Annotated in this window: 52 protein-coding genes and 1 tRNA gene (1 of these 53 cut by a window edge); 38 read left to right on the top strand and 15 right to left on the bottom strand. The window is 71.1% G+C overall.

Annotated features, from left to right (window positions below; translation table 11 throughout):
- The 8 genes from ACFZB3_RS20850 to pgi all read left to right on the top strand — a co-directional run.
- Positions 1 to 1,554: the 3' portion of a M14 family zinc carboxypeptidase gene (locus tag ACFZB3_RS20850; RefSeq protein WP_391377123.1), read on the top strand. Its footprint begins 1,401 nt before the window's first position; the window shows 1,554 of its 2,955 coding nt (coding positions 1,402–2,955); its start codon lies beyond the left edge, outside the window; it ends in the stop codon at positions 1,552 to 1,554.
- Between the two features lie 274 nt (positions 1,555 to 1,828).
- On the top strand, positions 1,829 to 2,839 hold the full coding sequence (gap, locus tag ACFZB3_RS20845) for a type I glyceraldehyde-3-phosphate dehydrogenase (RefSeq protein WP_089100930.1): 1,011 nt from the start codon (positions 1,829 to 1,831) through the stop codon (positions 2,837 to 2,839).
- Between the two features lie 151 nt (positions 2,840 to 2,990).
- Positions 2,991 to 4,202, top strand: a complete 1,212-nt coding sequence (locus ACFZB3_RS20840) for a phosphoglycerate kinase (protein WP_391377122.1) — start codon at positions 2,991 to 2,993, stop codon at positions 4,200 to 4,202.
- A gap of 6 nt (positions 4,203 to 4,208) precedes the next feature.
- Positions 4,209 to 4,985: a triose-phosphate isomerase gene (tpiA, locus tag ACFZB3_RS20835; RefSeq protein WP_391377121.1), complete on the top strand. Its 777-nt coding sequence runs from the start codon at positions 4,209 to 4,211 to the stop codon at positions 4,983 to 4,985.
- A gap of 130 nt (positions 4,986 to 5,115) precedes the next feature.
- Complete coding sequence (gene secG / locus ACFZB3_RS20830; RefSeq protein ID WP_177233337.1) at positions 5,116 to 5,346, top strand: preprotein translocase subunit SecG; 231 nt, start codon at positions 5,116 to 5,118, stop codon at positions 5,344 to 5,346.
- Between the two features lie 210 nt (positions 5,347 to 5,556).
- A complete protein-coding gene (locus ACFZB3_RS20825) occupies positions 5,557 to 5,892 on the top strand; it encodes an RNA polymerase-binding protein RbpA (RefSeq protein ID WP_003976875.1) in 336 nt (111 codons plus the stop codon).
- Between the two features lie 138 nt (positions 5,893 to 6,030).
- Positions 6,031 to 7,281 carry an MFS transporter gene (locus tag ACFZB3_RS20820; RefSeq protein WP_391377822.1) on the top strand — a complete coding sequence of 417 codons (1,251 nt, stop codon included), beginning with the start codon at positions 6,031 to 6,033 and terminating at the stop codon, positions 7,279 to 7,281.
- 71 nt (positions 7,282 to 7,352) lie between these two features.
- On the top strand, positions 7,353 to 9,005 hold the full coding sequence (gene pgi, locus ACFZB3_RS20815) for a glucose-6-phosphate isomerase (protein WP_391377120.1): 1,653 nt from the start codon (positions 7,353 to 7,355) through the stop codon (positions 9,003 to 9,005).
- A gap of 60 nt (positions 9,006 to 9,065) precedes the next feature.
- Here the strand turns inward: pgi and pgl are convergent, their stop codons facing one another.
- Genes pgl through tkt form a run of 5 tightly spaced genes read right to left on the bottom strand, consistent with a single transcriptional unit; the run spans position 9,066 to position 15,728 of the window.
- Entirely contained in the window at positions 9,066 to 9,848 is a 783-nt protein-coding gene (pgl, locus tag ACFZB3_RS20810; protein WP_391377119.1) for a 6-phosphogluconolactonase, read from the bottom strand.
- Positions 9,845 to 10,951 carry a glucose-6-phosphate dehydrogenase assembly protein OpcA gene (opcA, locus tag ACFZB3_RS20805; protein ID WP_391377118.1) on the bottom strand — a complete coding sequence of 369 codons (1,107 nt, stop codon included), beginning with the start codon at positions 10,949 to 10,951 and terminating at the stop codon, positions 9,845 to 9,847. Before opcA ends, pgl begins: the two co-directional genes overlap by 4 nt.
- The gene (gene zwf / locus ACFZB3_RS20800) at positions 10,948 to 12,486 is read right to left on the bottom strand and encodes a glucose-6-phosphate dehydrogenase (protein WP_391377820.1); all 1,539 of its coding nucleotides are present in this window, start codon (positions 12,484 to 12,486) and stop codon (positions 10,948 to 10,950) included. Before zwf ends, opcA begins: the two co-directional genes overlap by 4 nt.
- 3 nt (positions 12,487 to 12,489) lie before the next feature.
- Positions 12,490 to 13,608, bottom strand: coding sequence for a transaldolase (gene tal / locus ACFZB3_RS20795; protein WP_391377117.1), 1,119 nt, complete (start codon positions 13,606 to 13,608; stop codon positions 12,490 to 12,492).
- Between the two features lie 32 nt (positions 13,609 to 13,640).
- On the bottom strand, positions 13,641 to 15,728 hold the full coding sequence (tkt, locus tag ACFZB3_RS20790; RefSeq protein WP_391377116.1) for a transketolase: 2,088 nt from the start codon (positions 15,726 to 15,728) through the stop codon (positions 13,641 to 13,643).
- A 378-nt stretch (positions 15,729 to 16,106) separates the two neighbouring features.
- Between tkt and ACFZB3_RS20785 the strand changes: the two genes are divergently transcribed.
- The 4 genes from ACFZB3_RS20785 to ACFZB3_RS20770 all read left to right on the top strand — a co-directional run bounded on the left by ACFZB3_RS20785 (position 16,107) and on the right by ACFZB3_RS20770 (position 19,478).
- Entirely contained in the window at positions 16,107 to 17,060 is a 954-nt protein-coding gene (locus tag ACFZB3_RS20785; protein WP_189260913.1) for a heme o synthase, read from the top strand.
- A gap of 67 nt (positions 17,061 to 17,127) precedes the next feature.
- Positions 17,128 to 17,463 (top strand): hypothetical protein, encoded by a 336-nt coding sequence (locus ACFZB3_RS20780; protein ID WP_391377115.1) that lies wholly within the window; start codon positions 17,128 to 17,130, stop codon positions 17,461 to 17,463.
- Between the two features lie 152 nt (positions 17,464 to 17,615).
- Complete coding sequence (locus ACFZB3_RS20775) at positions 17,616 to 18,722, top strand: amidohydrolase family protein (RefSeq protein ID WP_391377114.1); 1,107 nt, start codon at positions 17,616 to 17,618, stop codon at positions 18,720 to 18,722.
- Positions 18,723 to 18,740: 18 nt separating this feature from the next.
- Entirely contained in the window at positions 18,741 to 19,478 is a 738-nt protein-coding gene (locus ACFZB3_RS20770; RefSeq protein WP_391377113.1) for a nucleotidyltransferase domain-containing protein, read from the top strand.
- Here the strand turns inward: ACFZB3_RS20770 and ACFZB3_RS20765 are convergent.
- The gene (locus tag ACFZB3_RS20765) at positions 19,433 to 20,443 is read right to left on the bottom strand and encodes a COX15/CtaA family protein (RefSeq protein WP_391377112.1); all 1,011 of its coding nucleotides are present in this window, start codon (positions 20,441 to 20,443) and stop codon (positions 19,433 to 19,435) included. The two genes, ACFZB3_RS20770 and ACFZB3_RS20765, sit on opposite strands and share 46 nt — an antisense overlap.
- A gap of 79 nt (positions 20,444 to 20,522) precedes the next feature.
- Entirely contained in the window at positions 20,523 to 23,141 is a 2,619-nt protein-coding gene (locus ACFZB3_RS20760; protein WP_391377111.1) for a tetratricopeptide repeat protein, read from the bottom strand.
- A 243-nt stretch (positions 23,142 to 23,384) separates the two neighbouring features.
- Between ACFZB3_RS20760 and ACFZB3_RS20755 the strand changes: the two genes are divergently transcribed.
- Positions 23,385 to 24,650 (top strand): glycosyltransferase, encoded by a 1,266-nt coding sequence (locus ACFZB3_RS20755; RefSeq protein ID WP_391377110.1) that lies wholly within the window; start codon positions 23,385 to 23,387, stop codon positions 24,648 to 24,650.
- Here the strand turns inward: ACFZB3_RS20755 and ACFZB3_RS20750 are convergent.
- From ACFZB3_RS20750 to ACFZB3_RS20735, 4 genes are all read right to left on the bottom strand, one after another.
- Positions 24,587 to 26,722, bottom strand: coding sequence for a glycogen debranching N-terminal domain-containing protein (locus ACFZB3_RS20750; protein ID WP_391377109.1), 2,136 nt, complete (start codon positions 26,720 to 26,722; stop codon positions 24,587 to 24,589). The two genes, ACFZB3_RS20755 and ACFZB3_RS20750, sit on opposite strands and share 64 nt — an antisense overlap.
- 77 nt (positions 26,723 to 26,799) lie before the next feature.
- The gene (locus ACFZB3_RS20745) at positions 26,800 to 27,576 is read right to left on the bottom strand and encodes an ABC transporter permease (RefSeq protein ID WP_391377108.1); all 777 of its coding nucleotides are present in this window, start codon (positions 27,574 to 27,576) and stop codon (positions 26,800 to 26,802) included.
- Complete coding sequence (locus tag ACFZB3_RS20740; RefSeq protein ID WP_391377107.1) at positions 27,573 to 28,496, bottom strand: ATP-binding cassette domain-containing protein; 924 nt, start codon at positions 28,494 to 28,496, stop codon at positions 27,573 to 27,575. The genes ACFZB3_RS20745 and ACFZB3_RS20740 overlap by 4 nt, the downstream gene beginning before the upstream one ends.
- A gap of 46 nt (positions 28,497 to 28,542) precedes the next feature.
- Positions 28,543 to 29,343: an AAC(3) family N-acetyltransferase gene (locus ACFZB3_RS20735; protein ID WP_391377106.1), complete on the bottom strand. Its 801-nt coding sequence runs from the start codon at positions 29,341 to 29,343 to the stop codon at positions 28,543 to 28,545.
- 184 nt (positions 29,344 to 29,527) lie between these two features.
- Between ACFZB3_RS20735 and ACFZB3_RS20730 the strand changes: the two genes are divergently transcribed.
- From ACFZB3_RS20730 to ACFZB3_RS20695, 8 genes are read left to right on the top strand one after another with little or no spacing between them, the layout of a single operon-like run.
- A complete protein-coding gene (locus ACFZB3_RS20730; RefSeq protein WP_391377105.1) occupies positions 29,528 to 30,262 on the top strand; it encodes a winged helix-turn-helix transcriptional regulator in 735 nt (244 codons plus the stop codon).
- Positions 30,259 to 31,680: a Fe-S cluster assembly protein SufB gene (sufB, locus tag ACFZB3_RS20725; protein ID WP_189260921.1), complete on the top strand. Its 1,422-nt coding sequence runs from the start codon at positions 30,259 to 30,261 to the stop codon at positions 31,678 to 31,680. The genes ACFZB3_RS20730 and sufB overlap by 4 nt, the downstream gene beginning before the upstream one ends.
- 55 nt (positions 31,681 to 31,735) lie before the next feature.
- The gene (gene sufD, locus ACFZB3_RS20720) at positions 31,736 to 32,920 is read left to right on the top strand and encodes a Fe-S cluster assembly protein SufD (RefSeq protein WP_391377104.1); all 1,185 of its coding nucleotides are present in this window, start codon (positions 31,736 to 31,738) and stop codon (positions 32,918 to 32,920) included.
- A complete protein-coding gene (locus ACFZB3_RS20715) occupies positions 32,917 to 33,243 on the top strand; it encodes a Rieske 2Fe-2S domain-containing protein (RefSeq protein ID WP_391377103.1) in 327 nt (108 codons plus the stop codon). Before sufD ends, ACFZB3_RS20715 begins: the two co-directional genes overlap by 4 nt.
- A gap of 7 nt (positions 33,244 to 33,250) precedes the next feature.
- Positions 33,251 to 34,015 carry a Fe-S cluster assembly ATPase SufC gene (gene sufC / locus ACFZB3_RS20710; protein ID WP_361284100.1) on the top strand — a complete coding sequence of 255 codons (765 nt, stop codon included), beginning with the start codon at positions 33,251 to 33,253 and terminating at the stop codon, positions 34,013 to 34,015.
- On the top strand, positions 34,012 to 35,268 hold the full coding sequence (locus ACFZB3_RS20705) for a SufS family cysteine desulfurase (RefSeq protein WP_391377102.1): 1,257 nt from the start codon (positions 34,012 to 34,014) through the stop codon (positions 35,266 to 35,268). Before sufC ends, ACFZB3_RS20705 begins: the two co-directional genes overlap by 4 nt.
- Before the next feature lie 18 nt (positions 35,269 to 35,286).
- A complete protein-coding gene (gene sufU / locus ACFZB3_RS20700) occupies positions 35,287 to 35,754 on the top strand; it encodes a Fe-S cluster assembly sulfur transfer protein SufU (protein ID WP_384030438.1) in 468 nt (155 codons plus the stop codon).
- A complete protein-coding gene (locus ACFZB3_RS20695) occupies positions 35,751 to 36,083 on the top strand; it encodes a metal-sulfur cluster assembly factor (protein WP_351485771.1) in 333 nt (110 codons plus the stop codon). Before sufU ends, ACFZB3_RS20695 begins: the two co-directional genes overlap by 4 nt.
- A 78-nt stretch (positions 36,084 to 36,161) precedes the next feature.
- Here the strand turns inward: ACFZB3_RS20695 and ACFZB3_RS20690 are convergent, their stop codons facing one another.
- Positions 36,162 to 37,037, bottom strand: coding sequence for an AbfB domain-containing protein (locus ACFZB3_RS20690; RefSeq protein WP_391377101.1), 876 nt, complete (start codon positions 37,035 to 37,037; stop codon positions 36,162 to 36,164).
- A gap of 306 nt (positions 37,038 to 37,343) precedes the next feature.
- Here ACFZB3_RS20690 and ACFZB3_RS20685 point away from each other — a divergent pair, with 306 nt between their 5' ends.
- From ACFZB3_RS20685 to dapD, 5 genes are all read left to right on the top strand, one after another.
- Positions 37,344 to 37,664, top strand: coding sequence for an SMR family transporter (locus ACFZB3_RS20685; RefSeq protein ID WP_391377100.1), 321 nt, complete (start codon positions 37,344 to 37,346; stop codon positions 37,662 to 37,664).
- Positions 37,664 to 38,200: a TetR family transcriptional regulator gene (locus ACFZB3_RS20680; protein ID WP_391377099.1), complete on the top strand. Its 537-nt coding sequence runs from the start codon at positions 37,664 to 37,666 to the stop codon at positions 38,198 to 38,200. Before ACFZB3_RS20685 ends, ACFZB3_RS20680 begins: the two co-directional genes overlap by 1 nt.
- Positions 38,201 to 38,315: 115 nt before the next feature.
- Positions 38,316 to 38,921, top strand: coding sequence for a sigma-70 family RNA polymerase sigma factor (locus ACFZB3_RS20675; RefSeq protein WP_391377098.1), 606 nt, complete (start codon positions 38,316 to 38,318; stop codon positions 38,919 to 38,921).
- 2 nt (positions 38,922 to 38,923) lie between these two features.
- Entirely contained in the window at positions 38,924 to 39,922 is a 999-nt protein-coding gene (locus ACFZB3_RS20670; protein ID WP_391377097.1) for a CU044_5270 family protein, read from the top strand.
- A gap of 133 nt (positions 39,923 to 40,055) precedes the next feature.
- A complete protein-coding gene (gene dapD / locus ACFZB3_RS20665) occupies positions 40,056 to 41,045 on the top strand; it encodes a 2,3,4,5-tetrahydropyridine-2,6-dicarboxylate N-succinyltransferase (protein ID WP_391377096.1) in 990 nt (329 codons plus the stop codon).
- Between the two features lie 240 nt (positions 41,046 to 41,285).
- On the opposite strand, the gene ACFZB3_RS20660 is transcribed toward dapD, so the two are convergent.
- Positions 41,286 to 41,795 (bottom strand): hypothetical protein, encoded by a 510-nt coding sequence (locus ACFZB3_RS20660; protein WP_391377095.1) that lies wholly within the window; start codon positions 41,793 to 41,795, stop codon positions 41,286 to 41,288.
- 140 nt (positions 41,796 to 41,935) lie between these two features.
- Here ACFZB3_RS20660 and ACFZB3_RS20655 point away from each other — a divergent pair, with 140 nt between their 5' ends.
- Both ACFZB3_RS20655 and ACFZB3_RS20650 read left to right on the top strand, forming a co-directional pair.
- Positions 41,936 to 42,496 (top strand): SigE family RNA polymerase sigma factor, encoded by a 561-nt coding sequence (locus ACFZB3_RS20655; protein ID WP_391377094.1) that lies wholly within the window; start codon positions 41,936 to 41,938, stop codon positions 42,494 to 42,496.
- A complete protein-coding gene (locus ACFZB3_RS20650; protein ID WP_391377093.1) occupies positions 42,493 to 43,713 on the top strand; it encodes a WD40 repeat domain-containing protein in 1,221 nt (406 codons plus the stop codon). Before ACFZB3_RS20655 ends, ACFZB3_RS20650 begins: the two co-directional genes overlap by 4 nt.
- Here the strand turns inward: ACFZB3_RS20650 and dapA are convergent, their stop codons facing one another.
- Positions 43,714 to 44,640 (bottom strand): 4-hydroxy-tetrahydrodipicolinate synthase, encoded by a 927-nt coding sequence (dapA, locus tag ACFZB3_RS20645; RefSeq protein WP_391377092.1) that lies wholly within the window; start codon positions 44,638 to 44,640, stop codon positions 43,714 to 43,716.
- A 167-nt stretch (positions 44,641 to 44,807) separates the two neighbouring features.
- On the opposite strand from dapA, the gene ACFZB3_RS20640 reads away from it, so the two are divergent.
- From ACFZB3_RS20640 to ACFZB3_RS20625, 4 genes are all read left to right on the top strand, one after another.
- Entirely contained in the window at positions 44,808 to 44,987 is a 180-nt protein-coding gene (locus tag ACFZB3_RS20640) for a hypothetical protein (RefSeq protein WP_391377091.1), read from the top strand.
- The gene (locus tag ACFZB3_RS20635) at positions 44,984 to 45,661 is read left to right on the top strand and encodes a hypothetical protein (RefSeq protein WP_391377090.1); all 678 of its coding nucleotides are present in this window, start codon (positions 44,984 to 44,986) and stop codon (positions 45,659 to 45,661) included. Before ACFZB3_RS20640 ends, ACFZB3_RS20635 begins: the two co-directional genes overlap by 4 nt.
- A 76-nt stretch (positions 45,662 to 45,737) precedes the next feature.
- Entirely contained in the window at positions 45,738 to 46,346 is a 609-nt protein-coding gene (locus ACFZB3_RS20630) for a helix-turn-helix domain-containing protein (RefSeq protein ID WP_391377089.1), read from the top strand.
- 17 nt (positions 46,347 to 46,363) lie between these two features.
- The gene (locus tag ACFZB3_RS20625; RefSeq protein ID WP_391377088.1) at positions 46,364 to 47,101 is read left to right on the top strand and encodes an SRPBCC domain-containing protein; all 738 of its coding nucleotides are present in this window, start codon (positions 46,364 to 46,366) and stop codon (positions 47,099 to 47,101) included.
- Between the two features lie 23 nt (positions 47,102 to 47,124).
- Here the strand turns inward: ACFZB3_RS20625 and ACFZB3_RS20620 are convergent, their stop codons facing one another.
- Positions 47,125 to 48,951 carry an endonuclease/exonuclease/phosphatase family protein gene (locus tag ACFZB3_RS20620; protein ID WP_391377087.1) on the bottom strand — a complete coding sequence of 609 codons (1,827 nt, stop codon included), beginning with the start codon at positions 48,949 to 48,951 and terminating at the stop codon, positions 47,125 to 47,127.
- Between the two features lie 341 nt (positions 48,952 to 49,292).
- Here ACFZB3_RS20620 and ACFZB3_RS20615 point away from each other — a divergent pair, with 341 nt between their 5' ends.
- From ACFZB3_RS20615 to ACFZB3_RS20590, 6 genes are all read left to right on the top strand, one after another.
- On the top strand, positions 49,293 to 50,723 hold the full coding sequence (locus ACFZB3_RS20615) for a hypothetical protein (RefSeq protein WP_391377086.1): 1,431 nt from the start codon (positions 49,293 to 49,295) through the stop codon (positions 50,721 to 50,723).
- A gap of 627 nt (positions 50,724 to 51,350) precedes the next feature.
- Entirely contained in the window at positions 51,351 to 52,787 is a 1,437-nt protein-coding gene (locus tag ACFZB3_RS20610; protein ID WP_391377085.1) for an alkaline phosphatase PhoX, read from the top strand.
- 45 nt (positions 52,788 to 52,832) lie between these two features.
- Positions 52,833 to 52,902, top strand: a tRNA-Asp gene (locus ACFZB3_RS20605).
- A gap of 338 nt (positions 52,903 to 53,240) precedes the next feature.
- The gene (locus tag ACFZB3_RS20600; protein WP_391377084.1) at positions 53,241 to 54,830 is read left to right on the top strand and encodes a TROVE domain-containing protein; all 1,590 of its coding nucleotides are present in this window, start codon (positions 53,241 to 53,243) and stop codon (positions 54,828 to 54,830) included.
- A 106-nt stretch (positions 54,831 to 54,936) separates the two neighbouring features.
- A complete protein-coding gene (locus ACFZB3_RS20595; protein WP_391377083.1) occupies positions 54,937 to 55,584 on the top strand; it encodes an FCD domain-containing protein in 648 nt (215 codons plus the stop codon).
- Between the two features lie 14 nt (positions 55,585 to 55,598).
- Positions 55,599 to 56,606: a 1-aminocyclopropane-1-carboxylate deaminase gene (locus tag ACFZB3_RS20590; protein WP_391377082.1), complete on the top strand. Its 1,008-nt coding sequence runs from the start codon at positions 55,599 to 55,601 to the stop codon at positions 56,604 to 56,606.
- Positions 56,607 to 56,770 lie beyond the last annotated feature (164 nt).

Raw genomic sequence — 56,770 nt, 5'->3', positions numbered from 1 at the left:
GCCGACCAGGAGGTCTCCGTCGTCGTCCGCAAGGCGGTCCGCGACAAGGAGCTCAAGTACCGCGTCGACGGGGGCCGCACCCAGGACAGGAAGCTCAAGGCCTGGAAGGGCGGCGAGACCTACGGCGGCGCCGACAACCTCTACTTCGACGAGTACCGGGCCAAGGTGAAGGACGGCGACCCGGGCGACAAGGTCGAGGTGTGGTTCACCGGTGAGACGAAGAGCGGCAGGAAGGTCTCCAGCTCGCACTTCACGTACACCGTCGCCGAGCGGCCCAAGGCGGACACCCTGGTGGTCGCCGAGGAGGGCGCCAAGGCCACTCAGGCGCAGACCTACGTCGACGCGCTGAAGGCGGCCGGACGCAAGGCGGTCGTCTGGGACGTCGCCACCCAGGGCGCGCCCGACGCGCTCGGCGTGCTGAAGCACTTCAGGACGGTCGTGCACTACTCGGGTACGAGCGGCCCCGGCAACGACACCCAGCTCCAGCTGCGCGCCTACCTCAACGAGGGCGGCAGGCTGATCGAGGCCGGCGAGCTGGCCGGCGGCAGCGTGAACCTCGGCGACGGCACCCCGTCCAACGACTTCAGCCAGTACTACCTGGGCGCCTACTCCCGTACGTCGACGCCCGGAGCCACCGGCTTCACCGGCACCGGTACCCTGGACGGCTTCAGCGGACCCCTGAGCGGCACGTCCGCCAACCCGCTCGACAGGGCCGGGACCTACGCCGTCACCTCCGACGAGCTGTCGCCCGCCACGTACCCCCAGTTCGCCAGCGCGGGCGCGGGCCAGTTCGCCGGGACCGTCAACCCGTACGGGCCGTACTCCGGGTCGTACATGGCCGCGGCCGTCCACACCGACGACGCCTACAAGCGCCTCACCCGCACCGTCGACCTCACCGGTGTCACCGCGTCCCAGCAGCCGGCCCTCAGCGCCAGGCTGTTGTGGGACACCGAGCCCGGCTACGACCACGCGGTCGTCGAGGCGCACGTCGTCGGCAGCGACGACTGGACGACCCTGCCCGAGAAGAACGGCGCCACCAGCAGCACCGTGCCGAGCGAGTGCGGGGCGGGCTTCCTGATCGCCGAGCACCCGTGGCTCAAGCACTACCTGACCATCGCGGACAACCGGTGCACCGCGAGCGGCACCAGCGGCGCCTGGAACAGCTTCACCGGCAAGTCGGCGGGCTGGCAGCCGGTGAGCTTCGACCTGAGCGCCTACGCCGGCAGGAGCGTCGAGATCTCCATCGGCTACATCACCGACCCGAGCACCGGCGGACACGGCGTCCTCGTCGACGACGCCTCGCTCGTGGTCGGCGGCACGGCCACCGAGACCGAGGGCTTCGAGACCTCGCTCGGCCCCTGGAGCGTCACCGGCCCGCCCGCGGGCAGCCCGGCCGTCCTCAAGGACTGGGAGCGGACCGGAGTGCTGTTCAAGACGTACGGAGCGGTCACCACCGACCGCACCGTGCTGCTCGGTTTCGGCCTGGAACAGGTCACTTCCGCGGCCGATCGTGCCGCTCTGGTGAAGAAGGCGTTGACAGTACTCGACAACTGATGCCGACGGCACTCGACAAGTGAGCCGACCCGCTCACGAACGAGTGAAACCACGGTAAAAACAGGCCGACATTCCCTTTCGAAACCGGGTAATTCGACCACCGATCCGAGACGGTCCGTACCCCTACTGGCGGGTACGGACCGCCTCGCCGTGTATGGGGCATCTGGATGTCACCGCGGGAGCCTCAGGGAGGTAGGGTCATGGGTGGTCGGGGACATCCCAAATACAGCTCGCCGGCACCGCATGGCCGGCGTACCAACGAGGAGATCGGTTCGTGACGATCCGCGTAGGCATCAACGGCTTCGGTCGTATCGGTCGCAACTACTTCCGCGCGCTGCTGGAGCAGGGCGCTGACATCGAGATCGTGGCTGTCAACGACCTGGGTGACACCGCGACCACCGCGCACCTGCTGAAGTACGACACGATCCTCGGCCGCCTCAAGGCCGAGGTGTCGCACACCGCCGACACGATCACCGTCGACGGCCACACCATCAAGGTGCTGTCCGAGCGCAACCCCGCCGACATCCCGTGGGGCGACCTGGGCGTCGACATCGTCATCGAGTCGACCGGCATCTTCACCAACAAGGAGGACGCCGCCAAGCACATCGCGGGCGGCGCCAAGAAGGTCCTCATCTCGGCTCCGGCCAAGAACGAGGACATCACCATCGTGATGGGCGTCAACCAGGACAAGTACGACGCGGCCAACCACCACGTCATCTCCAACGCCTCCTGCACCACCAACTGTGTGGCGCCGATGGCGAAGGTCCTCGACGAGAACTTCGGCATCGTCAAGGGCCTGATGACGACGGTGCACGCGTACACCAACGACCAGCGCATCCTGGACTTCCCGCACAAGGACCTGCGTCGCGCGCGTGCCGCCGCGGAGAACATCATCCCGACCACCACGGGTGCCGCCAAGGCGACCGCGCTGGTCCTCCCGCAGCTCAAGGGCAAGCTGGACGGCATCGCCATGCGCGTCCCGGTCCCGACCGGCTCCGCCACCGACCTGGTCGTGACCCTGCAGCGCGAGGTCACCAAGGACGAGGTCAACGCCGCGTTCAAGAAGGCCTCCGAGGACGGCGACCTGAAGGGCTACCTGGCGTACACCGAGGACGAGATCGTCTCCTCGGACATCGTCGGCGACCCGGCCTCCTGCACCTTCGACTCCTCCCTGACCATGGTCCAGGAGGGCAACACGGTGAAGATCCTCGGCTGGTACGACAACGAGTGGGGCTACTCCAACCGCCTCGTCGACCTCACGGTCTTCGTCGGCGACCAGCTCTGATCGGCCGAACAGGCAGCACGATGCGGTAGCAGGGCTCGGGCAGCGCACGGTCGCGCCGCCCGGGCCCTGACGCACGTAAGGATCGACCCGACGACATACGGTTCGATCAGTCCTCGTACGATCAAGAGCCCTCCTGTAGGAGTCCCCAACCATGAAGACGATCGACGAACTCCTCGCCGAAGGGGTCGACGGCAAGCGGGTCTTCGTCCGTGCCGACCTCAACGTGCCGATGGCCGACGGTCTCATCACCGACGACGGTCGCATCCGTGCCGTTCTGCCCACCGTCAAGGCCCTTGCCGACGCGGGCGCCAAGGTGGTCGTCGCCTCCCACCTGGGCCGTCCCAAGGGCGCCCCGGACCTGAAGTTCTCCCTGCTCCAGGCCGCCGAGCGGCTCGCCGAACTGCTCGGCGCCCCGGTCGCGTTCGCCCAGGACACCGTCGGTCCCGCCGCCCACGACGCGGTGCGGGGCCTGGAGCCCGGCCAGGTCGCGGTCATCGAGAACCTGCGCTTCAACGCCGGTGAGACCTCCAAGGACGACACCGAGCGCGGCGAGTTCGCCGACCAGCTCGCCGCCCTCGCGGACGTCTACGTCGGCGACGGCTTCGGCGCCGTGCACCGCAAGCACGCCTCCGTCTACGACCTCCCGGCCCGGCTGCCGCACTACGCCGGCTACCTGATCGCCACCGAGGTCGGCGTCCTGAAGAAGCTCACCGAGGACGTCCAGCGGCCGTACGTCGTGGTGCTCGGCGGCGCCAAGGTCTCCGACAAGCTCGCCGTGATCGACCAGCTGCTCGGCAAGGCCGACCGCATCCTCGTCGGCGGCGGCATGGTGTACACCTTCCTCAAGGCCAAGGGCTACGAGGTCGGCAGCTCCCTCCTCCAGGAGGACCAGCTCGCGACCGTCACGGAGTACCTGGAGCGCGCCGAGAAGACCGGTGTCGAGATCGTCCTGCCGGTCGACACCCTGGTCTCCGCCGCGTTCCCGGACCTGTCGGCCAAGGCTCCGTCCCACCCGTCCACGGTCCCCGCGGACGCCATGCCGGCCGGCCAGATGGGCCTGGACATCGGCCCGGAGACCAGCAAGCTGTACGCCTCGAAGCTCGCCGACGCCGCCACCGTCTTCTGGAACGGTCCCATGGGCGTCTTCGAGCACCCGGACTACGCCGCGGGCACCCGGGCGGTCGCCCAGGCCCTCGTCGAGTCCAAGGGCTTCACCGTCGTCGGCGGCGGGGACTCCGCAGCCGCCGTGCGCATCCTCGGCTTCGACGAGAACGCGTTCGGACACATCTCGACCGGTGGCGGCGCCTCCCTCGAATACCTAGAGGGCAAGACGCTCCCCGGCCTCGCCGCACTGGAGGACTGACCCCGTATGACCACTCGCACGCCGATCATGGCGGGCAACTGGAAGATGAACCTCAACCACCTCGAGGCCATCGCGCACGTCCAGAAGCTCGCCTTCGCCCTGGCCGACAAGGACTACGAGGCCGTCGAGGTCGCCGTCCTGCCGCCCTTCACCGACCTGCGTTCCGTGCAGACCCTGGTCGACGGCGACAAGCTCAAGATCAAGTACGGCGCCCAGGACCTCTCGGCGCACGACTCCGGCGCCTACACCGGCGAGATCTCCGGACCCATGCTGGCCAAGCTGAAGTGCACGTACGTGGTCATCGGCCACTCCGAGCGCCGCCAGTACCACGCCGAGACCGACGAGATCGTGAACGCCAAGGTCAAGGCCGCCTACAAGCACGGTCTGACCCCGATCCTGTGCGTCGGTGAGGAGCTGGACGTCCGCGAGGCGGGCAACCACGTCTCCCACACCCTCGCCCAGGTCGAGGGCGGTCTCAAGGACCTCCCGGCCGAGCAGGCCGAGTCCGTCGTGATCGCCTACGAGCCCGTGTGGGCCATCGGCACCGGCAAGGTCTGCGGCGCCGCGGACGCCCAGGAGGTCTGCGCCGCGATCCGCGCCAAGGTCGCCGAGCTGTACAGCCAGGAGCTGGCCGACCAGGTCCGTATCCAGTACGGCGGCTCCGTCAAGGCCGGCAACGTGGCCGAGATCATGGCGCAGGCCGACATCGACGGCGCCCTGGTGGGCGGTGCCTCGCTGGACGCGGACGAATTCGTCAAGATCGTGCGCTTCCGCGACCAGTGATCGGGGTGAGCGAGTAGGCCCCGGGGGCGATCCGTCGTACCCTTGCGGGGACAAGGCGGTCAGCTGCCTTGTCCCCGTGGTTCACCACAGTCGTTCATCCGCATCCGAGAGAGTTGGTCCAGCCGTGGTTTTGGGGTTCTCGATCGCCCTGATCGTCTTCAGCCTGCTGCTGATGCTGCTGGTGCTGATGCACAAGGGCAAGGGCGGCGGCCTCTCCGACATGTTCGGTGGCGGTATGCAGTCCTCCGTCGGTGGCTCCTCGGTCGCCGAGCGGAACCTGGACCGGATCACCCTGGTGATCGGTCTGCTGTGGCTCGCGTGCATCATCGTCCTCGGCATCCTGATGAAGACGAACAGCTGATCCGCGACTCGCACACACGCACAATCTGTACGTAAGGCCCCATGTTCGGTACGCGCACCTGAGCGCGGCCTATCATGGGGCTTGCGTCTAGGTGCTGGGGCGGTAACTCCCACCACTGGACGCGCGTTGGGCCTTACGTAGACTGAGGCGCTCGCAACGAAGCGACACGCCGACTCGCTTCGCGGCACCATCACGCAGGGAGTTACGACCGTGGCAAGTGGCAACGCGATCCGAGGTAGCCGGGTCGGGGCGGGGCCGATGGGCGAGGCCGAGCGCGGCGAGTCCGCGCCGCGTCTGCGCATCTCCTTCTGGTGCTCCAACGGGCACGAGACGCAGCCCAGCTTCGCCAGCGACGCGCAGGTGCCCGAGACCTGGGACTGCCCGCGCTGCGGCTTCCCGGCCGGTCAGGACCGGGACAACCCGCCGGACCCGCCGCGCACCGAGCCGTACAAGACGCACCTCGCGTACGTACGGGAGCGGCGCAGCGACGCGGACGGCGAGGCGATCCTCGCCGAGGCGCTCGCCAAACTGCGGGGCGAGATCTAGAAGTTGGACCGGCCGGGAGCCTGCGGGCGCCCGGCCGGAGCTGTCTCCGCGGCCGGTGCCGGGTACGCGTCCGGCCCATTGTCAGTGCTGCCCTCTACGGTTTGTGCATCGGCGAATCGTGAGCGGGCGGCGGTGACGGTGGGCGAGGGGGCACCCGCGTGGCGCGGGGGATTCGGGCGGCTGTGGACGGCCGCCGTGGTCTCCCGGTTCGGGGACGCGTTACGGGCGTCCGCGCTGCCCCTGCTGGCCGCGCGCCTGACCGACGCGCCGCTCGCCATCGCTTCGGTGACCGCCTGCGGCTATCTGCCGTGGCTGCTGTTCGGCCTGCTCGGAGGTGCCGTCGCGGACCGGGTGGACCAGCGGCGCGCGATGTGGGCCGTGGACACGGTACGAGGGCTGCTCGTCGCCGCCTTCGCACTCGCCGTGGCGCTCGGTCACGCCTCGATCGTTCTCCTGCTTCTGCTCGCCTTCGCGCTCACCACCCTGCAGACCCTCTTCGACAACGCCTCCACGGCCCTGCTGCCGTCCCTGGTGGACCGGCACGCCCTGGGCGGGGCGAACGCCCGGCTGATGACCGGCCAGCAGATCGCCGGCGGCCTGCTCGGCGCCCCGCTGGTGCCGCTGCTCCTGACGGCCGGCGCGTCGGTGCCCTTCGCGGCCGACGCGATCACCTACCTCGCGGCCGCCGTCCTGGTCGCCTCGCTGCGGACCCGGCCGCCCGAGCGGGCGCCACGCCCGGCCGGCAGCACCCTGCGCACGGAGATCGGCGAGGGCCTGCGCGCCCTGTGGCAGGACCGCGCCCTGCGGGCCACCTGCGTGGCCACCCTGCTCTGCAACATCGGCATGGGCGCGCTGATCGCCACCCTCGTGCTGCACGTCACGCGCTGGCTGCAGGCCGGCACCGCCGGATACGCCGCGGCCATGACCGCGTACTCGGCCGGCAGCATCACCGGCGGCTTCCTCGCCCAGCGCATGGCCCGCCGCACCGGCCGGGTGCGGGCCCTGCTGGTCGCCGGGACGGTCCAGACGTCGGCCCTGCTGCTCATGGGCACCGTCCGGCACCTCGGCGCGCTCGTCGCCGGCATGCTCCTGCTCGGCGCGATGAACATGGTGTGGAACGTCAACCAGGTCACGCTGATGCAGCAACGCGCGCCCGAGTCGATGACCGGCCGGATCGCCGCCGCCTTCCGCACCTCCTCCACCTCCGGTGCGCCGCTCGGCGCCCTCCTCGGCGGAGCCGTCGCGGGAGCCTACGGCCTGAACGCGCCCGCGCTGCTGGCCGCCGTCCTCTTCGGCCTGGCCGTCACCTCGTTGATACCGGTGCGCAAGCCGGACGTACCTGTTGTTGCGCCGCGGGACCGCGCGACGGCAGGCCGTGCCCCGAGCTGATCAACTAGGTTGGAACGGCAGCGGCGCAGGCACGCAACAGGACAGGTGCAAGGAAGAAGGCTGAAGTCGGAATGAACGCAGACGGCCGTACCAGGCTCAACCAGACGCCCGAGTGGACCGCGCTCGCCGAGCACCGGGAGGAGCTCGCCGAGACCCATCTGCGGGACCTGTTCGCCGCCGACCCGGGACGCGGCACGGGCTACACCCTCCAGGTCGGCGACCTCCACGTCGACTACTCGAAGCACCTGGTCAACGACGAGACGCTGCGGCTGTTGCGGGAGCTGGCCGCCGCCACCGACGTCTTCGGGCTGCGGGACGCCATGTTCCGCGGCGAGAAGATCAACGTCACCGAGAACCGCGCGGTGCTGCACACGGCCCTGCGCGCCCCGCGCGACGCGGTGATCGAGGTCGACGGCGAGAACGTGGTGCCGCAGGTGCACGCGGTCCTGGACAAGATGGGCGCCTTCGCCGACCGGGTCCGCTCCGGCGCCTGGACCGGTCACACCGGCAAGCGCATCCGGAACGTCGTCAACATCGGCATCGGCGGCTCCGACCTCGGCCCGGCGATGGCCTACGAGGTGCTGCGCAGCTTCACCGACCGCGACCTCACGGTCCGCTTCGTCTCCAACGTGGACGGCGCCGACCTGCACGAGGCGACCCGCGACCTGGACCCGGCGGAGACCCTCTTCATCATCGCCTCCAAGACGTTCACCACCATCGAGACGATCACCAACGCCACCTCGGCCCGCAACTGGCTCCTCACCGAGCTGAAGGCCGGCCAGGAAGCGGTCGCCAAGCACTTCGTGGCCCTCTCCACGAACGCCGAGAAGGTGTCGGAGTTCGGCATCGACACGGCCAACATGTTCGAGTTCTGGGACTGGGTCGGCGGCCGCTACTCCTACGACTCGGCCATCGGCCTCTCCCTGATGATCGCCATCGGCCCGGACCGGTTCCGCGAGATGCTGGACGGCTTCCACCTGGTCGACGAGCACTTCCGCACCGCACCCGCCGAGTCCAACGTCCCCCTTCTGCTGGGCCTGCTGGGCATCTGGTACGGCAACTTCCACGACGCCCAGTCGCACGCGGTCCTGCCGTACTCGCACTACCTCTCCAAGTTCACCGCCTACCTCCAGCAGCTGGACATGGAGTCCAACGGCAAGTACGTGGCGCGCGACGGCCAGGAGGTCGACTGGCAGACCGGCCCGGTCGTCTGGGGCACGCCGGGCACCAACGGGCAGCACGCGTACTACCAGTTGATCCACCAGGGCACCAAGCTGATCCCGGCGGACTTCATCGGCTTCGCCGAGCCGGTCGCCGAGCTGAGCGGTGAACTCAGGGCGCAGCACGACCTGCTGATGGCGAACTTCTTCGCGCAGACCCAGGCGCTGGCCTTCGGCAAGACCGCCGACGAGGTCCGCGCGGAGGGCGTGGCCGAGGAGCAGGTGGCGCACCGCACCTTCAAGGGCAACCACCCGACGACGACCGTCCTAGCGAAGGAACTCACCCCGTCGGTCCTGGGCCAGCTGGTGGCGTTGTACGAGCACAAGGTCTTCACCCAGGGCGCCGTCTGGAACATCGACTCCTTCGACCAGTGGGGTGTGGAGCTGGGCAAGGTCCTCGCCAAGCGCGTGGAACCGGCCCTGACCGAGGGCGCCGAGGTGCCCGGCCTGGACCCGTCGACGAAGGCGCTGGTGGCCAAGTACCGGGAGCTGCGCGGGCGTTAGGCCCGGAAATGAAGAACCCGTACGGCCACCTGGGCCGTACGGGTTCTTTTCAGTGCTCCGTCACGCCGAAGCCGGCGGATACAGCGATCGCGGCAGCTGGGAGGCTGCCGTCGAGTCCAGGAGCCACAGGGTGCGCTGGCGGCCCTGGGCGCCTGCTGCCGGGGCCTGGATCTCGCCCGCGCCCGAGAGGGCGATGGCGACGGCCTCGGCCTTGTCCTCGCCCGCCGCCAGCAGCCAGACCTCGCGGGCCGAGCGGATGGCGGGGAGGGTGAGGGAGACGCGGGTCGGCGGGGGCTTGGGGGCGCCGTGGACGCCGACCACCGTGCGTTCCGTCTCGCGGACCGCGGGGAGCTCAGGGAAGAGCGAGGCCACGTGGGTGTCCGGGCCGACGCCCAGCATCAGGACGTCGAAGGTGGGCACCGAGCCGTGGTTCTCGGGGCCGGCCGCGCGGGCCAGCTCCGCCGCGTAGGCCTCGGCCGCCGCGTCCACGTCCGTGCCCCAGGGGCCGTCCGACGCGGGCATGGCGTGCACGCGCTTCGGGTCCACCGGGACCTGGCCGAGCAGGGCGTCGCGGGCCTGGGTGACGTTGCGCTCCGGGTCGTCCTCGGGCAGGAAGCGCTCGTCGCCCCACCAGAGGTCGAGCCGGCCCCAGTCGATGGCGTCCCGGGCCGGGGCCGCCGCCAGGGCCGCCAGCAGGCCGTTGCCGTTGCGGCCGCCCGTGAGGACCACGGACGCCTCGCCCCGGGAGGCCTGGGCGTCCACGATCTTCGTGATCAGACGGGCCGCGGCGGCCTGCGCCATCAGTTCCTTGTCGCGGTGCACGACCAGCTGGGGAGTGCTCATGTCGCCTTCGCCCTCTTCTTCAGCGGCGGCCTTTCCTGCGGTGCCGCTTCTGTCGTGGGAGCCTCGGCAGCGGCTTCGGGGGCTGCTGCGAGGGTGACCGGTTCTCCTTTGGGCAACGAGTCCGGCGCCGAGGCGGTGTCCTGAGCCGTCGGAGCCGGTTCCGCCGCGGGAGCCGCCGACGCGTGCAGACGCTCCACACCGAACCGCAGTGCCGAGGCGTAGGTGTCGTCCGGGTCGAGCCGGCGCAGTTCCTCCGCGATCAGCTCGGCCGTGTCGCGCCGCTTCAGCGCCACCGCACGGTCCGGCTGACCGTCGATGGACAGGGTCGCCAGGGAGCCGTCCGCGCGGTCGAGCGCGATCGCGCCCTCGCTGGTGGCGAGCCGCACCGCGGTCAGGCCGGGGCCGGCCGAGAGGGAGCGCTTGACGGGGACGTCCAGCCGGTCCGCGAGCCACATCGCCAGCAGCTCGCAGCTAGGGTTGAACTCCTCGCCCTCCACCTCGACCGCCCTGACCTCGCAGACCACCTGGTCCAGGGCCGCCGCCAGCATCGAGCGCCAGGGCGTGATCCGGGTCCAGGACAGGTCCGTGTCGCCGGGGGTGTAGGCGTCCGCGCGGGCGGACAGCTCCCGTACCGGCTGTTCGGAGGAGTAGGTGTCGGTGACCCGGCGCTGGGCGAGGGCGCCCAGCGGGTCCTTCGCCGGGTCGAGCGGGGCGTTCACCGGCCACCACACGACGACCGGCGCGTCGGGCAGCAGCAGCGGCAGCACGACGGAGTCGGCGTGGTCGGCGACCTCGCCGTGCAGCCGCAGGATCACCGTCTCGCCGGAGCCCGCGTCCGCGCCCACCCGGACCTCGGCGTCCAGGCGGGACGCCGTACGGTCGCGGGGGGAGCGGGAGACGCGCTTGATGACGACCAGCGTGCGCGAGGGGTGCTCGTGCGAGGCGTCGCCGGCGGCCTTCAGGGCGTCGTACGCGTTCTCCTCGTCGGTGACGATGACGAGGGTGAGCACCATGCCCACGGCGGGCGTGCCGATGGCCCGGCGGCCCTGCACCAGCGCCTTGTTGACCTTGCCGGCCGTGGTGTCCGTGAGGTCTATCTTCATGGGCGGCGCCAGCTCCGTCCGTCTCGTGCCAGCATCTCGTCGGCCTCCGCGGGGCCCCAGGTGCCGGACTTGTACTGGGCGGGCCTGCCGTGCTTGTCCCAGTGCTCCTCGATCGGGTCGAGGATCTTCCAGGACAGCTCGACCTCCTCCGTGCGCGGGAAGAGGTTGGAGTCGCCGAGCAGCACGTCCAGGATCAGCCGCTCGTAGGCCTCCGGGCTGGACTCGGTGAACGACTCGCCGTAGGCGAAGTCCATCGACACGTCCCGGATCTCCATCGAGGTGCCGGGCACCTTGGAGCCGAAGCGGACCGTGATGCCCTCGTCGGGCTGGACGCGGATGACGATCGCGTTCTGGCCCAGTTCCTCCGTCGCCGTGTGGTCGAAGGGGGAGTGCGGGGCCCGCTGGAAGACCACCGCGATCTCGGTGACCCGGCGGCCCAGCCGCTTGCCGGTGCGCAGGTAGAAGGGGACGCCCGCCCAGCGGCGGTTGTCGATCTCCAGCTTCACCGCGGCGTAGGTGTCGGTCTTCGACTTGGTGTCGATGCCGTCCTCTTCGAGGTAGCCGATGACCTTCTCGCCGCCCTGCCAGCCGGCCGCGTACTGGCCGCGCACGGTCGAGCGGCCGAGGTCCTTCGGCAGCCGTACCGCGCCGAGCACCTTCTCCTTCTCCGCGGCCAGTGCGTCCGCGTCGAAGGAGGCCGGCTCCTCCATGGCGGTCAGGGCCATGAGCTGGAGGAGGTGGTTCTGGATGACGTCACGGGCCGAGCCGATGCCGTCGTAGTAGCCGGCGCGGCCGCCGATGCCGATGTCCTCGGCCATGGTGATCTGCACGTGGTCCACGAAGGACCGGTTCCAGATCGGCTCGTACATGGTGTTGGCGAAGCGCAGCGCCAGGATGTTCTGGACGGTCTCCTTGCCGAGGTAGTGGTCGATCCGGAACACCTGGTCCGGTTCGAACACCTCGTGCACGACCTTGTTGAGCTCCTCGGCCGACTTCAGGTCGTGGCCGAAGGGCTTCTCGATGACCGCGCGCCGCCAGGAGCCGCCCGACTGGTCGGCCAGGCCGTGCTTCTTCAGCTGCTGGATGACCACCGGGAAGGAGCGCGGCGGCACGGACAGGTAGAAGGCGAAGTTGCCGCCCGTGCCCTGTGCCTTGTCCAGCTCCTCGATGGTGGAGCGCAGCCGCTCGAACGCGTCGTCGTCGTCGAAGGTGCCCTGGACGAAGCGCATCCCCTGGATGAGCTGCTGCCAGACCTCCTCACGGAACGGGGTGCGCGCGTGGTCCTTGACGGCGTCGTGGACCTCGGCGGCGAAGTCCTCGTGGGCCCACTCGCGGCGGGCGAAGCCGACCAGGGAGAAGCCCGGCGGCAGCAGACCCCGGTTGGCGAGGTCGTAGACGGCGGGCATGAGCTTCTTACGGGAGAGGTCGCCCGTGACGCCGAAGATGACCAGCCCCGACGGCCCCGCGATACGCGGGAGCCGTCGGTCTGCGGGGTCACGAAGCGGGTTCGCTCCGGTACCGGAAAGAGGGGACAGGGTTCAGCCCTCCGAGGGGGCCAGGCGCTCCAGCTCCGCCTGGGTCGACTTGAGCAGGTCGTTCCAGGACGCCTCGAACTTGTCGACGCCCTCGTCCTCCAGGACCTGGACCACGTCGTCGTACGAGATCCCGAGCGCCTCGACTGCGTCGAGGTCGGCGCGGGCCTGCTCGTACGTGCCGGTGATCGTGTCGCCGGTGATGCCGCCGTGGTCCTCGACCGCGAGGAGGGTGGCCTCCGGCATGGTGTTCACCGTGTTCGGCGCGACCAGGTCGTCGACGTACAGGGTGTCCTTGTACGACGGGTCCTTCACGCCGGTGGAGGCCCACAGCGGACGCTGCTTGCGGGCGCCCGCGTTCTCCAGCGCCTGCCAGCGGTCGGAGGAGAAGACCTCCTCGTACGCCTGGTAGGCGAGCCGGGCGTTGGCGACGGCGGACTTGCCCTTCAGGGCGAGCGCCTCGTCGGTGCCCAGGTCGTTCAGGCGCTTGTCGATCTCGGTGTCCACCCGGGACACGAAGAACGACGCCACCGAACGGATGAGCGACAGGTCGAGGCCGCGCTCCCTGGCCTTCTCCAGGCCGGCCAGGTAGGCGTCCATGACCGCGCGGTAGCGCTCCAGCGAGAAGATCAGCGTGACGTTGACGCTGATGCCGAGGCCGATGACCTCGGTGATCGCCGGCAGGCCCGCCTGGGTGGCCGGGATCTTGATGAGGGTGTTGGGGCGGTCGACGAGCCAGGCGAGCTGCTTGGCCTCGGCGATCGTCGCCGTGGTGTGGTGCGCCAGGCGCGGGTCGACCTCGATCGACACACGGCCGTCCTGGCCGTCGGTCGCGTCGAACACCGGGCGCAGGATGTCGGCGGCGTCGCGGACGTCCGCCGTGGTGATCATGCGGATGGCCTCTTCGACGGTGACCTTGCGGGCGGCGAGGTCCGAGACCTGCTGCTGGTAGCCGTCGCCCGAAGAGATCGCCTTCTGGAAGATCGTCGGGTTGGTGGTGACGCCCACGACGTGCTGCTGGTCGATCAGCTCGGCGAGGTTGCCGGACGTGATCCGCTTGCGCGACAGGTCGTCCAGCCAGATCGCGACGCCTTCGTCGGAGAGGCGCTTGAGTGCGTCTGTCATGGAATTACATCTCCTACGTGTCGTATATAGCGTCAGCGCTGGGCGGCGGCGATGGATTCCCGGGCCTTGGCAGCCACGTTCTCGGCAGTGAAGCCGAACTCCTGGAAGAGCACCTTGCCGTCGGCGGAAGCACCGAAGTGCTCCAGGGAAACGATGCGGCCGGCGTCCCCGACGTACTTGTGCCAGGTGAGGCCGATACCCGCCTCGACGGACACGCGCGCCTTCACCGAGGACGGCAGCACGCTCTCGCGGTATTCGGGCGACTGCTCCTCGAACCACTCCACGCACGGCATGGACACGACGCGCGTGGGCACGCCGTCGGCCTCCAGCTGCTCGCGCGCCTCGACGGCCACGTGCACCTCGGAGCCGGTCGCGATGAGGATGACCTCGGGCGTTCCGTTCGAGGCCTCGAAGAGGACGTAGCCGCCCTTGACCGTGTCCTCGTTGGACTCGTACACCGGCACGCCCTGGCGGGTCAGCGCCAGGCCGTGCGGAGCGCCCTTGCCGAAGACCTTGGTGTAGCGGCGGAGGATCTCGCGCCAGGCGATCGCGGTCTCGTTGGCGTCGGCCGGGCGGACCACGTTCAGGCCCGGGATGGCGCGCAGCGAGGCGAGGTGCTCGACCGGCTGGTGGGTGGGGCCGTCCTCGCCGAGACCGATGGAGTCGTGGGTCCACACGTACGTCACCGGCAGGTGCATCAGCGCCGACAGCCGAACCGAGTTGCGCATGTAGTCGGAGAAGACGAGGAACGTACCGCCGTAGACACGGGTGTTGCCGTGCAGGGTGATGCCGTTCATCTCCGCGGCCATGGAGTGCTCGCGGATACCGAAGTGGATGGTGCGGCCGTAGGGGTCCGCGCCCGGCAGCGGGTTGTCCGCCGGGAGGAACGAGCTGTTCTTGTCGATCGTCGTGTTGTTCGACCCGGCGAGGTCGGCCGACCCGCCCCACAGCTCGGGGATGACCGCACCGAGCGCCTGGAGCACCTTGCCGGAGGCGGCACGCGTCGCGACACCCTTGCCGGGCTCGAAGACCGGGATCTTCTCCTCCCAGCCCTTGGGCAGCTCGCCCGCCGAGATGCGGTCGAACTCGGCGGCCCGCTCGGCGTTGTTGTCCCGCCACAGCTGGAACGACTTCTCCCACTCGGCCTTCGCCGAGGCACCGCGCTCGCCGGCCTGCCGGGTGTGGGCGATGACCTCCTCGGCGACGTCGAAGCTCTTCTCCGGGTCGAAGCCCAGGACGCGCTTGGTGGCCGCGACCTCGTCCGCGCCGAGCGCCGAGCCGTGCGCGGCCTCGGTGTTCTGCGCGTTCGGGGCGGGCCAGGCGATGATCGAGCGCATCGCGATGAAGGACGGCTTGTCCGTCACCTTCTTCGCGGCCTCGATCGCGTTGTAGATGGCGTGCGGGTCCAGGTCGCCGTCCGGCTTCGGGGCGATCCGCTGCACGTGCCAGCCGTACGCCTCGAACCGCTTGACGGTGTCCTCGGAGACGGCCGTCTCGGTGTCGCCCTCGATCGAGATGTGGTTGTCGTCCCACAGCAGGACCAGGTTGCCGAGCTTCTGGTGGCCGGCCATCGAGGACGCCTCGGCGGAGATGCCCTCCTGGAGGCAGCCGTCACCCGCGATGCAGTACACGAAGTGGTCGAACGGCGACTCGCCCTGCGGCGCGTCCGGGTCGAACAGACCGCGCTCGTAGCGGGAGGCCATGGCCATGCCCACCGCGTTGGCGACACCCTGGCCCAGCGGACCCGTGGTGGTCTCCACGCCCTTGGTGTGGCCGTACTCCGGGTGGCCCGGGGTCTTCGAGCCCCAGGTGCGGAAGGCTTCGAGGTCTGCCAGCTCCAGGCCGAAGCCGGCCAGGTAGAGCTGCGTGTAGAGGGTCAGCGACGAGTGACCGGCGGACAGCACGAAGCGGTCGCGGCCCACCCAGTCGGGGTCGGACGGGTCGTGCCGCATCACCTTCTGGAAGAGGGTGTACGCGGCCGGCGCCAGGCTCATCGCCGTACCCGGATGGCCGTTGCCGACCTTCTGTACGGCATCGGCGGCCAGGACGCGGGCGGTGTCTACGGCCCGCTGGTCCAACTCGGTCCAGTCGAGGTCTGTGGTGGTCGGCTTGGTGCTCACCCTGAGTCAGGGCTCCTCTCCACATGTTCGGTTACCGGTCCACGGGCACACGCCCGCACCGGCTGCCGGTGCACTGGGTGCCCACCGGCCGTTGTCGAGCCTACCCCCGTAAGGACGTGCATTTTTTCGAGTGTTTCCAGACTGCCGGGACTCTCGGGGATCCGCCTCCCGACTGGCCGAGAAGGCATTCGGCACATGAATACGGAACCGCTCATCTGACTGCTCAATCGAGCCACCCCACCCCTCTCCCGAGACGCCCCCCAACACGACCCCACCCCCGCGAAGGTCGAGGTATGGGCAACGTCTAAAGTGGCGTGGTACGCGCGAGCCTTTACCGTGAGTTCACACGGCGGGGCTCGCTGGGAGTCTCTGTCAGGGGTGTGCGTGACGGCCGTCGAATCCCGTCCAGCGGGGGTGCTCGGTGCGAGCGAGAGCCCGAGCCACCGGCCGTTCGGGGCCCGTGTCAAAGCTTTCGTGGCGCTGACCAAGCCGCGGATCATCGAGCTGCTGCTCATCACCACCGTTCCGGTGATGTTCCTGGCGCAGCAGGGTGTGCCCGACCTGACGCTGGTGCTGCTCACCTGCGTCGGCGGCTACCTCTCGGCGGGCGGCGCCAACGCGCTGAACATGTACATCGACCGGGACATCGACGCACTGATGGACCGGACCTCGCAGCGTCCGCTGGTGACCGGCATGGTCAGCCCGCGCGAGTGCCTCGCCTTCGGCATCACCCTGGCGGTCGTCTCCACGCTGCTGTTCGGTCTCACCGTCAACTGGCTGAGCGCCTGGCTGTCACTCGGTGCGCTGCTCTTCTATGTCGTCGTCTACACGATGATCCTCAAGCGCCGTACCTCGCAGAACATCGTGTGGGGCGGCATCGCCGGTTGTCTGCCGGTGCTGATCGGCTGGTCGGCCGTCACGGACTCCATGTCGTGGGCGCCGGTCATCCTCTTCCTCGTCATGTTCTTCTGGACGCCGCCGCACTACTGGCCGCTCTCCATGAAGGTGAAGGACGACTACGCGCGCGTGGGCGTGCCGATGCTGCCGGTCGTCGCCTCCAACAAGGTGGTCGCCAAGCAGATCGTCATCTACAGCTGGGTGATGGTCGGCGTCTCCCTTCTCCTCACCCCCCTCGGCTACACCGGCTGGTTCTACACGCTGGTCGCCCTGGTGGCGGGCGGCTGGTGGCTGTGGGAGGCGCACGGGCTGCAGAACCGCGCGAAGGCGGAGGTGACGGGCGGGAAGCTCAAGGAGATGCGGCTGTTCCACTGGTCGATCACCTATGTGTCGCTGCTGTTCGTGGCCGTGGCGGTCGACCCCTTCCTGCGCTGACCGCACGGGCCCACATCACATCGCCCTGCCCTCGCCAGTGGATCTACTCGTGAGTAGCATCCTGTCCATGGCAGACACGCAGCAGGTTGACTCGCAGAAGGCCGGCCAGAAGGCCGAGCGCAAGGTGGCGCGCCTCGCCAAGGAGATCAGCGCCTTCGCCAAGGCCCACGGCGGCGCCGAGGGCCAGGTGGCCTACATCGGCGAACGCGGCGCCCGCATCGTCCTCGTCGGCGAGGACGGCGGCTGGGGCGACCTGGTGGCCCCGACGTACGAGATCGCCGAACAGGCGGTCGCCAAGTCCGGCATCACGGTCCACGAGTCCTTCGACGGCGAGTTCGCGGCGAAGGTGACGACGGGCCCGTACGAATGGAAGCGGATGGCGGGCATCCAGATCGGCGGCTGAACAGGCGCCCCCTCGGGGGCGCGGGGATCGGCGGCGGCAACCACGTACGGTCCGCAGCCGCCGATCAACCGGTACCCCCTCCCCGGACCGCGACCTCAGTCCCCGTCGACCCGTTAAGACGGTTAAGCAACCGTCGTCCACGGGGAGCCCGGATGATCGAGACGCCGTCCCTGGTGGACCAGTACTGCCACGGAGTGCTGCGTACGGAGCTGGGCCTCGGCACCTTCGAGGCCCAGCTCGCCCGCACCGAAGGCCCCCCGGCCGCCGGCACCACCCTCTTCGACACCCAGACCGGTTTCGCGGTACGGCGCTGGTGCCCCCCGCTCCTCGGTCTGGAGCCCCACTGCGCGCCGGCCCGCTACCTGGCCCGGCGCCGCGAACTCGGCGTCCTGGAGGCCGGCCGCCGGCTGCTGCGCGGCAGCGGCATCACCACCTACCTCGTCGACACCGGCCTGCCCGGCGATCTCACCGGGCCCGCCGAGATGGCCTCGGCCGGCGCCGCCGCGGCCCGCGAGATCGTCCGCCTGGAACTCCTCGCCGAGCAGGTCGCCGACACCTCCGGCACCGTCGAGTCCTTCCTCGCCAACCTCGCCGAGTCGGTGCACGGCGCGGCGGCGAACGCGGTCGCCTTCACCTCCGTCGCCGGTCTCCGGCACGGCCTGGCCCTGGCCCCCGAGCCCCCCGGCCCTGGTGAGGTCAGAGGCGCGGCCGGCCGCTGGCTGGCGGCCCGCCGGGTCGGCGGCGAGCTGACCGACCCGGTCCTGCTGCGCCACCTGCTCTGGATCGCGGTGGCCTCCGGTCTCCCCCTCCAGCTGCACGCGGGCCTCGGCGAGCCCGGCACCCGGATCGACCGCACCGACCCGGTCCTGCTCACCGACTTCGTCCGGGCCACCGCCGGCCTCGGCACCGACCTGGTCCTGCTGCACGGCTACCCCTACCACCGCCACGCCGCCCACCTGGCCGGCGTCTTCCCGCACGTGTACGCCGACTCGGGCGCGGCCCTGGTGCGCACCGGCGCCCGCGCGGCCACGATCCTCGCCGAGATCCTGGAACTGGCCCCCTTCGGCAAGATCCTCTTCTCCAGTGGCGCCCACGGCCTGCCCGAGCTGCACGTGGTCGGCGCCCGCCTGTTCCGCGAGTCCCTCGCCCGGGTCCTGGGCACCTGGGTCGCCGAGGACGCGTGGTCCCTCGGGGACGCCCAGCGCGTGGCCAGGCTGATCGCGGCGGGTAACGCGAACCGGGTGTACGGGCTGGAGTGAGCTGTACAGACTGGGCGCATGGACACCGAGACGTTACTGGCCCGCTTCCTCCGTGAACTGACCCCGCTGGAGCCCGCCGCCGTCTGGGCGCACGGCTCGCTCGCCGGGGGCGACTACCAGGAGGGCCGCAGCGACCTGGACCTGATCGCGGTGCTGCCGGGCCGGGTGAGCCCGGCCGCCCTGTGGAGGATCGCGGTGGCACACGCCCGCCTGCGCAGGTCGCCGCTCGCCGCCCGGCTGCACTGCACCTATCTGACCCCGTCGACCGCGAGCGACCCCGCCCGCTCCCACCTCACGTGGGCGCACGAGGAGCTGTTCAGACGGCCCGTCACCCCGGTGACCCGGCGTGAGCTGCACGTCTTCGGGCGGGTGCTGCACGGGCGGGCGCCCGCCGGGCTGCTGCCGCCGGTGTCGGACCGGGAACTCGGCGACTTCGTCCTGCGCGACCAGCGGGACTTCTGGCGGCCCGCCGTGGAGAAGGCCCCGCTCTGGCTGCGGGACGACTGGGTCGACGTCGGGATGACCACGTTCGCCCGCGCCACCGTCACCTCGCGCGAGGGCCGGCTGATCTCCAAACGCGAGGCACTCGACCTGCTGCCCGACCTGGGCGCCCCCACCGAGGTCGTCGACGACATCCGGAGCCGCCGTTACGGCGACCCGGCGCCGCCCACCGAGGAGTGGACGGCGCGCCGCGCCCGGCTGACCCGGGACTACCTGGGCCCGGCGATCGACGCGCTCACGGCGTCGTGCGCCTGAACGGGCACGTCGGCCGTCACCTCGGCGCGCTCCCGCAGGGACAGCAGGACGCGCAGCACGCCGATCCACACCAGGCACGAGCCGAACATGTGCAGGCCGACCAGGACGGTGGGCAGGTGCGTGAAGTACTGGACGTATCCGATGACGCCCTGCCCCAGCAGGATCAGGAACAGGTCGCGGACGCGGTCCCGCGGTCCCCGGGGCGCGCCGACGCCCTTGAGGAAGAACCACAGGGCGAAGGTCAGCGACACCACGATCCAGGCGAACACCGCGTGCAGTTCGGCGACGCCCGACCAGCTGACGTCGATGCGCTCGACGTCGCCGGAGTCGCCCGGGTGCGGCCCCGCGCCGGTCACCACCGTGCCGGCCGTGATGAGCAGCAACGTCACGACCACCAGGGCCCACACCAGCTGCTGCACCGCCCTGCCGACCAGCGGACGCGGCTCCCCGTCGCCCTCCCGGGTGCGCTGCCACATCACGGCGGCGACCGTGATGAGGGCCGTCGCCAGCAGGAAGTGGGCGGCGACGGTGTAGGGGTTGAGGCCGACGAGCACCACGATGCCGCCCAGGATCGCGTTGCTCATCACGAGCCAGAACTGCGCCCAGCCCAGCCGGGTCAGGCTGCGCCGGAACGGCTTCTGGGACCGGGCCGCGATGATCGCCCAGCCGACCGCCGCGCACAGCACGTAGGTCAGCATGCGGTTCGTGAACTCGATGGCGCTGTGGTAGCTCAGCGCGTCGGTCGGGGTCAGCGAGCCGGCGGTGCACTCGGGCCAGGTCGGGCAGCCGAGCCCGGAGCCGGTGAGCCGCACCGCGCCGCCGGTGACCACGATGACCACCGACATGACGAGTGCGGCGAGGGCCGCCCGCCGGACGGTCCGGGGATCCGGGGTCCAGCGGTCGGCGATGAAGGCGAGCGGGTTGCGCAGCGCCGCTACGAGGTCGGTGGGGGTGAGCTTTGGCACGGGACCATGGTAGGGGGCCGCTTGTGCATGCGTTCACGAGGGGCGGGGTCCGGCGTTCACGAGCGGCGGGGTCCGGGTGTCACAGCGACCGGCGGATGCGGTCCGCCTCGCGCCTGAGCCGGCCGGCCTCCTCGTGGTCACCGCGGTCCGAGGCGCAGTCGGACAGGTGCTCGCACACGGCCATCAGCGCGGGGTGGTCGTCACCGAGGGCCGCCCGGAAGATCCCGTCCGCCTCCCGCAGCACGCGCTCCGCGGCGCCGCCGTCGCCCTGGGCGCGCAGCACGGGTCCGAGCCGGGTCAGGGACTTGGCGCGGTAGTAGTGCCGCTCGCCGTAGAGCCGCAGGTAGATCGCCTCGGCCTGTTCCAGCGTCCGCCTCGCCTCGGCCGTCCGGCCCTGCGCGAGCCGTAAGGAGCCCAGCTTGTTGAGGCAGGCCGCGTACTTGTGCTCCTCCGTCTCGCTGCGTTTGCGGTGCAGCTCCACCACTGGACCGAGGAGCCGCTCGGCCCGGTCCAGTTCGGCGCGGGCCCGGCGGCTCAGGTCGCGGCGGTGCAGGAGGCGAAGGCTGCGGCGCGCCTGCTCCTTGTGGCTCTCGCTGCGCCGACGGAGCACGTCCGCCAGGAACTTGGCGATCTGGGCCGTCTCGAAGTCCTCCGGTCCCCGATGGGCGCCGAACACCGTCAGGGCCTCGGTGAGCATCGCCTCCGCGTGTTCCAGCTGCCCCCTGTCCTGGGCGACGATGCCCAGGTCGCGCTGGAGCATGGCCCGGAAGACGGTGTAGTCGGGGGGCTCCTGGGTGCCCCGGGTGGGTATGCACTCCTCCGCCCGCCGGTAGTGCCGGGTGGCCTCGGTGAGGCGTCCCGCGTTCCGGTGGATCAGCCCGGTCTCCTGCTCGGCGACGGCCCAGTCGAGGCTCTCCTCGCGCCATGCCTGGCCCTCGTAGATCCCGACCGCGGTCCGGGCCGCGCGCAGTGCCTCGGGGAAGCGGTTGTGCTCGCGCATGATGCCTCCCAGCTGCCGCTGGCAGTGGGCCCGTAACCGCAGGAACGCCTCCTCCTCGCGGTCGTCGCACAGCCCGAGGGCGCGGCGGCACTCCCGTTCGGCGTCGTCCAGCCGTGCCAGGAGATAGTGCTGGCGGGCCACGGCGTACCGCGCCGTCGCCCGGCCGAGGACGTCACCGTTGCCGATCTCGCGCAGCTCGGCCTCCCGTTCGAAGAAGTCCAGGGACCGCACCCAGTCGCAGCGGTGCTCCTGATAGGCGCCGACGCGGTGCAGCAGCCGGGCCAGCGCCTCGGGGTCCTGGGAGGCGCCGAGCCCGCCGTCGGCGTCGTCGCCCCAGGCGAGCTTGTCGATGACGGCCTCGACGTGCGGCATCAGCCGTTCGCACACCGGCCTGGACGCCAGCAGGCCCGGAGTCGTGGGGAAGCAGGCCTCCACCAGCCGTACCGCGGCCTGGGACCACTCCAGGCGCTCGGCGAGACTGAGCCCGTCGTGGATCAGGGTCTGGACGCGCGGGTGCATGCCGTAGGCGGCGGATCCGTCGCGCCAGTCGCCGCTGCGGGTCAGCAGGGAGTGGTCCACCAGCAGCAGGACCTCGCGGTTGAAGGTGACCGGGTCGGCCATCACCCTCTGCAGCCGGACCGGGAGGACCGACCGGTACTGCATCAGGGTGGTCTTCCGCACGTCCTCCGAGGCGAGGAACGTGCACAGCCGCAGCAGATCCACCGCGGCGGGAGAGGCCTCCGAGATGCGGGAGATGGCGAGCCGGAAGGTGTCCTCGACCGAGGCCCCGCCGGGCAGGTCGCGCAGGTACTCGGCCACGGTCGTCTCCGCCTGGACGATGTAGGCCGCCGCCTGTTCGAGGGCCAGCGGCAGCCAGCCGAGCTGGCGGCCGAGCCGGGTGAAGGCCTCCAGGACCTGCTCCGAAGCCTCCTTCGGTTCGATGCCGAAGCGCCGCCGCAGGAACTCGATGCCCTCGTTCTCCGGGAAGACCCGCAGCTCGATCGGGCTCGCGCGCAGGCCGTCCCACCCCTGGTTCTGCTGGGTGGTGATCAGCACCTCGCCGTCGCCCTCCGACGGCAACAGGCTGCGCAGCGCGTCCTCGTAGGCGGGCCATCCGTCGTAGACGAGCAGCCAGCCGCGCTGCTCGCGCAGCCAGCGCCACAGGTTCATGAGGACGACGTTCTTGCTCTCCTGGTCGTGGATGCCCACGTACTGGGCGAACTCCAGCAGCTCCGTGCGCAGCGCGTCGGGCCCGGAGGCGTTGAGCCACCAGGTCAGGGAGTGCCGGTCCAGCTGGTCGCGGGCGTAGGCCACGGCGAGCTGGGACTTGCCGGCACCGGTCGCCCCGTACAGGACGCAGACCCGGGGCACGGGCCGCTCGTCCCGTCGGCGCCCGCGGACCGGCCCCCGCAGCACGCCCACGATGCGTTCGGTCTCGGCGGTGCGGCCGGTGAAGTACATGCTGAGAACGGGCAGGTTGTGCGGCGGTCCCTGGAGCGCGCTCGTCGGCACGTCCGGCAGGAGGTCCGGTGCGGACCTGCGGGCGACCTGCGCGGCGACGCCGCCGGCCAGGGCCGCGACCAGCCCGGCGCCCACGGACAGCCACCACAGCAGAGCGCCCCCGGAGTCGGCGGCTTTCACGGCCACCGCGACGAACGCGGTCGTTCCGGTTCCCGCCCCGGCGGAGACAGTGATCACCCAAGCGCGCATGTGGTTCCCCCGAAGCCGCGCCGCTGCCGTGGGATTCGGCCCACGTTCAGAGCGAATGTCGTCGAATCTTCTGTTTTCCCTACTTCTCTGCCGTGCAACCAATCGGTAACCGGTTCGTTGAAACCATCAGTTCGGGGCCGGTCGGTGGAATAACATCCCGGCTTGCGCAAGTCTGTTCTGCCGTTCACCGGGTGTGACCCGAGCACGGTGGCAAGGGTGCCGGAGGCGGCAATGAGGCAGGAGCCGGATCGACAGACCCCGAAGGCGCCGAACGTCGCCTTCGTCCACTGGGCGTTCCCGCCGACGGTCGGCGGCGTGGAGTCGTACCTCTGGAACTGCTCCAGGCTGCTCGCCAGAAGCGGTTACCGGGTGACGGTGTTCACGGGGACGCCGTACGTCCGGACGCCCCCGGAGAGCGGGGTCGAGGTGCTGCGGCATCCGGGGCTCGACCTGTCCCGGGCCGTCGGGAGCGCCGCGGAGCGGGCCGGACTGCGCACGTGGTTCAGGCGTGAACTGGCCCGCAGGGAGATCCGGTTGGTCCACGGCCACAATCTTCACCACTTCTCGGCGGCGCCGGCCGAGGCGCTGCTCGACCTCAGAGCCGAGCTGGACCTGGTGCTGCTGCACACGTACCACAGCATCTGGCGCGACCCCGAGAGCGTCGCCCTGGCCAGGGCGTGCGGTGAGTTCGACGCGCACTTCGCGGTCTCCGGCTTCCTCCGTGACGCCTGCGCGGAGGACCTCGGGGTGCAGGGCGCGGAACTCATGTATCTCGGCATCGACGCCGAATCTTTTCTGCGGGTTCCGGAACTCGCAGATCCGGCACCGGACGACGAGGCGCTCATTCTGCTGCCGGCCCGTCTCATTCCCGACAAGGGAGCGCTGACGGCCGTACGGGCGATGCGCCGGGTCCTGAACGAGAATCTTCGGGTGCGCCCTCGCCTTGTTCTCATGGACACACCGAATTCGGTTGATTTCCACGGCGAAAAGGTCGGTTTCCGAGATGACGTGACCAGGCTTGCCAAGGATCTGAATGTCGCGGATCGCGTGAGTTTCGACCGGGCGGGCGTGGACGGAATGCACGAGCTGTACCGGCGTGCGCGTGTCGTGGTGTGTCCGTCGACGTTCGCCGAGCCCATGGGCCTCGCGGCGCTGGAGGCGATGTGTTCGGCACGCCCCGTGGTCGCCACCGACGTGGGCGGCCTCGCCGAGGGAGTCGGCCGGGACGGCTCGACCGGGTTCCTCGTACCGTCCGGTGATTCGGACGCCCTGGCCCGGCACATCACCGAACTGCTCCGCTCGCCGGGCCTGGCGCGCACCGTCGGCAATGCGGCGAGGAAGCGCGTGGTGGCGGAATTCGACCTGGAGAGTCGTTGTCTGCCCCCTTTGCTGTCGTCCTACGAGAGGTGTTCGGGTCTTCCGTTCCGGCGGGGTCAGGAGGCCACGTGCCGCCACCCCTCGGGAAGTCCCTCGACCGTGATGCCGTCCGTCGGGTGATCCGTGCGGACGGTGATGTTCCGCCCGGCCAGCCGAAGGCCCTCGACCCTGCGGATCAGCGGTGCGGTCGGGGAGAGCTCCCGGACCATGGGGGTGACCCGCAGGGTGCGGTCCGTGGCATTCGGCCGCAGGCCCAGCAGTGCACCGAGCAGAGCCACCCCTGACGCGGCGGACCAGCCCTGCGGACGGCAGGCGGCAGGGTAGGCGAGCGGAGCGGGCGCTCCCTGCGTGCGGCTGTCGCCGCCGTACAGTTCCGGCATCCGGTACTCGAAGTGGCTCGCCGCGTCGAGCAGGCCCGTCGTCAGGGCGTACGCCTCCTCGTGGCGGCCCGCCGCGGACAGGCCCTGGACCGCGATCGCGGTGTCGTGCGTCCAGACCGAACCGTTGTGGTAGCTCAGCGGGTTGAAGCCGGGCAGGGCGGCGGAACGGCTGCGCAGCCCCCAGCCGGAGTTCAGTTCGGGCGACGCGAGCCACGCCGCCACGTCCCGGCAGCCGCCGGCGTCCAGGATGCCGGTGGACGGCAGCTGGCCCATGTTGGACGCGGGTCCGCTGACCGGTTCCAGACCCCGGCCGACGGCGATCGCCACGTACCGCGGGGCCGGGCCGTGCCGGGCCGGCACCCAGAAGGCGTCGGCGAAGTGCTTGCGCAGCGCGTCCGCCCAGGTACGAAGCCGCAGGGCCGCGTCGTGACGGCCACGGGCCGACAGCAGTTCGGCGAGTCCCGTCGCCGCCTGGTAGGCGTACCCCTGCACCTCGCACAGCGCCAGCGGTGGTTCGATACGGCGGCCGGTCGCGTCCCGGACGGCGTCCTCGCTGTCCTTCCACGACTGGTGGCGCAGCCCGCCCTGCCGGGGGTAGTAGCGCAGGAACCCGTCCTCGTCCCCGGCGCAGACCTCCAGCACCCACTCCATGGCGCGCTCGGCGTACGGCAGCAGCGCGTCCACCTCGTCCGCGGGCAGCCCCCAGTGCCACGCGTCCACCAGGAGCGAGACGAACAGCGGGGTCGCGTCGACCGAGCCGTAGTAGCGGGAGGGAAGACGCAGGCCATGCCCGTGTTCGGCGTCGGCCGGGCGCAGCTCGTGGAGGATGCGGCCGGGCGCCTCCTCGCGGAACACGTCGTGGGCCGTGCCCTGACGGCGCGCGAGGGCCCACAGGGTGCCGCGGGCCAGATCCGTGCCCAGGGGCAGCATCATGCGCGCCGACCAGATCGAGTCGCGGCCGAACAGCGTCAGGTACCAGGGGCAGCCCGCCGCGATGAACTGGTCCTCGGGGCCGCCCGCCGTCCGCGTTCCGCGGTCGGGGTCCGCGAGCCGCAGCGCCCCCAGGTCGTCCAGGCCCCTGCGGACCAGTGCCACCAGCCGCGGGTCGCCCGCCACCCGGGGTTCGGCCCAGGGGGCCGGGGAGCGCGGGGCGCCGGGGTGACCGGGCGGGGTGGGGACCGCGCCTCCGGTCACGCCGACGTGGGTGTGCCAGTCCTCGCCCGGGCGCAGCACTATCCGGGGCCAGGCGAAGGTGCCGCCCTCCGGTCCGTCCGTGACCTCCGGCGCGCTGGCCTCGCCCGCGGTGCGGACCTCGGCGAGGCCCGCCGGGGTCTGCCAGCGCAGACCGCCGCCGTCCCCGGAGGCGGTGCACGGCACGGTCGGCGTCCGGCGGCCGCGCTTGACGTCGGCGATGTCCGCGAGGTCGGTCGCCAGCGCCAGTTCGAGCCGGAGCCGCCGGGTGACCGTACCGACGTTCCTCAGCTGGATGAACTCGCCCTGCCCCGCCACCCGGACCCGCTCGACGATCAGGGTCGGGTCGTCCGTCGGGTCGCCCTGGTAGCGGTGGACCGAGGTGAAGCGCACCCGGTCGGGGCCCAGCGGCTGTACGCCGATCGGCTCGGGTTCGCGTCCGTCGATCTGCAGCCAGACCGTGTGCAGCAGCCTGCGGTCATGGCCGTAGAAGCCCTCGGCCCGAAGGCCGCGCAGTTGTCCGTCCCGTGGCGATGCCACGAAGGCCGGGGCCGCCACGCACATCACGACGTCGTGGAGCAACGGTTGCAGAGCGCTGGGGAGTTCCGCCGACTCGTACACGGAGCGTCTTTTCCCGCTGGGCGCGAACGTCACTCACGTGGCCCAGCGACGGCTTCCGCTCCGCCACCCTCGGCCCGTCACTCCCAGCGGAAGAACCTCCCGGCCGCCCCCAGCCCCACCACCGCCCACACCGCGAGGATCCCGAGGTCCCCCCACGGCATCCCCGCCCCGTGCTGCAGCACGTCCCGCAGTCCGTCCGACAGTGCGGAGATCGGCAGCAGGCCGAGGACGGACTGGGCGCCGCCGAACCTGTCCAGCGGGACGATGACCCCGCCGCCCACCAGCAGCAGCAGGAACACCAGGTTGGCGGCGGCCAGGGTCGCCTCCGCCTTCAGGGTGCCCGCCATGAGGAGGCCGAGGCCGGAGAAGGCGGCGGTGCCGAGGACCAGGAGGAGCAGGACGGCGAGCGGGTTGCCGTGCGGGGACCAGCCGAGGGCGAAGGCGATCACCGTCAGGAGGATCACCTGGAGGACCTCGGTGACCAGGACGGAGGCCGTCTTGGCCGTCATCAGGGCCCAGCGGGGCAGCGGGGAGGAGGCGAGGCGCTTCAGGACGCCGTAGCGGCGCTCGAAGCCGGTCGCGATGGCCTGGCCGGTGAAGGCCGTGGACATGACGGCGAGGGCGAGGATGCCGGGGGTCAGGAAGTCGACCGCCTTGCCGGATCCCGTGTCGACGACGTCCACCGAGCTGAAGAGCACGAGGAGGAGGGTGGGGATCACCACCGTCAGCAGGAGCTGCTCGCCGTTGCGGAGCAGCATCCTCGTCTCCAGGGCCGCCTGCGCCGCGATCATGCGGGCGAGCGGGGCGGCACCCGGCCGGGGGGTGAAGGTGCCGGTGTCGGTAGCGGTGGTCATGAGCGCAGCTCCCTGCCGGTCAGCTCCAAGAACACGTCCTCCAGCGTGTGGCGTTCGACCGAGATGCGGTCGGGCATCACGCCGTGCTGGGCGCACCACGAGGTCACCGTGGCCAGCAGCTGCGGGTTGACCTTGCCGACGATCCGGTAGGAGCCCGGGGTCAGCTCGGCGGCCGTGGAGTCGGCCGGCAGCGCCTTGAGGAGCGAGCCGACGTCGAGGCCGGGGCGGCCGGTGAACCGCAGGGTGTTCTCGGCGCCGCCCTTGCACAGCTCCTCGGGGGAGCCCTGGGCGATCACCCGCCCGGCGTCGACGACGGCGACGTCGTCGGCGAGCTGCTCGGCCTCCTCCATGTAGTGCGTGGTGAGGATGACCGAGACGCCGTCGGTGCGCAGGTCCCGGACCAGGTCCCAGGTGGCGTGCCGGGCCTGCGGGTCGAGGCCGGCCGTCGGCTCGTCCAGGAAGACCAGTTCCGGTCGTCCGACCACGGCCATGGCGAGCGCGAGGCGCTGCTGCTGGCCGCCGGAGAGGCGGCGGTACGACGTCCGGCCGCAGCTGCCGAGGCCCAGCCGCTCCATCAGCGCGTCCACGTCCAGCGGATGCGCGTGCAGCTTCGCCACGTGCCGCAGCATCTCGTCGGCGCGGGCGCCCGAGTAGACGCCCCCGGACTGCAGCATCACGCCGACTCTGGGGCGCAGCTCGGCGGACTGCCGTACGGGGTCGAGGCCCAGGACGCGCACCGTGCCGGAATCCGGTCTGCGGTACCCCTCGCAGGTCTCGATCGTGGTCGTCTTGCCCGCCCCGTTGGGGCCGAGTACGGCGGTCACGCCCGCCTCGGCGGTCAGGTCGAGGCCGTTCACAGCGGTCTTGGCGCCGTACCGCTTCACCAGGTCCCGCACCTGGACCACCGGCTCACTTCGCATGGTGACAGAGTCTAAGGACGCCTGCCGTCACCCGGACGGCCGGGTGCTAGATCTCCTCCTCACGGGGGCGGTGTACGGCCAGCCACCGCTCGGCGTAGGCCACCGCGTCCGCCACGGGGAAGAGCCGGGCGTCCGCCGCGCCGACCTTTCCGCGGACGACGACGCTGCGGTCGCGTTCGAAGTCGTACCCCAGTTCGTCGAAGCGGTCGGAGGTGATCGCCACCTCGGTGACCTCCTCCCAGCCGCCGGGGGCGGGACGGCCGACCCGGACGCGCGGGGTGGGGATCCGGTACTCGGCGAGGTGGAAGCTGGTGCACGTGGCGTAGCCGGTGCCGAGCATGAGCACGCGCGCGTGCAGCTCCTCCAGCCGGGCCAGCGGGCTCCGCTCGCCGAGCCGGCAGTCGGGGGCGTGACCGTCGACGATCTCCGCCGCGCGGGGGCCGACGGCCGCGAAGGAGGTCTGCGGGTGGGCGCTGCGCCGCGCACCCGGCCAGGTCCGCACCGTCTCCGGTATCACGCCGACCCCGCGGGTGGGGGTGGTCCGGGGGTCGTACGGCGGCATGGTCGCCCGGATGGTCTCCCACCACTCCTCCGGAACCGGCGGATTCCCCCACACGGCGGGGTCCGAGAGGTCGCCGCTCTGGGTGGGGACCACCAGGGTGCCGTCCGGGCCGACGGCGTCGAGCAGGGCCCGGACGACGGCGACGGCTCCGCCGTTCACCCATCCGAGGGAGCTGAGCGAGGTGTGTGCGAGGAGGATCTCGCCGGTCTTGACACCCAGCAGGTGAAGCTGCTGCGCGAGGGCGTCCCGCGTGACAAGAGGGCCGGTCGGAGGCGGTGTGGGCATGGTTCCGGAGTGTTCCCGAGGGGGCCGTGGAACGCCACCGAATTGGCTGAGGGATGATCGATCAAAGATCGTTTCCGCAGGTCAGGGCCACCGCTTGGTTAGGTATGCCTAAGTGATGCAGGGCACCGTCCCGTCGCCCGGACGCCGCTTGCCTGGCTCTGAGGAATTACGCAACAATGGCGTTGTGAAAAACGTCGGCGAGGCTCGGGAGACCCCCACGGGGACCCCGCAGGAGGAGCTAGCGACCGGTGAGCGCTCGACGCGCAACCGGGTCGCGCGGTCGATCCTGGACCACGGGCCGTCGACCGTCACCGAGCTGGCCGGACGCCTGGGCCTGACCCCCGCGGCCGTACGCCGGCATCTGGACGCCCTGGTCGCCGACGACGTCGTGGCGGCACGCGAGCAGCGGGTGTACGGCGCGCGGACGCGCGGCCGGCCCGCCAAGGTCTTCGCGCTCACCGACTGCGGCCGGGACGCCTTCGACCAGTCGTACGACAAACTCGCCGCCGACGCACTGCGCTGGATCGCGGAGCAGGGCGGCGGCCAGGAGGCGGTCGCCGCCTTCGCGCGGGCCCGGATCATGGCCCAGGCGAGTGTCTACCGCAAGGCGATCGAAGGCGTGGACCCCGACGAGCGCACCGAAGCGCTGGCCAAGGCCCTGAGTCTGGACGGGTACGCTGCAACGGCGCGCACCGCTCCGGTCGGCGAACAGCTGTGCCAGCACCACTGCCCGGTCGCCCATGTCGCGGAGCAGTTCCCCCAGCTGTGCGAGGCGGAGACGGAGATCTTCGCCGAGCTGCTCGGAACCCACGTCCAGCGACTGGCGACCATCGCGCACGGCGACGGCGTCTGCACGACGTTCATCCCCAAGATTTCCACTGACGCATCTGCTAGCACGGCCGGGAGGAACCCCGCATGACTCTCCCCACGGAGACTGCCCACCCTGAGCTCGAAGGCCTGGGCAAGTACGAATACGGCTGGGCCGACTCCGACACGGCCGGCGCCTCCGCGAAGCGCGGCATCAACGAGGACGTCGTCCGGGACATCTCCGCCAAGAAGAGCGAGCCGGAGTGGATGACCAAGCTCCGCCTCAAGGGCCTGCGCCTCTTCGAGAAGAAGCCCATGCCGAACTGGGGCTCGGACCTGTCGGGCATCGACTTCGACAACATCAAGTACTTCGTGCGCTCCACGGAGAAGCAGGCGGAGTCCTGGGAGGACCTGCCCGAGGACATCAAGAACACCTACGACAAGCTGGGCATCCCGGAGGCCGAGAAGCAGCGCCTGGTCGCCGGCGTCGCCGCCCAGTACGAGTCGGAGGTCGTCTACCACCAGATCCGCGAGGACCTGGAGGAGCAGGGCGTCATCTTCCTCGACACCGACACCGCGCTGAAGGAGCACCCGGAGCTCTTCAAGGAGTACTTCGGCACCGTCATCCCGGTCGGTGACAACAAGTTCGCCTCCCTGAACACCGCCGTGTGGTCGGGCGGCTCCTTCATCTACGTGCCGAAGGGCGTGCACGTCGAGATCCCGCTCCAGGCCTACTTCCGCATCAACACGGAGAACATGGGCCAGTTCGAGCGGACCCTGATCATCGTCGACGAGGGTGCCTACGTGCACTACGTCGAGGGCTGTACGGCCCCGATCTACAAGTCGGACTCGCTGCACTCCGCGGTCGTCGAGATCATCGTCAAGAAGAACGCCCGCTGCCGTTACACGACCATCCAGAACTGGTCGAACAACGTCTACAACCTGGTCACCAAGCGCGCCGTCGCCTACGAGGGCGCCACCATGGAGTGGATCGACGGCAACATCGGCTCCAAGGTGACGATGAAGTACCCGGCCGTCTACCTGATGGGCGAGCACGCCAAGGGCGAGACCCTCTCCATCGCCTTCGCGGGCGAGGGCCAGCACCAGGACGCCGGCTCCAAGATGGTCCACATGGCGCCGAACACGTCGTCCAACATCGTCTCGAAGTCCGTGGCGCGCGGCGGCGGCCGTACCTCCTACCGCGGCCTGGTCGAGATCGGCGAGGGCGCCGCCGGATCCAAGTCGAACGTGCTGTGCGACGCGCTGCTCGTCGACACCATCTCCCGCTCGGACACCTACCCCTACGTGGACGTCCGCGAGGACGACGTGTCCATGGGCCACGAGGCGACCGTCTCCAAGGTCTCCGAGGACCAGCTCTTCTACCTGATGAGCCGCGGTCTGACCGAGTTCGAGGCGATGGCCATGATCGTGCGCGGCTTCGTCGAGCCGATCGCGAAGGAGCTGCCCATGGAGTACGCCCTCGAACTCAACCGGCTGATCGAGCTCCAGATGGAAGGCGCGGTCGGCTAGGCCGCCGCCGTCACCGTCAAGCCACTCACGTAAGAAAGCGAGCAGACCGACAGCCATGGCTGAGGCTCAGAACTCCCCGGTGGGCTCCACCACCGCCGGCGCCATCGCGGTGGCCGCCGAGTCGACCGTCGCCACGCGCATGAGCGCGCCCCCCTCCTTCGACGTCGCGGACTTCCCGGTCCCGCACGGCCGCGAGGAGGAGTGGCGGTTCACCCCGCTGGAGCGCCTGCGCGGGCTGCACGACGGCACGGCGGTCGCGTCCGGCGACGGCCTGAAGGTCGCGGTGGAGGCCCCCGAGGGCGTCACCGTCGAGCTGGTCGGCCGCGACGACCCCCGGCTCGGCCGGGCCGGCACCCCGGTGGACCGGGTCGCCGCCCAGGCGTACTCCGCCTTCGAGCAGGCCGGCGTGGTCACCGTCCCCAAGGAGACGGTGCTCACCGAGCCGATCCGGATCAGCGTGCACGGCCAGGGCGGGGTCTCCTACGGCCACCAGGTCATCGAGCTGGGCGCCTTCGCCGAGGCCGTCGTCGTCATCGACCACACCGGTGACGTGGTCACCGCCGCCAACGTCGAGTACGTCCTCGGCGACGGCGCCAAGCTGACCGTCGTCTCCGTCCAGGACTGGGACGACAAGGCCGTCCACGTGGCCCAGCACAACGCCCTGGTCGGCCGGGACGCCAGCTTCAAGTCCGTGGTCGTCACCTTCGGCGGCGACGTCGTACGCCTGCACCCGCGCGTCGCCTACGCCGGCACCGGCGGCGAGGCCGAGCTGTACGGCCTGTACTTCACCGACGCCGGGCAGCACCAGGAGCACCGCCTGCTCGTCGACCACAACACCCCGCACTGCAAGTCCAACGTCGCCTACAAGGGCGCCCTCCAGGGCGACGAGGCGCACGCGGTGTGGATCGGCGACGTCCTCATCGAGGCCAAGGCCGAGGGCACCGACACCTACGAGATGAACCGCAACCTGGTCCTCACGGACGGCGCCCGGGTCGACTCGGTGCCGAACCTGGAGATCGAGACCGGCGAGATCGTCGGCGCCGGCCACGCCTCCGCCACCGGCCGCTTCGACGACGAGCAGCTCTTCTACCTGATGGCCCGCGGCATCCCGCAGCACGAGGCCCGCCGCCTCGTCGTGCGCGGCTTCTTCGCCGAGCTGGTCCAGCAGATCGGTGTCGCCGACATCGAGGAGCGCCTGCTCGCCAAGATCGAGGAGGAGCTGGAGGCCTCGGTCGCATGACGTCCACTGCGTTCGTACGCGCCTGCGGGCTGAGCGAGCTGGAGGAGGACACCCCGAAGCGGGTGGAACTCGACGGCACGCCGGTCTCGGTCGTCCGCACCGGGGGAGAGGTGTTCGCCATCTACGACATCTGCTCCCACGCCAACGTCTCGCTCTCCGAGGGCGAGGTGGAGGACTGCCAGATCGAGTGCTGGCTGCACGGCTCCAGCTTCGACCTGCGCACCGGCAAGCCGTCCGGCCTCCCGGCCACGCGCCCCGTCCCCGTTTACCCCGTAAAGATCGAAGGGGACGACGTGCTCGTCTCCCTCACCCAGGAGTCCTGAGGCACCCATGGCAACGCTTGAAATCCGAGACCTGCACGTCACCGTCGAGGCCGACAACGCCACGAAGGAGATCCTCAAGGGCGTCGACCTCACCGTGAAGCAGGGCGAGACGCACGCCATCATGGGCCCCAACGGCTCCGGCAAGTCGACCCTCGCCTACTCGCTGGCGGGTCACCCGAAGTACACGATCACCGGCGGCACCGTCACCCTCGACGGCGAGGACGTCCTGGAGATGTCCGTCGACGAGCGCGCCCGCGCGGGCCTGTTCCTGGCGATGCAGTACCCGGTCGAGGTCCCCGGTGTCTCGGTCTCCAACTTCCTGCGCACCTCCGCCACCGCCATCCGCGGCGAGGCCCCCAAGCTGCGGACCTGGGTGAAGGAGGTCAAGGAGACCATGGAGCGCCTCTCCATGGACCAGTCCTTCGCCGAGCGCAACGTGAACGAGGGCTTCTCCGGCGGTGAGAAGAAGCGCCACGAGATCCTCCAGCTCGAACTGCTCAAGCCGAAGATCGCGATCCTCGACGAGACCGACTCCGGCCTCGACGTCGACGCCCTCCGCATCGTCTCCGAGGGCGTCAACCGGGTCCGCGAGACCGGTGAGGTCGGCACCCTGCTGATCACCCACTACACGCGCATCCTGCGCTACATCAAGCCCGACTTCGTCCACGTCTTCTCGGGCGGCCGCATCGTCGAGTCCGGCGGTGCCGAACTCGCCGACAAGCTGGAGGACGAGGGCTACGAGGCATACACGAAGGGTGGCGTATCCGCGTGACGCAGCTGCCGGGCCTCCTCGACACCGAGGCGATCCGCAAGGACTTCCCCGTCCTGGACCGGCTGGTCCACGACGGCAGGAAGCTCGTGTACCTGGACAACGCGGCGACCAGCCAGAAGCCGCGCCAGGTACTGGACGTCCTCAGCGAGTACTACGAGCGCCACAACGCCAACGTCCACCGCGGTGTGCATGTGCTCGCCGAGGAGGCCACGGCGCTGTACGAGGGCGCGCGCGACAAGGTCGCGGAGTTCATCAACGCGCCCAGCCGCGACGAGGTGATCTTCACCAAGAACGCCTCCGAGTCGCTGAACCTCGTGGCCAACATGCTCGGCTGGGCCGACGAGCCCTACCGGGTGGACCACGAGACCGAGATCGTCATCACGGAGATGGAGCACCACTCCAACATCGTGCCGTGGCAGCTGCTCGCGCAGCGCACCGGCGCGAAGCTGAAGTGGTTCGGCCTCACCGACGACGGCCGCCTCGACCTCACCAACATCGACGAGGTCATCACCGAGAAGACGAAGATCGTCTCCTTCGTGCTGGTCTCGAACATCCTGGGCACGGTCAACCCGGTCGAGGCGATAGTGCGCCGCGCCCAGGAGGTCGGCGCCCTCGTCTGCATCGACGCCTCCCAGGCCGCTCCGCACATGCCGCTGGACGTGCAGGCCCTGCAGGCCGACTTCGTGGCCTTCACCGGCCACAAGATGTGCGGCCCGACCGGCATCGGCGTCCTCTGGGGCCGCCAGGAGCTGCTGGAGGACCTGCCGCCGTTCCTCGGCGGCGGCGAGATGATCGAGACCGTGTCGATGCACTCGTCGACGTACGCCCCGGCGCCCCACAAGTTCGAGGCGGGCACCCCGCCGATCGCGCAGGCGGTCGGTCTCGGCGCGGCGATCGACTACCTCAACGCCATCGGCATGGACAAGATCCTCGCCCATGAGCACGCGCTCACCGAGTACGCGGTGAAGCGGCTGGCCGAGGTCCCGGACCTGAGGATCATCGGCCCCACCACGGCCGAGGACCGGGGCGCCGCGATCTCCTTCACCCTCGGGGACATCCACCCGCACGACGTGGGCCAGGTCCTCGACGAGCAGGGCATCGCGGTACGTGTCGGTCATCACTGCGCGCGGCCCGTCTGCCTCCGTTACGGAATTCCTGCGACCACGCGAGCGTCGTTCTATCTGTACTCCACGCCGGCCGAGATCGACGCTCTGGTCGAGGGCCTGGAGCACGTACGGAACTTCTTCGGCTGAAGGGCGTGAGCTGAAACCGTGAAGCTGGATTCGATGTACCAGGAAGTCATCCTGGACCACTACAAGCACCCGCACGGGCGCGGTCTCCGGGACGGCGACGCCGAGGTGCACCATGTGAACCCGACGTGCGGCGACGAGATCACCCTCCGAGTGAAGTACGACGGCACGACGATCGAGGACGTCTCGTACGAGGGCCAGGGCTGCTCCATCAGCCAGGCCTCGGCCTCCGTGCTGAACGACCTCCTGGTCGGCAAGGACCTGGCCGACGCGCAGAAGATCCAGGAGACCTTCCTGGAGCTGATGCAGTCCAAGGGCCGGCTGGAGCCGGACGACGCGATGGAGGAGGTCCTGGAGGACGCGGTCGCGTTCGCCGGTGTCTCCAAGTACCCGGCCCGGGTCAAGTGCGCCCTCCTGAGCTGGATGGCGTGGAAGGACGCGACGGCCCAGGTGCTGGGTGGCGCCGAAGCCGAAAGGAAGACGGCATGAGCGAGACCGTTGAGATGAAGCCGGCCTCGGAGGAGGAACTCCGCGAGGCGCTGTACGACGTCGTCGACCCCGAGCTGGGCATCGACGTCGTCAACCTCGGTCTGATCTACGGCATCCACATCGACGACGCGAACATCGCGACGATCGACATGACCCTGACGTCGGCGGCCTGCCCGCTGACCGATGTCATCGAGGACCAGGCCAAGTCCGCCACGGACGGCATCGTCAACGAGCTGCGCATCAACTGGGTCTGGATGCCCCCGTGGGGCCCCGACAAGATCACGGACGACGGCCGTGAGCAGCTGCGGGCGCTCGGGTTCAACGTCTGAGGTCCGGCGGCCGGCGTCAGGCATCCGGCACGTGAAAGCGGCGGCACCCTTTCCGGGGTGCCGCCGCTTTCACGTGTCTCAGCTCAGCCCGTCCACGAGGTCGAAGAAGAAGTCCTGGCGGTTGGTCGTGTTGTAGCCGTACGGGTCCAGGCGCAGCTGGAAGTTCTTGTGGCGCAGGGCGTAGTTCGGGTAGTTCACCGACTGGAACAGCACGTCGTCCGAGAACGCCACCTTCTGCGGGCAGAAGGTGGCGTCCTGCCTGAAGAGGCTGCTGCCGTCGTAACTCTCGGCGCGCAGCACGAAGTTCTGGTGGCGCAGGTACAGCCCGTCGTGCGTGGCGAAGGAGTAGCAGGAGGCGTTCGCCAGGCCCTTGACCAGCTCGAAGGTCGAGTCCTCGCGGGACTCGGAGCCGCGGGGCTGGTCGAGGTACACATAACTGCCGCTCACGTGCCAGTAGCGGTCCGGGTAGTTGACCGAGCGGACCGACTTCCCGGAGGCGCTGGGCTGCTGCCCCGAGCCGCCCGACCCACCCGAGCCGCCCGAAGTGCCCTTGGACGGAGTGGACTTGGACGGCTTCGTGCTGGACGGCGAGCTCTTCGGGCCGGCGCCGGACGCGGTGTCCGTCGCCGTGGCGGACGCGGACGCGGTCGGCGAGGTCGCCGACATCCCCGACGTGCCCTTCGGCGGGGCGGTCGTGTCCGACGCCGACGGCGAGGCGAAGGAGAGCAGACCGGGGCCGCTGTCGGTGTTCGCGGACGCCGTGGGACCGGCCGCCGACGTCCTGTCAGGGGCTTTGTGGTTGACGGCGATCGCGGTGACGCAGGCGACGACGGTGGCGATGGCCAGCATGCCCGCCAGCCAGAGTCTTCGGGTTCCGGGGGCCCGGGAGGTGTCGGGGGCCCAGCCGTTCTCCCAGGAGGGATGCGGCGGGGGTTGGGGGGTTATTTCTGGCATGCGCGTTTCCTCCAGCGGCGCCAAGGCAGCGGCAGCCGGGGGTGTGAAGGTGAGGTGGGTGAACTGTGAAGCAGTGATGGATCACAGAGGTGCACACACTAGTGGAGCGGCGGGGCCGTAGGGAGCCGTTTCAGCTAGCGGTTTCTATGAGAATTAAACATCTTCGCGTGGCGCACGGGAGTACGAACGCCACTCCCGGTGCCGTCCGGCAGCCGGCTCGCCGCCCCCGGTCGTGCGCGGCGTTGCGTGCGGCGTCGCGTGCAGCGTTGTGTACGACCGTACGCATCGTTGCGTACACTCGTACACATGGGATATCTGACGCTCGCCGGCGCCATAGCCGCCGAGGTCGCCGCCACGACGGCGATGAAGTACGCGGACGGCTTCAGCAGGCTCTGGCCCACGCTGCTGACGGCAGTGGGATACGTGGTGTCGTTCCTGCTCCTGGCCCAGACGTTGAAGACCCTCTCGATCGGTACGGCGTACGCGATCTGGTCCGGGGTGGGCACCGCGACCATCGCCGTGCTGGGCCTGCTGCTGTTCGGGGAGGCGCTGACCCCGGTCAAGGTGGCCGGGATCCTGCTGATCGTCGGCGGCGTGGTGGTCCTGAACCTGGGCGGTGCGCACTGATGCCGCGCCGTTACGACCCCGACCGCCGGCAGCGGATCATCGAGGCGGCGATCCGGGTCGTCGGCGAGAAGGGCCTCGCGGGGCTGAGCCACCGGACCGTCGCCGCCGAGGCCGATGTCCCGCTCGGCTCCACCACGTACCACTTCAAGACCCTCGACGAGCTGATGGTCGCCGCGCTGCGCCAGACGAACGAGGGCTTCGCCAAGGCGGTCGCCGCGCACGGCGGCCTGGACGACTCCGCCGCGGACCTCGCCGCCGCCCTCGCCCGGATCCTCGGCGACTGGCTGGGCGGTGACCGCACCGCCGTGGAACTGGAGTACGAGCTCTACCTCGCCGCCCTGCGCCGCCCGGCCCTGCGCCCCGTCGCCGCCGAATGGGCCGACGACCTCGCCGAACGGCTCGCCCACCGCACCGACCCGGTCACGGCGCGGGCGCTGGTCGCGCTGATGGACGGCATCTGCCTCCAGGTCCTGCTGACGGGGACGCCGTACGACGAGGGGTACGCGCGGGAGGTGCTGGGGCGCGTGATTCCCTGAGCGGAACGCGTCCGCCGCCCTCCCCGCCGGCCCGGCCGGATCACCGTGAACCCTCCGGCGGGCATCGGGGAACAGGGGGTGACACGCACGCACCGACCAACCAGGGGGAGCCCTCGTGAGCGGACCACCGCCGGCCACGGCACAGGCGGGGGACGACGCGGAGACCGTCGCCCAGTCACTGGAACAACCAGAGCTCTTCGCCCGGCTCTACGACCGCCACGCGCCCGACATCCACCGGTACGCGGCGCGCAGGCTCGGCGCCGACGCGGCCGACGACATCACCGCGGACACCTTCCTGACCGCCTTCCGGATCCGCTCCCGCTACGACCTCGCGCGCCCCAGCGCGCGCCCGTGGCTGTACGGCATCGCGGCCAACCTGATCGGCAAACAGCGCCGGACCGAGGTGCGCGCCCTCAGGGCACTGGCCCGTACCGGGCACGACCCCGTCGCCGCGTCCTGGAGCGAGACCTGGGTGGAGCACACCGACCGCCGGATCGACGCGCAGGGCCCGCTGGCCGGCGCCCTCGCCGCACTGTCGGCGGCCGACCGGCACGTCCTGCTGCTCGTCGCCTGGGCCGACCTCACCTACCAGGAGGTCGCCGAGGCGCTGGACATCCCGGTCGGCACGGTCCGTTCCCGGCTCAACCGGGCCCGGCGCAAGGTACGTACGGCACTGGGCGCCGATCCGGCATTCGTGGGCGACATCGCGGAGGTGGCATAACGATGGACGAGATGACCGAGGTGCGCGCCCTGCGTGCCCAGGCCCCGGTACCCGACCGGGCGCGGCTGGCGGCGGGACGCGCCCGGCTGACCGACGCGGCACGGGCCGGGGAGCGGCGCCGGGCCCTGTGGCGGCGCCGGGAGTTCGCGATCGTCGCGGTCGTGGCCGCGGTGACCGCCGTGGCCGTCACCGCGGCCCTGCTGGTCGGCGGGACCGGCAGGGGACGCAGGGTCCAGCCCACGACGCCGGACATCGACCTGAAGGGGATGAGCGCGCACGACTTCCTGGAACGGGCTGCCGACGCGCTCGACAAGCAGCCGGCGGGCACCGAGCCCACCGGGAAGCAGTGGATCTACACGATGACGGCGACGGGACCGGACACCGGGGAACCGTCGCCCGAGGACTCGAAGCGGGAGGACTGGAAGCGGTACGACGGCGAACGGCGGGTCTATCAACCGGCGGCGGGCCATCCCGGACTCAAGGTCGTCCGGGGACGTGCCACGCGCCTGGGGCTGGACGACTACGACTCACCGCGTGAGATGTACCGGTTCATGGCCGCGCTGCCGGCCGACGGCGAGGGGACGCTGCGGGCGCTCCGTGCGAGGAACGCCGTCGAGGACACCGATGCGGGCCCCGGAGCCAAGGCGTGGAACGACTACGCCGAGATCAGCGCCCTCCTCCAGGCCGACCTCGCGCCGCCCGCGGGGCTGGCCTCCCTGTACCGCGCCCTCGCGCTCCTGTCCGACCAGAGGATCACCGGCCACCTGGTCGACACGGTCACCGGCCGCAAGGTCGTCGTCCTGACCCACGACGTCGCAGGCGTCGGCATCGACCTGCGCCCGCGCAAGGCCGACGGCAAGGCCAGGATGGCCAAGCAGACGCTGATCGACCCGCGGACCTACCGCGTCGTCGGCTTCGGGACGGTCGTGGACGGCAAGGTCGCCGACATCGACGAATGTGTCACGACCGCGGTGGTGGACAAGGCCGGCGAGCGCCCCTGACCCGCCCCCCGGACCCGGGCGGCCCGTGCCACGGGGGAGTGCGGGCCGCCCGGCGCAATCCTCCGGGCCCGCCCCCTGAGACGCCCCGCACGCTGGTTCGCCTCGCAGGCCCCCGGCCGGTTAGGTTGCCCTCATGACCGACACGACTGCTCCTCGTCCCACCGGTGCCGCCGCCGCCGGCCTCGCCACGATCGCCGCCGACGGCACCGTTCTCGACACCTGGTTCCCCGCCCCCGAACTCATCGCCGAGCCCGGCCCGTCGGGCACCGAGCGGCTGTCCGCGGAACAGGCCGTGGAACTGCTCGGCGAGGGTGCCGCGAAGGCGCTCGGCCCGGACGCCCGCCGCGGTGTCGAGGTCGTCGCGGTCCGCACGGTCATCGCCTCGATCGACGAGAAGCCGATCGACGCGCACGACGTCTACCTGCGCCTGCACCTGCTCTCGCACCGACTGGTCAAGCCGCACGGCCTGAGCCTGGACGGCCAGTTCGGCTTCCTCGCCAACGTCGCCTGGACCTCCCTCGGCCCGGTCGCCGTCGACGACATCGAGAAGGTCCGGCTGAACGCCCGCGCCGAGGGCCTGCACCTCCAGGTGACCTCCATCGACAAGTTCCCGCGGATGACGGACTACGTCGCCCCGAAGGGCGTGCGCATCGCCGACGCCGACCGGGTCCGCCTCGGCGCGCACCTCTCCGAGGGCACCACCGTCATGCACGAGGGCTTCGTCAACTTCAACGCAGGCACCCTCGGCACCTCGATGGTCGAGGGCCGCATCTCGGCCGGCGTCGTGGTCGGCGACGGCTCGGACATCGGCGGCGGCGCCTCCACCATGGGCACGCTGTCCGGCGGCGGCAACGTCATCATCGCCATCGGCGAGCGCTGCCTGATCGGCGCCGAGGCGGGCGTCGGCATCGCCCTCGGCGACGAGTGCGTGGTCGAGGCCGGCCTGTACGTCACCGCGGGCACCCGCGTCACGATGCCCGACGGCCAGATCGTCAAGGCCCGCGAGCTGAACGGCGCCTCCAACATCCTCTTCCGTCGCAACTCGGTCTCCGGCGCCGTCGAGGCCCGCCCGAACAACGCGGTCTGGGGCGGGCTGAACGAGATCCTGCACAGCCACAACTGACGATCGGCGGCCGTGGCCTGCGGCCGCCTGCACGATCAGCGTCCTGACCACTGCCGAACTGTCGGCAGTGGCCGGCGCCGGCCATCGCCGAGCGCCCTTCTGCGACCCGAGGACGGCTCGGGGACGGCCCGAGGCCAGCTCGGGGACGGCCCTGGGGAGGGCGCTCACGCGGCGCACCTCGGCGGAGTGCGGCGACGGCTCCGTGCCGCCACGGCTCCGTGCCGCCCGGCGGGGCAGCGCTCAGTCGCCCCGAGGCGCGGCCGCCCTGAACTCCGCGAGCACGGTGAAGTCGGCCTCCCGCAGCCCGATCCGGGGGTCGACGTGGTGCAGCAGGGCCGGGCCGGGGTGGTGGGCGCGGACGTACAGCGTGTCCGCCGGGCTCTGTTCGTCGTCCACCCAGGCGAACGGGCGCCCCTCCGCGTACGCCACGATCGCCTCGGTCTTCCAGTGGACCCCGTCGGGCCGCTCCGCGAGCAGGCTCCGGCCGAAGTCGACGTACGGCAGCTCGGGGAGCCCCACGACGGGCGCGATCCAGCGGTTGGCCTCGGCCATCCAGGTGGTCGCCCAGCACAGCTCGAAACCGAGGGCGAGCAGCGCCGGACCGTGCGACGGGTTCAGCCACACCCGCAGCGGGCGCCCCGAGCGGACGGTCGCCCTGATCGTCGTGTACCCCGCGGGGCGTCGCTCGGGCTGGGCGGCGTACGGGTTGAGGGGGCCGTCGACGTCCAGGAACAGCAGGGGGCGGCTCACGGGATCAACGTACGGCAGCGGGCGCGCCGGACACCGGTGAACATTCTCGCGCCGGACAGGCATAGCGGCGCCGCTCCGCACGCGTCACCACGGGTACAGGGCCCGGACACCGGGCGGGCCCGGGGGAAGAGAAGGTGACGATGGATGCGGAACTGCAGGAGAGTTTCCGGGAGTTCGTGGACAGCCGGTCGTCGGCGCTGCTGAGGACCGCCGTGCTGCTGACCGGCGGCGACCGGCACGCGGCCGAGGACCTGCTGCAGAACGCCCTGATCAAGGCGGCCGGCCGCTGGCAGCGCATCGACGAGCCCGAGGCCTACGTACGGCAGGCCCTCTACCGGCAGCAGATCAGCCGATGGCGGTTGAAGTGGCGCCGGCGTGAACTGAGCGTCGCCGAACCCCCGGAGAGCCCACCGGCACTCGACACCGCGTCCGCCGCCGAGCTGCGCCTCGTCCTGCGCGCGGCCCTGTCCCGGCTCACCACCCGCCAGCGCACCGTCCTGGTCCTGCGCTACTTCGAGGACCTGCCGGAGGCCGACGTGGCCCGGCTGCTCGGCTGCTCCGTCGGCACCGTGCGGTCCACCACCCACCGCTCCCTGGCCCGGCTGCGCACCCTCGCGCCCGAACTGGCCGCCCTCGCCCCGGACACCGGCCGCGACCAGCCGCCGTCCCGTGACCACTCGCCCGCGGAGGTGCGGCCGTGAACGTCGAGGAACTCATGCGAGACGCGCTGCGCGAGCAGGCCGCCGAACAGCCGCCGCTGCGGGCCGGGTTCGCCGACCGGGTGCTGGCGGTCCGCCGGCGCCGCCGGGCCCGCCGGTTCGCCTCCGTCGCCGTGGCCACCGCGGCCGTGGTCGCCGTCGCGGTGGGCGTGCCGCTGCTCGACGGCGGCAGGCAGGACGTACGGCCCGCCGGAGTCCTCGACCCCGGTGAGACCCGCGCCCACCCCGACCAGTCGCCGCCCCGCGAGCTGATCGGGGCGGGCGACGCCACCATGGCCGCCTACTACACCACCGACAGCGTCAAGCAGACGGCCCGCAAGGACCACACCACCCGCACCTACTGGCTGCTGAACCAGCGCACCGGCCGCTACGAGAAGGACTCCCGCTGGTCGTACGTCGCCGTCGCCCCCGGCCTGAAGACCGCCGCCGTCCTGGAGCGGACCATCCCCACCCGGCGGATCGGCCTGCTCGACCTCACCACCGGCAAGGTGGCCCGCTGGATCCCGGTCGAACAGGGGGTCGGCGGGGTCGCGTTCTCCCACGACGGCCGGAAACTGGTCGCGACGACCTACTCCGCCGACCCCGACGTGGTGACCAGGGCGCCCGGCGACACGACCGGCACCAGTTTCTCCATGCCCGAGACCATGCCGCGCACCGGCTTCTACGTCCTCGACGTGGCCTCCGGGAAAGGTCCCTGGCGCGAGATCGGCGGCCCGCACGACAGCATGGGCATGGCCGACATCAACATCCGCCAGGACTTCGCCCTCAGCCGCTCCGGCCAGTACGTCTGGTCCGGCCTGACCAGCGACCCCGGGATGCAGTTCTACGACCTCCACGGCCGCGAGGTCCCCGTGCCGGCCGACGAGCGGTACCTGGACTGGTTCGTCCAGGCGGGGCTGTCGCCCGACGGCAGGCGGGCCGCCGGTGACTTCGCGGGCGAGGCGATGAAGACGTCCTCCTGGATCACCGACCTCGACACCGGCCGGAAGACCGAGGTGCACGGGCAGCAGCTCCTCGCCTGGGCCGACAACGAGTCCCTCATCGCCTGGGACATCGACAAGGACGGCGGCAACGAGTTCCACAACCGCCTGGTCCTGGTCACCATCGGCAGCGACAAGATCGTTCCCCTCAGCGGCTTCCGCAAGGGCAACGACGGAGCCTCCGGCCGCTGGACACCGGTCTTCGCCGAGCGGCGCTGATCAGCCCGCCGCGAACTCCTCGTGCACGGCCTCCTCGTACACCGCCCGCAGCCCGTCGGCCGCCTCCCGGCCGGCGGGCCGCAGCGGTGCCCGCACCGGGCCCGCGGGCAGGCCGAGCATGGTGAGCAGCGCCTTCGACGTGACCGTGCCCGGCAGGCCCGCGGCCATCATGGCCTCGATCAGCGGTGTGGCCCGCAGCTGGAGTCCGGTCGCGCGGGCCGTGTCGCCCGCGTCGAACGCGTCCAGGATCGCGGCGATCCGGGCGGGGACGACGTTGGCCACCGTGCTCACACAGCCGGCCGCGCCCACCGCGTACAGGGCGAGGATGTGCTCGTCGCAGCCCGCGTAGTAGGCGAGGTCCGTGCGCGCCAGCACCTTCTGGGCGCCGAGGAAGTCGTAGGAGCAGTCCTTCACGGCCACGATCCGGGGGTGGGCGGCGAGCCGGACCAGCGTCTCCGGCTCGATCCGGGTGCCGGTGCGGCCCGGGATGTCGTACAGCATCACCGGCAGCCCGCTCGCCTCGGCCACCTCCAGGAAGTGCGCCTCCAGCGCGTCCTGCGGCGGCCTGCTGTAGTACGGCGACACCACCAGCACCCCGTCCGCGCCCGCCTTCTCCGCCGCCAGCGCCAGCTCGACGGTGTGCAGGGTGTCCGCGGTGCCCACGCCGGCCACGAGCGGCACCCGCCCGCCCACCGCCTCCCGGACGGCCGTGATCAGCTCCGCCTTCTCGGCGTCCGACGTGGTCGGCGACTCGCCGGTGGTGCCGTTCAGCACGAGGCCGTCGCAGCCCTCCGCCACCAGATGCGCGGCCAGCCGCCGCGCGCCGTCGAGGTCGAGCGCGCCCGCGTCGGTGAAGGGGGTGACCATCGCGCAGAGGGTGCGGCCGAAGGGGCGGGGCGGACGGGCGGTGCCGTGTGCGTTCGTCATGGGGGTAGTCTCGGCAACGCGACAGCTTAGCTCTACTTAATTCTCCTACCTGATATGTCTTAGCAATGCTAAGCCATCGTCCTTTCGGTGCCCCGAGGCCCTGTGTCCAACTCGGCCCCTCATGGGCCACTATGGGCCGGACGGTCACCGACGGCAGGTCATGGGTCATGGGAGGCACCATGAAGCTGGGCAAGGCACTGGCCACCGGGGTCGCTGAGGAGCGGCCGCTCGTCCACGGCGACGTACCCGGACTCCCCGAAGTTTCCGAGGAGATCCACACGGTCCGCGAACCCCGGGCCGCGTCCGCGCCCGTGTCCGTGCCCGAAGAGGCCCCGGCCGCCCGATGAGGCTGCGGCTCCCGGCGGAACGGCCGACGGAGCCGCCGACCGGCTACAAGATCGCCCACCCGATGCTGTCGCAGGACGGCGCGCGGGCCGGGTTCACCGGTGTGTCGCTGGGCGGCGCGCTGCCGTACGGAGTGCTGGACGACGCGTCCTGTGTCTACGGCCGACGGCACCGCCCGCCCGCGCGGCTGTGCGACTGCGGCTTCCACTGCGTGCACGAACGCGAGGCCGCCGAGGCCCTGCTGTGCACCGCCGAGCACCGGGCGGCCGTGCTGCTCGAAGTCTCCGTCCTCGGCGCCTACATCCGCTTCGAGCGCGGGTTCCGCTACGCCCGGCAGCGGGTGCGGACCGCCACCGTCGGGCCGTGCGCCTGCGGTGCGCCGGCCGTCGCGCTCGCCGACGCGGGCTGGGGCAGGCCCGGCTGGCGTGCCCTTGCGGCCGCCTGCGCGGGCTGCGTACGCGCGCGTGCGTCCGTCTCGCCCGCCGGGTTCGCCCGGCTGGCGGGGCAGGGGCTGCGGGTGATCGCCGGGGGTGCGGGGGCCGGCGACGGCCGTCCGGAGGCGGGGGAGGGCTTCGGGGTGCCCGAACTGGTCGCGGAGGCGGCCCTGTTGCAGGCCCGCCTGGACTGGTTCCAGAGCCGGCTGGCCCGGCTCGGCGAGCGAGGGGAGCAGGGCTGAGGGCGGACTCCGACGGCACTTCACCGAAAACTCTGCCTGTGTGGACAAAAAAAGTTTTCGGTGAGACGGTGGGGCCATGCTGGACGTCACCGTGATCGAGGACCCCGAGGCAGCGGCCGTGTCGCTGGACCCCATAAGGGCCAGGCTGCTTGCCGAACTGGCCGACGCGCCCGCGTCGGCCGCGATGCTGGCCGGCAAGGTCGGGCTGCCCCGGCAGAAGGTGAACTACCACCTGAAGACGCTGGAGCGGCACGGCCTGGTCGAGCTGGCCGGCGAGCGGCGCAAGGGCAACGTCACCGAGCGGCTGATGCGGGCCACCGCCGCGTCGTACGTCATCTCGCCGGCCGCCCTGCCCGCCGTGCAGCCGGACCCGGACCGTTTCCGCGACCAGCTCTCCGCGCGCTGGCTGCTCGCGCTCGGCGCGCGCCTGGTGCGCGATGTCGGCATGCTGATCAGCGGGGCCGCCAAGGCCCGCAAGCGGCTGGCGACCTACGCGCTGGACGGCGAGGTCCGCTTCGCCTCCGCCGCCGACCGCGCGGCCTTCGTGCAGGAGCTGACGGCCGGCGTGAGCGCGCTCATCCGCAAGTACGACGCACCCGACGCGGAGGGCGGCCGGGACCACCGGATCGTGGTCGCCGTCCATCCCACGGTCAAGGACCGGCCCACCCCCGAGCTGGAACAGTAGGCGGCAGGAGCCCCATCATGTCCAAGGAATTCGAGATCGCCCGTGAGTTCGAGGTCGAGGCCACGCCCGAGCAGGTGTGGGAGGCGATCACCCACGGGACCGGCGGCTACCTGTGGCCGATGCAGCCGCCCGAGCCCCGGGTGGGCGGTACGGCGGCCTTCGGCTCCACCGTCACCGCCTACGACCCGCCGCACCACCTGGTCGTCCGCAGCGAGGACGTCGGCTTCCCGACGCAGAGCGCCAACCAGCTGGAGCATGTCATCGAGGCGCGCGACGAGGGCCGCCGCGCCTGGGTGCGCTACGTGCACAGCGGGATCTTCACCGACGACTGGGACAACCAGTACGACGGCGCGAGCCGGCACACCGACTTCTACCTGCACACCCTGCGCGAGTACCTCACCCACTTCGCGCCCCGCCCGGTGGGCTTCGCCCAGCTGAACGGGCCGGAGGCCTCCCAGGCGCCGGACGCCTTCACCGCCGTGGGCCGGGCCCTCGGCCTGCCGGACGACCTGGCCGCGGGCGCCAAGGCGAGCGTCCACGGGCCCGGCGGCCGGGTCCTGGACGCGGTGGTCGACTACCGCGACCCGTACTTCATCGGGCTGCGCACCGACGACGCCCTCGTCCGGTTCTTCGGGCGCAACCACTGGGGCGCCCCGGTCGGCATCAGCATCCACGACTTCGCGCCGGACGCCGACGCCGAGGCGAACGAGACCGCCTGGCAGGACTGGCTGAACGGGGTGTACAGCCAGTCCTGAACCCGCGACCTGCTGTCAGGTCGTCAGGGGCGGAAGCGCAGCACCTGCGGGTCGTGGTCGCTGATCTGGTCGTGGAACTCCGAGTTGATGTGCACGCTGTCGTAGGCGAAGTCGCCCTTGGTGCGGATCTCCTTGCTGATCAGGATCTGGTCCAGGACCTGCTCGTTGCCCTGGTAGTCGTAGGTGTAGCGCTCCTTCGTCGGCAGCGACTGGATCGCCGACCAGAGCGCGCCGCCCTTCTCCAGGATCTTGGTGGTGCCGGAGAAGTCGAAGTCGTTCATGTCGCCGAGCGCGATGACCTCGGCGTCCTTCTGGACGTCGAGGATGCTCCTGACGAACGCGTTGACCAGCGTCGCCTGCGCGTGGCGCTGGGTCTCCGAGCTGCGCACCACCGGCTGGTACTGCGAGGTCAGCCCCTGGTCGCCGCCCTTGGAGTTGAGGTGGTTGGCGATCACGAAGACCGTCCTGCCCTGGAAGACGAACTCGCCGGCGAGCGGCTTGCGGCTGGTCGTCCAGGCGGAGTTCGCCGGGTCGACGCGGCCGGGGGAGGCGGTCAGCTGGGCCTTGCCGTGCACCTTGGTGACGCCCACCGCGGTGGTGGAGTCGCCGCCCGCGCGGTCGACGAAGGAGACCCGCTCCGGGTTGAACAGGAAGACCTGGCGGATGTTGCCGCCGGGCTCGCCGCCGTCCTGGTCGTTGACCGGGTTGATGGAACGCCACTGGTACTTCGGGCCGCCGGCCGCGACGATCGCGTCGATCAGCTTGTTGACCGTCACGTCGGCGGCGACCGTGCCGTCGTCCGTCGCGCCGTTGTTGTCCTGGATCTCCTCCAGGGACACGATGTCGGGCGACTGGAGGTTGTTCACGATCGCGGCGGCGTGCGCGGCGAAGGTGCCGTCGGAGGGGTCGAGGTTCTCGACGTTGTAGGTCGCCACCGCCAGCTCGCCGTGCGACTGCTTCTTCGTCGTCTCACGCTGCAGGCCGCCGCTCTTCAGGGTGCCCAGCGAGCTCGCGACGAGGGTGTAGCCGCCGTACTGGTTGTAGTCCATCGGGCCGGTCGTGGCGCCGGTCAGCGTGTCGCCGACGTTCGCCACCGGGAAGTCGGCGGTCGCGCCGAGGGACTGGATCTGCAGGCGGCCGGTGTTCTGGTCGCGGTAGGAGCGGTAGAGCGAGCCGCCGCGGCTGGTGCGGTTCTCGTGCGGCTTCACCGTGACCCACAGCTCGGCGTACGGGTCGGTGGCGGTGACCACGCGGGCGTCCTTGACCTGGACGTTCATGCCCTCAAGGGACTCGTAGTAGTCCAGGGCGTACTTCTTCGGCTGCAGGGTCAGGCCGTTGACCGAGTTGCTCGCGGCCGTGTCACCCGTGGGGGTGTACGCGCTCGGCACCGACTTCTTGTCGATCACGACCGGCGCCGGGACCGCGTTGCCGGTGGAGACGGTGGTGACCGTCGGCTTGGTGATCTCGGTGAGCGACTGGTTGCCGGTGGTGGCGCCGCCCGGGACGTACTCGGAGACCGTGCCGGTGACCGTGACGGAGTCGCCGACCGCGACCTTCGGGGTGGAGCTGGTGAAGACGAAGACGCCCTCGCTGGTGGCCGGGTTGCTGTCCGGCGTCGGGTCCTGGAGCCAGAAACCTCGGGAGGAGCCGTAGGTGCGCGTGGCCGTGACGATGCCCGGGACGTCCGTCACCTTCTGGCCGGCGTACGGCGAGGTGCGCGTGGTGCCCTGGACGTCGTGGATGCGCAGCCCGTCGGCCTGGGCGGGCGAGGTGAGGGCGACGGTGGACGCCGCGCTGCAGACGGCGGCGACGGTGAGCGCGGCGAGACGCGCGGAAGACCTGCTCGGCAAGGGAATCCCTCCGGGGACATCGGAAGCGCCGGGACGAGGGCGATTTATGGAGCGTTCATGACACGTTCATGTATGCCATGTTGCGCGGATGTGACACGCGTAGATACCGGGTGAACAGTTGTCCCCCCGTTTTCTACGCGCGTCAATCTCCTGCCTGGCCAGGGCAGTTGTCAAGGTTTCGGCCATGTGCGAGGCCGGGCGGGGAGATGAACCGGGCGGCATGGGTGGAAATCCGTCTAGGCTGAGCGGCTGAGTCGTACGGCGTCCAGGTGGTCGTACGGCCGTCGATACGGTGTCCATGTCGCCGTACGACCGTTGAGGCGTCCGAGGAGAACCAGCCGATGTCTGACAGCGCCCCCCTGCCCCCGGTGCGGTTGCGTTCCGAAGCGGAGCTGGCGCACGCCGCGCTGTCCACGCCGCTGCTCACCCGGGCCGCCCGGCTCGCCCGCTGGGCCGGCCCCGACACCCGAGTGGACGCAGGTGGCGAACTGGTCGAGGAGCAGCTCCCGGCCGCCGCCGAGGCGCTCGGACTCACCGGCGACGATGCCGTCGCCTACGCCGGTGAGGCCTGGCGGGTCGCCGTGGACGCCGGACTCGTCGAGATCGCCGACGAGGAGGCCGGGACGGTGGCGGCCGGGGAGGAGCTGGCGCTGCTCACCGGGGGCTCGCCGCACGACGTCCTCGCGGTGTGGCAGGCCGCGCTGGAGACCGTGATCGCCGACGCGAGCGTGCCCGACCTGGACGGAATTGTCGACGCGCTCGACGAGGGCGGCGAGGTCGATTTCTCGTCACTCGGGTGGGACCCCGAGGCGGAGGCGGACTTCCTCGACGGCGTCCTCGGCAACCTGTACCTGCTGACCGTGAGCGAGGGCGGCCCCGGCGAGGCGCCGGTGCCGCTGCCCGCGCTCGCCGCGTCGATGATCGTGCCCAGCGACATGGGGGAGCCGACCAACGACGTCCTCGAACAGGTCTCCGACGCGATGATGCGGCTCGACGACCAGTTCCGGCTCCTTGAGCCGGTCGGGCTCGTCGAGTACCAGCCGGTCGACGAGGCGCTGATGGCGGACGCGGAGGAGGAGCCGGCGGCGGGGCCGGTCGACGAGGCCGACGTTTCCCGGTACGGCATGGTGCGGCTCACCCCGCTCGGCGCGTACGGGCTGCGGGCGCGGCTGCTGGAGGCCGGGTTCGCGGCGCCGGCGGTCGGGGAGCTCGCCGACAAGGGCGCGGACGCGCTGCTCGACGGTACGGCCACGTTTCCGCAGGGGGCCGCGCAGGCCGAGACCGAGCAGTGGCTGGCCCGCCGGGAGTCCCTCGCCGCGGCCCGGGAGCTGCTGGCCGCCGCGCGCGGGGCGGACCCGGGGGCCCCGCTGCGGCGGCTGCGCTGCCAGCAGGCGCTGTCGCTGCTCGGCGGCGAGGCCGAGCCCGCCCTCCGCGAGGTCCTCGACGACCCCGAGCTGGGCGGCCTGTCGCGGGTCTGGCTGGCCGAACGCGGCGCCGCCGACGTGCCGGCGCCGTCCCAGGACATGATCTTCTGGCTGACCATCGACACGGTGGCTGCGCAGCTGGCCGCCGAAGGGAACTCCGAGGAACTCCAGGCGCTGGTGGAGGGCCTGGCCCAGCAGCACAGCGGCTTCTTCGCCGAGGCGTGGCGGGTGGGGCACCCGGACACGGCCGACGTCCTGGAGGCGATGGGCCGCCTCCACCCCGACAAGAGGGTGGCCAAGGAGGCCCGCAAGGCGGCGTTCAAGGCGCGGTCGCAGCACGGGGGATAGGGGCCGCCGGAGGGGCGGCGCGCGCGGAGATTCGGCACCGCCGGACGCGTCGAGTGGGGCGGGGCGCCCGGCGCTGCGGGAAGAGGCGAAGCGACGGGGTTCGCTGCGGTGGGTGCGCGCCGGTGAGGCGAGGCGTGCGGGCGGTTGGGCACCGCCGGGCGCCGCCGCGTGGGCTGGGCGCCGTTGCGGCGGGAAAAAGTTCCGGCGGCGGTGCCGAGACCGAACGGTTGAGAAGGGCCGTGCGGCGGGGAGTGGGAGTGGTCGGCGGGGAGCGCCGTCCCGCGGGGAGCGGGAGTGATTGACGGAGGGCCATCCTGCGAGGCGGGGGTAGTGGTCGGCGGGGGTGCCATCCCGCGGGGAGTCGCAGCGGTCTGCGGGAAGCCCCGGCCCGCCAGGACGGGTAGCGGTCGGCGGTGAGCCCCCTCGTGGGCGGGGGAAACGTTGACCTCTGTGGTGTGTTTCTTGGGTGGGGCTTTTGGTTGTCGTGGGGCGGTTATTGCGGATTCATGGAACAGCCGACCGCGAAGTCGCCCTGCGTTCAACCGGAGTTCAGGAGTAGGCGGGAGCGTGTGCGCCGAGTTGAGGTCCGCCACCCTCCACGGCACTCCGACCGTCACAGGAGACACCATGTCGCTCACCCGCAGGGACTTCACAAGGAAATCCGCGATCACCGGTGCCGGTGTCGCGCTGGCGGGCAGCGTCGGCGCGCTCGCCACCGCCCCGAACGCCCTCGCCGCCACCGAGACCGCCGAGACGGCGCACGGCCACGGCGGCGTCGGCTACGGGCCGCTGCTCCCCGACCCGGACGGCATCCTCGCGCTCCCCGCCGGCTTCAAGTACCGCGTCATCACGTACAGCGGCAGGACCAAGCTGGAGTCGGGCGAGTTCACCCCCTCCAACCACGACGGCACCTCCACCTTCGACGGCCCGCGCGGTGCCACCCTCCTCGTCAACAACCACGAGCTGGCCGGACCCCGCGCCAACTGGGCGTACCCCGTTCCGCTCACCGAGGGACTCGTCTACGACCCGGCCGCCGCCGGCGGCTGCACCGTCGTCGAGGTCCGCCCCGGCGGGCACGTCGCCGAGTGGGTCGGCATCGCCGGCACCGCCACCAACTGCGCGGGCGGCAACACCCCGTGGGGCACCTGGCTGACCTGCGAGGAGACCGAGGACAAGACCGGCACCAACGGCTTCACCAAGGACCACGGCTACGTCTTCGAGGTCGACCCCGAGGACCGCCGGGCCAACCGGAACCCCAAGCCCGTGAAGGCGCTGGGCCGTTACGCCCACGAGGCCGTCGTCGTCGACCCCAAGCGCGGCCACCTGTACCTGACGGAGGACGCCTCCAACCCGAACGGCCTCCTCTACCGCTGGACTCCGCCCGAGCACTTCCACCACGGCCGCGGCAAGCTGCGCACCCTCGCCGACGACGCGGGCACCCTCCAGGCGTTCAAGTGCTTCGACTCCGGCGGCCAGTTCGTCGACGACCTCTCCCGCGCCACGAAGATCGGCACGGTCTACGGCGTCGACTGGGTGGACGTCCCGGACCGCGACGCCAGGACCACCTCCGTCCGCAAGCAGTTCAGCACCGGGCAGGTCACCCGCGCCCGCAAGCTGGAGGGCATGTGGTGGGGCGACGGCGGCGTGTACATCGTCTCCTCGTACGCCCGCGCGGAGAGCCCCGTCCAGCACGACGGCTCGGTCTGGTTCTACGACCCCAAGCGCCGCACCCTCACGCTCAAGGTCCGCATCGGCGTCAACCCGGACCCGGCCGTGGAGGGCAACTTCGACGGCCCGGACAACATCACCGTCTCCCCGTACGGCGGCCTGGTCATCGCCGAGGACGGCGAGGGTCTCCAGCACCTGTTCGGCGCCACCGAGAGCGGCCGTACCTATCCCATCGCCCGCAACGAACTGAACGCCGGCACCGAAGAGGAGCCCGAGTACAGCGAGTTCACCGGCGTCACCTTCTCGCCCGACGGCCGGACCCTGTACGCCAACATCCAGACCCCGGGCATCATGCTCGCGATCACGGGGCCCTGGAAGCGGCAGCAGCGCGGATAGTTAATTCACTCGCCCGGCCCGCGGCCCGCCTCCTAAAGTTGTGCATGTCCAGGTGCGAAGGCAGGACCTACTTCCACTGTCAATGGGGCGGCCGCGGGTTCGAGTCCCGCCATCGGCGCAACGTGCCGATGTAGCTCAGGGGTTAGAGCACCTACGTCGGTTCCGCCGACTTCGATCTCTGGACACCTAAAACTTCATGCACCTCCCGGTGCGTGTGTTCTTGATCTCGGGAGGCGCAGCTCATGGTGGGTGTCCGGTGCGCAGGCAGCGGATACTTCGGGAACTGGTGGGGGGAAACCCTCATGCGGGTTCGAATCCCGTCATCGGCTCAGGGCCGATGTGGCGGAACGGAAGACGCGCCAGTTTATAAGCACCGCAGTCGACTTCGACCTCGGATTCCCTCCTTCTGCTGCGCCTCCTCCGAAAAGCCAATGAATTCGGGGGGAATTCACCATGGTGCGATTCAACAACAGGGCGGCCCGGGCGCAGCCCGCTTCGCGGGTCACCTCGACGGGACGGGTCCTCCGTACCTACGAGGGCGGCCGCGGCCGTGAGCGGGACGCGCGGTCCGAGCTCTTCCTGCTCGCCGTCGCCAACTTCGTCTCGCAGCAGACCTTCTACGAGTCCGGCGCGGACCGCGACGACCGGTTCGCGGAGCTCCTGCGTGAGCTCGCCGTCACCGACCCCGCCTGGACGGCCGGCCTGCTCGGCTGGCTGCGCGGCGAGGGCAACATGCGGACCGCCTCGATCGTGGGCGCCGCCGAGTACGTGCACGCACGGCTGGCGGTGGGCGCCACCGGCGGTCCGTCGAACCGGCAGGTCGTCGCCTCCGTGCTGCGGCGGCCCGACGAGCCCGGCGAGCTGCTCGCCTACTGGACGGCGACGTACGGCCGGGCCGTTCCCAAGCCCGTCAAGCGGGGGATCGCCGACGCCGTACGACGGCTCTACCACGGCAAGTCGCTGCTCAAGTACGACACCGCGTCCAAGGGATACCGCTTCGGCGACATCCTGAACCTGGTGCACGCCGCACCGGACCCGGACAAGCCGTGGCAGGGCGAGCTGTTCCGGTACGCGCTGGACCGTCGGCACAACCCGGACAGCGCCGTGCCGCCCGCGTCGAGCCCGGTGCTCGGCGCGCACCGTGCGCTGATGGAACTGCCCGTCGCGCGGCGGCGTGCGGTCGTCACCGGGCCCGGTGGCGCCGAGCGGCTCGCGGCGGCCGGCCTCACCTGGGAGGCGCTGGCCGGCTGGCTCCAGGGTCCGATGGACAAGGCCGCCTGGGAGGCGGTCATCCCGTCCATGGGGACCATGGCGCTCTGCCGCAACCTGCGCAACTTCGACGAGGCCGAGGTCTGCGACGAGGTCGCGGCCACGGTCGCGGCCCGGATCGCCGACCCGGCGGAGGTGGCGCGGTCGCGGCAGTTCCCGTTCCGGTACCTCGCCGCGTACCAGCACGCACCGTCGCTGCGCTGGGCGTACCCGCTGGAGCAGGCGCTCGGCCACTCGCTGGCCAACGTGCCCGCGCTGCCGGGGCGGACGCTGGTGCTCGTGGACCGTTCGGGCTCGATGTTCTACTCGCGGCTGTCCGAGCGCTCGGAGCTCAACCGGGCCGACGCGGCGGCGATCTTCGGCACGGCGCTCGCGCTGCGGGCGGCGGACGCGGACCTCGTCGAGTTCGGTACGACGAGCAGGCGGCTGGGCTTGGAGCGGGGCGAGTCGGTGCTGAAGGTCCTGGACCGCTTCGGCGACCTGGGCGGCACCGACACCGTCTCGGCGCTCCGCTCGCACTACCGGGGACAGGACCGGGTGCTGATCGTCACCGACGAGCAGTACGCGTACAGCCGGCACGGCGACCCGACCCAGCAGGTGCCGGCGCACATCCCGGTCTACACCTGGAACCTGGCCGGCTACCGGGTCGGCCACGGCCCGTCCGGCAAGGGCAACCGGCACACCTTCGGCGGCCTCTCGGACGCGGCCTTCCGGATGGTCCCGCTGCTGGAGGCGGCCCGGGACGCCGCCTGGCCGTGGGAGACGGCGGCCTGACCGGCGCCCTCCGATCGTGACCCGCACCTTCACGGGGGGTGCGGGTCACACCTCTGCCCGCCGGGCCCTTGCCCTCGCCCCGCACTGATATCTAACATTTCAGTTCATGGAGGCCCTACGACCCGTCGCCCGCACCCTGCTCCGCGACCGTGCCTACACCGCGATCCGGGACGCCATCGTCGCCGGGAAGATCGAACCGGGCGCGGTGGTGCGCGACGCCGAGTTCGCGGAGCGGCTCGGGCTGTCCCGGGCGCCCGTGCGGGAGGCGTTCGCGCGCCTCGTCGACGAGGGGCTCCTGGAGAGCAAGCCGCAGAGCTACACCCGGGTCACCCCGGTCGTGGCCGCCGAGGTGCGGGACGCGGCGGCCGTGGTCGGCGCCATGCACGAGCTGGTCACCCGGGTCGCCGTGCCCCGGCTGCGGGACGCCGACCTGGACCGGATGCGCGTGTCCAACGTCCTGTTCGCCGCCGCCGTACAGGCCGGCGACGTGCACGCGGCGCTGAGCGCGGACGACGAACTGCACGACGTCCTGGTCCGGGTCGCCGGCAATCGCGCGGCCGCCGCCACCGTCGCCCGCTACACCCCGCTCATCCGCCGCCTGGAGCGCCGCCGCTTCGGCGAGGGCGGCTCCTGCCGCTCGGCCGGCCTGCACGAACGGCTGATCGCGGCCTGTGCCGCCGGTGACACGGAGGCGGCGGTCCGGGTCACGGCGGACATCTGGCGCAGCCTCGCAGACCTGGCCGACCCCGACTGACCCCAGGAGCTTCCATGTCCCTTTCCTCCTACGCCCGTTACCCCCTCCTCTTCGGCCCCTCGCCCGTGCACCCCCTGGAGCGCCTCACCGCCCACCTCGGCGGCGCCGCGCTGTGGGCCAAGCGGGAGGACTGCAACTCCGGGATCGCGTACGGAGGGAACAAGACGCGCAAGCTGGAGTACCTGGTCGCGGACGCGCTCGCCAAGGGCTGCGACACCCTCGTCTCCATCGGCGGGGTGCAGTCCAACCACACCCGCCAGGTCGCCGCCGTGGCCGCCCGCGCCGGGCTCAAGTGCGTGCTGGTGCAGGAGAGCTGGGTGGAGTGGCCGGACTCGGTCTACGACAAGGTCGGCAACATCCTGATCAGCAGGCTGGCCGGGGCGGACGTACGCCTCGTCCGCGCCGGGTTCGGTATCGGCTTCAAGGAGAGCTGGGAGCTGGCGCTGCGCGAGGTCGAGGAGTCCGGCGGCAAGCCGTACGCCATCCCGGCCGGCGCCTCCGACCATCCGCTCGGCGGCCTCGGCTTCGCCGGCTGGGCCTACGAAGTCGCCGAGCAGGAGGAGCAGCTGGGGGTCTTCTTCGACACGGTGATCGTCTGCTCGGTGACCGGTTCGACGCAGGCCGGCATGGTCGCGGGCTTCGCCGCGCTGGCGGAGGCGGGCGGCCGCGAGCGCCGGGTGATCGGCATCGACGCCTCGGCCAAGCCGGCCGAGACCCGCGAGCAGGTGGCCCGGATAGCCCGGCGCACCGGTGAACTCATCGGGGTCAAGGGCGAGTTGACCGTGGAGCTGGACGACCGCTACCACGCCGGCATCTACGGCGTCCCGGACGACACCACGCTCGCGGCGATGCGCCTCGCCGCCCGTACCGAGGGGATGGTCACCGACCCGGTGTACGAGGGGAAGTCGATGGCGGGGATGGTGGACCTGGTGGAGCGGGGCGAGATCGGCGCCGATGCGACGGTGCTCTACGCCCACCTCGGCGGACAGCCCGCGCTGAACGCCTACAGCGCCTTGTTCTGACGGTTCGCCGATCGCCCCGGCGGGTGTGCGCCGGTGGTCGGCTGCGGCGCCGTCGTGGCCGTTCGCGCAGTTCCCCGCGCCCCGGGCCGGCGCCCGGCCCCCCCCGGCCCGGCCCCGCAGGCCCCCAGCGTGCCGGGGGCCGGGATGCCCAACCCCCCCCCCCC

The organism is Streptomyces sp. NPDC008092 (assembly GCF_042957285.1).
Lineage (GTDB): Bacteria > Actinomycetota > Actinomycetes > Streptomycetales > Streptomycetaceae > Streptomyces.
This window is presented reverse-complemented; position numbering and strand designations above follow the sequence as displayed.

Bases quoted from the DNA above. Each gene is read 5' to 3' on its own strand.
- dapD (WP_391377096.1), top strand. From the start codon at position 40,056: ATGACCGACACGACTGCTCCTCGTCCCACCGGTGCCGCCGCCGCCGGC.
- ACFZB3_RS20635 (WP_391377090.1), top strand. From the start codon at position 44,984: ATGAGGCTGCGGCTCCCGGCGGAACGGCCGACGGAGCCGCCGACCGGC.
- pgi (WP_391377120.1), top strand. From the start codon at position 7,353: ATGAACGCAGACGGCCGTACCAGGCTCAACCAGACGCCCGAGTGGACC.
- ACFZB3_RS20770 (WP_391377113.1), top strand. From the start codon at position 18,741: ATGGACACCGAGACGTTACTGGCCCGCTTCCTCCGTGAACTGACCCCG.
- ACFZB3_RS20685 (WP_391377100.1), top strand. From the start codon at position 37,344: ATGGGATATCTGACGCTCGCCGGCGCCATAGCCGCCGAGGTCGCCGCC.
- ACFZB3_RS20600 (WP_391377084.1), top strand. From the start codon at position 53,241: ATGGTGCGATTCAACAACAGGGCGGCCCGGGCGCAGCCCGCTTCGCGG.
- sufC (WP_361284100.1), top strand. From the start codon at position 33,251: ATGGCAACGCTTGAAATCCGAGACCTGCACGTCACCGTCGAGGCCGAC.
- ACFZB3_RS20595 (WP_391377083.1), top strand. From the start codon at position 54,937: ATGGAGGCCCTACGACCCGTCGCCCGCACCCTGCTCCGCGACCGTGCC.
- ACFZB3_RS20780 (WP_391377115.1), top strand. From the start codon at position 17,128: ATGGCAGACACGCAGCAGGTTGACTCGCAGAAGGCCGGCCAGAAGGCC.
- ACFZB3_RS20745 (WP_391377108.1), bottom strand. From the start codon at position 27,576: ATGACCACCGCTACCGACACCGGCACCTTCACCCCCCGGCCGGGTGCC.
- ACFZB3_RS20735 (WP_391377106.1), bottom strand. From the start codon at position 29,343: ATGCCCACACCGCCTCCGACCGGCCCTCTTGTCACGCGGGACGCCCTC.
- tpiA (WP_391377121.1), top strand. From the start codon at position 4,209: ATGACCACTCGCACGCCGATCATGGCGGGCAACTGGAAGATGAACCTC.
- ACFZB3_RS20695 (WP_351485771.1), top strand. From the start codon at position 35,751: ATGAGCGAGACCGTTGAGATGAAGCCGGCCTCGGAGGAGGAACTCCGC.
- ACFZB3_RS20690 (WP_391377101.1), bottom strand. From the start codon at position 37,037: ATGCCAGAAATAACCCCCCAACCCCCGCCGCATCCCTCCTGGGAGAAC.
- dapA (WP_391377092.1), bottom strand. From the start codon at position 44,640: ATGACGAACGCACACGGCACCGCCCGTCCGCCCCGCCCCTTCGGCCGC.
- ACFZB3_RS20610 (WP_391377085.1), top strand. From the start codon at position 51,351: ATGTCGCTCACCCGCAGGGACTTCACAAGGAAATCCGCGATCACCGGT.
- tal (WP_391377117.1), bottom strand. From the start codon at position 13,608: ATGACAGACGCACTCAAGCGCCTCTCCGACGAAGGCGTCGCGATCTGG.
- ACFZB3_RS20625 (WP_391377088.1), top strand. From the start codon at position 46,364: ATGTCCAAGGAATTCGAGATCGCCCGTGAGTTCGAGGTCGAGGCCACG.
- ACFZB3_RS20740 (WP_391377107.1), bottom strand. From the start codon at position 28,496: ATGCGAAGTGAGCCGGTGGTCCAGGTGCGGGACCTGGTGAAGCGGTAC.
- ACFZB3_RS20680 (WP_391377099.1), top strand. From the start codon at position 37,664: ATGCCGCGCCGTTACGACCCCGACCGCCGGCAGCGGATCATCGAGGCG.
- ACFZB3_RS20615 (WP_391377086.1), top strand. From the start codon at position 49,293: ATGTCTGACAGCGCCCCCCTGCCCCCGGTGCGGTTGCGTTCCGAAGCG.
- ACFZB3_RS20630 (WP_391377089.1), top strand. From the start codon at position 45,738: ATGCTGGACGTCACCGTGATCGAGGACCCCGAGGCAGCGGCCGTGTCG.
- ACFZB3_RS20670 (WP_391377097.1), top strand. From the start codon at position 38,924: ATGGACGAGATGACCGAGGTGCGCGCCCTGCGTGCCCAGGCCCCGGTA.
- ACFZB3_RS20590 (WP_391377082.1), top strand. From the start codon at position 55,599: ATGTCCCTTTCCTCCTACGCCCGTTACCCCCTCCTCTTCGGCCCCTCG.
- ACFZB3_RS20775 (WP_391377114.1), top strand. From the start codon at position 17,616: ATGATCGAGACGCCGTCCCTGGTGGACCAGTACTGCCACGGAGTGCTG.
- sufD (WP_391377104.1), top strand. From the start codon at position 31,736: ATGGCTGAGGCTCAGAACTCCCCGGTGGGCTCCACCACCGCCGGCGCC.
- ACFZB3_RS20755 (WP_391377110.1), top strand. From the start codon at position 23,385: ATGAGGCAGGAGCCGGATCGACAGACCCCGAAGGCGCCGAACGTCGCC.
- ACFZB3_RS20640 (WP_391377091.1), top strand. From the start codon at position 44,808: ATGGGAGGCACCATGAAGCTGGGCAAGGCACTGGCCACCGGGGTCGCT.
- pgl (WP_391377119.1), bottom strand. From the start codon at position 9,848: ATGAGCACTCCCCAGCTGGTCGTGCACCGCGACAAGGAACTGATGGCG.
- ACFZB3_RS20840 (WP_391377122.1), top strand. From the start codon at position 2,991: ATGAAGACGATCGACGAACTCCTCGCCGAAGGGGTCGACGGCAAGCGG.
- ACFZB3_RS20655 (WP_391377094.1), top strand. From the start codon at position 41,936: ATGGATGCGGAACTGCAGGAGAGTTTCCGGGAGTTCGTGGACAGCCGG.
- sufB (WP_189260921.1), top strand. From the start codon at position 30,259: ATGACTCTCCCCACGGAGACTGCCCACCCTGAGCTCGAAGGCCTGGGC.
- ACFZB3_RS20715 (WP_391377103.1), top strand. From the start codon at position 32,917: ATGACGTCCACTGCGTTCGTACGCGCCTGCGGGCTGAGCGAGCTGGAG.
- opcA (WP_391377118.1), bottom strand. From the start codon at position 10,951: ATGAAGATAGACCTCACGGACACCACGGCCGGCAAGGTCAACAAGGCG.